Below are 53,886 nucleotides of genomic sequence, written 5' to 3'. Positions count from 1 at the left end.
TCGCCGTGCTGCTCGCCGCTCTGCTCGTCCCGTTCAAGGACTTCCTGCATCGGCACGGCTGGCCGCGATGGCTCAGCATCGTCGCGGCGCTGGTCGCGCTCGTCGTGGTCGTCGGCGGGCTGCTGTACCTCGCGATCTGGCAGGTCAGTCGCGAGAGCCACGACCTCCAGACCCAGTCTGTCGCCGCGTACGACCAGTTCCGCTCGTGGCTCACGACCGGCCCGCTCGGCCTGAGCGAGGACCAGATCAACGGCGCGTTCCAATCCCTCTGGACGTCCGTGCAGGAGGACAGCCAGGTCTTCATCTCGGGCGCGCTGTCCCTCGGCTCCACAGTGGGCCACGTGCTGGCCGGCGCGCTCCTCACCATCTTCAGCGTCCTGTTCATCCTGATCGACGGCAAGAGCATCTGGGGCTGGATCGTGCGGATCTTCCCGCGGAACGCCCGTGCGGCGCTCGACGGGGCCGGCCAGGCGGGGTGGGTCACGCTCCGCAACTTCGCCAAGGTGCAGATCCTCGTCGCCTCCATCGACGCCCTGGGCATCGGCCTCGGCGCGTTCTTCCTCGGCCTGCCGCTGGTCATCCCGATCGGCGTGCTCGTCTTCCTCGGCTCGTTCATCCCGATCGTCGGCGCGGTCGTCACGGGCGCGCTCGCCGTGTTCATCGCCCTCGTGTTCAAAGGCTGGGTCTTCGCGCTCATCATGCTCGGGATCGTGCTCCTGGTACAGCAGGTGGAGGGGCACATCCTCCAGCCCTTGATCATGGGGACGGCCGTGAAGGTCCACCCGCTCGCCGTCGTCCTGGCCGTCGCCGGGGGCTCGCTCCTGGCGGGCATCCCCGGCGCGCTGTTCGCTGTCCCGCTCGTCGCGGTGCTGAACGTGATGGTGCACTACATCTCGAGCGGGGCGTGGCGCGGTGAGAAGGAGGCCGGATTCAGCCCGCCGGCGGGCGCCATCTGGGAGACGGTGCCCCGGGCTGTCCGCCGCCCCCGAGTCTGACGGCCGCGGTTCGGCGATCCGGGGTCCGACGGAGGCCGCCGACCGCATACACCGCACGGAATATGGCGGCGAGTAGGCTGTGCGAGTGGCTACCGTGACCGACTCCACGCGCACTCCTTTCGCCGGCCCCGGCCTGGACGAGATCGAAGCCGCGCGCTCCATCGTGTCGCGAGTGGCGCAGCCCACTCCGATGGAGAGCTCGCGCTACCTGGCCGATGTGCTCGGTGCGCCTGTGCTCCTCAAGTGCGAGAACCTCCAGCGCACCGGCTCCTACAAGATCCGCGGAGCCTACAACCGGCTCTCGAAGCTCGACGCCGAGGAGCGTACCCGGGGGGTCGTGGCCGCGTCGGCCGGCAACCACGCTCAGGGCGTCGCCTTCGCCGCGCGCGAGCTCGGCATCCACGCCACGATCTTCATGCCGGTCGGCGTCGCCATCCCCAAGTTCCAGGCCACCCGCGCCTACGGTGCGGATGTCGTGCTGAGCGGCAGCATCGTCGACGAGACCCTGCGGGCGGCCGCCGACTTCGCCGCGGAGACGGGCGCCGTGCTCATCCCGCCGTTCGACCACCCCGACGTGGTGGCCGGACAGGGGACCCTTGGCCTCGAGATTCTCGATGAGGCTCCGGACGCGTCCACCATCGTCATCCCGATCGGCGGCGGCGGCCTCATCTCCGGAGTCGCGAGCGCGGTCAAGCAGCGCGCGCTGCTCGACGGCCGGACCGTGCGTGTGATCGGCGTGCAGGCTGCGAACGCGGCGGCCTACCCGGCCTCGCTCGCCGCAGGCGAGCCGACCGAGATCTCGCTCGTGCCGACCATCGCGGACGGCATCGCGGTCAGCAAGCCCGGCATCCTCAACTTCGAGATCATCCGCGACGCGGTCGACGAGGTCGTCACCGTCACGGAGGACGACATCGCCCGCGCGATGCTGGTGCTCCTCGAGCGCGCCAAGCTCGTCGTCGAGCCGGCCGGTGCGGCCGCCGTCGCGGCCATCCTCGCCGACAAGGTCTCGGCGGACGGCACCACGGTGGCGATCCTGTCCGGCGGCAACATCGATCCACTGCTGATGCAGCGTGTCATCGGCCATGGCCTGGCGGCCTCCGACCGCTATCTCAAGCTCTCGATCATGATGCCGGACCGTCCCGGTCAGCTCGCCCGCATCGCCGAGATCCTCGCGGGCGTCAACGCGAACGTGGTGGAGGTGCTGCACACCCGGCACGGCCGCGGCCTGCAGATCAGTCAGGTCGAGCTCGACGTGAGCGTCGAGACCCGTGGCACCGAGCACCGCCAGCAGGTGATCGAAGCGCTCCGCACCGCGGGCTACGACGCCGTCGTCGACTACGAGTAGTCCGGCTCAGGGCGTCAGCACGATGCGCCCGAAGACGCGCCCCGCATCCATCAGCCGGTGGGCCTCCGCGGCCTGATCCAGCGGCAGCAGCGTCTCGACGACGGCATGAAGTCCGCCGCGCGCCGCAGCGGTGAAGAGCTCGCTCCGCGCCGCGCGCAGCGCCTGCCGCGGGACGGTGTCGAGGCTGAACGTCGAGAAGGACCGGGACTGCTGGAACGCGCGCAGCAGGTGCCCTCCGAAGTCGGCAGGGGGAAAGCCGGCCACGGCTCCTACGAGGACCAGGCGGCCGTTCGGGGCCAGTCGGTCGAGGAAGCCGGGGAGGTCGTCTCCACCGACGATGTCGACGATGACGTCGAACAGGGCGGGGGCCGTCGCGTCGCCGTCGCCGCTGCGATCGAGGACGTGGGTCGCACCCAGCTCGCGGAGGCGGTCGCCCCGCTCCCGCGACGAGGTCGTCACGGCGATCGCGCTCGCGCCGTTCTGTGCCGCGAGTTCGACCGCGGCGATCCCGATGCTTCCGGCCGCGCCACGGATCAGCACGGACTCGCCCGCCGCTGCGTGCGCGTGGGCGAGCGCGAACCGCGCGACCGGCGCCGCGCTCCCGAGCGTCACCGCCTGGGTCGGGGTCAGGCCCTCCACGAGGGGCACCACGTCATCGACGCGAGCGAGCGCCTCCTCGGCGTAGCCTCCGCTCGTCCCCGTGAAGGCCCAGACACGGCGCCCGATCCACGACGGGTCGACGCCGTCGCCGGTCGCCGAGATCGTCCCGGCGACCTCGCTCCCCGGGATCAGCCCCTCCCGGAACTCGAAACCGCCGAGTGTGCCGCGGCGGATGACGGCGTCCACGCCGCCGACGCCGATCGCCTCGGTGCGGATGACGACCTCGCCCGCGCCTGCCTCCGGCGATGCGGTCTCGATCACCTCCATGCCGTTCGGGTCGCCGAATCGCCTGATCGTCACTGCTCTCACCGTCGTCTCCTCGCTCCGTCCCGCGCTCTGCGATACTGAGGGCCACGGTAGTGGACGCACCCGTCCACTTAGACGAAGCGAGAAGAAGGGGACGGCGATTGCCTCAGATGCTCCGTGCCGACGCCCAGGACAACCGGGACCGCGTGCTCGAAGCGGCGCGCTCGCTCTTCGCGGAGCGCGGCATCGACATCCCGATGCGCGAGATCGCGCGCCACGCCGGTGTCGGGCCGGCGACCCTCTACCGGCGCTTCCCGACCAAGCAGATCCTCATCGATCAGGCGTTCGCCGAAGAGCTCGCCGCCTGCCGTGGCATCGTCGTGGACGGCTGCGCCGACCCCGATCCCTGGCGCGGATTCTGCACGGTCGTCGAACGGATCAGCCTGCTCAACGGGCGCAACCACGGCTTCGTCGAGGCATTCCTCGCGGCAGCGCCGACGGCGGAGACCTTCGCCGAGCACCGCATCGCACTGCTCGGGATGCTCGCCGGGCTCGCGAGCAGGGCGCAGGCGGCCGGCGGATTGCGCCCCGATTTCGTGATCGACGACCTCGTGCTGGTGCTCCTCACGGGACGAGCGCTCGCGACCAGGCCACCGGCGGCCCGTGCCGATGCCGCACGCCGGTTCGCCGCCCTCGCCATCGACGCGTTCCGCGCCTCGGACGACCACCGGCCGCTCCCGCAGCGGGTGCGTCTGCCGGCATCGCTCTAGCCGCACCCGCGCGCCGCGTCCGAAAACGACGACGGGCCCGCGATCGCTCGCGGGCCCGTTGTCGTCTCAGCGGGGACTACTGCCCGGCGTAGGTCTCGACCTTGGTGATCTCCACCGCGATCTGACGGCCGTTCGGGGCCGTGTACTCCGTCTTGTCTCCGACGTTCAGGCCCAGGATCGCCGCACCGAGCGGGCTCTGCTCGCTGTAGACGGGAAGCTCGCTGCCGGCCGCGATCTCACGGTTGCCGATGAGGAAGACGCTCTCGTCGCCGGCGATGATCGCGGTGATGACCGTGCCGGGCTCCACGACGCCGTGGCTCTCCGGCGCGTCGCCGACGGTGGCCGAGCGCAGGAGGAGGGTCAGCTGCACGATGCGGGACTCGATCTTGCCCTGCTCGTCCTTCGCGGCGTGATAGCCGCCGTTCTCCTTGAGGTCGCCCTCCTCGCGGGCCGCCTCGATGCGCTTCGCGATCTCGTTGCGGCCGTTGACGCTGAGCTCCTCGAGTTCCGCCGCGAGACGATCGTAGGCGTCCTGGGTCAGAAAGGTGACCGGTGTCTCCTGGGCCATGGTGAGCTCCTTTGCGCCCGCGGTCCATGCCGCGCGGGCAGATATGCCGGCCGGTGCCGGTGGGTAAAGTAGACGCCCCGACCTCGGTCGGGGCGTATCCACAGAATGCTAGGTCAGCCAGCAGGTGTTAATCAAACCTGTGTTGCTCTGCTGGATGGTGCGGATCGTCTCCGTGTGCTGGGTGACTCGGGCGTCCGAACCGGGGTAGCTGACGATGCGCCAGCCGACGATCGCGAAGTCTTCGTTGAGCGCTTGGATCGCACACGTGACGGGAGTGCCCTTCGGCGCGTTGATCGTGAAGCTGATGTCCACATGGTGCGCGTCCGTGATGGTGTACGCGGTGTCGGTCGCCTCGAGGTCGGACTGGTTGTTGTCCCAGCCGGCCCAGAACACCCAGGCCACGACGACGGCGAGCACGGCGACGCCTCCGCCGATGAGGAACCAACGGTCCCGGCGCCTGCGCTGCGGTGTACGCCCGTAGCGGCGATCGATGGTCTCCGTCACGGCCATTCTCGCCGGTTCCGCCTCTCGGTACACGTTCAGGCCTGCCGTCGGGGCGGCGGTAGGCTGAGTCAAGACTAGGAGACGAAGCTGAGAATCGCGGCTTCCTCCCGACTCGAGAGAAGAGACCCCCGAACGATGATCGCCGACGCCCTCCTGCGCGCCTCCGTCTGGCTGGCCGCGACGCCGACCCCGACCCCGTCGAGCGGCCCCAGCGAGGATCAGGTCACGCCGGGCGTCGTCGGATTCGTCGTCACCTTCCTCGTCGCCGTGGCCGCCGTGCTCCTCGTGATCGACATGGTCCGCCGCATCCGACGGGTGCGCTATCGCGCCGAGATCGCCGCGAAGCTCGACGCCGAGCAGGCTGCGGACGGCGGTTCCGCGGAGACCGACGACCGCCCGTAGACCGGGTCAGCCCGCGTTGTAGGCGGGATGCAGCGCGATCAGCAGCGTCGCCGTCCAGTGGCAGAGGAACGCCAGCACGGTCAGCGTGTGGAAGATCTCGTGGAAGCCGAACCTCCCGGGGAACGGGTTCGGCCGTTTCACCCCGTAGATCACGGCGCCGATCGTGTACATGATCCCGCCGACGAGCACGAGCACCATCATGGCGACGTTGGCGTTCACCAGGTCGACGATGTACATCATCGCGGCCCAGCCCAGCAGCAGGTAGATCGGCACGTAGAGCCAGCGAGGGGCGCCGATCCAGAACACCCGGAAGCCGATCCCGAGCAGGGCTCCGCCCCAGACGATGCAGAGCAGCAGGATGCCCTTCTCCGGCGGCAGGGCGAGCACGGCGAGCGGGGTGTACGTGCCGGCGATCAGCAGGAAGATGTTGGCGTGGTCGATGCGCTTCAGCACGACCTTCGTCCGCGGCTTCCAGTTGAAGCGGTGATACAGCGCGGAATTGCCGAACAGCAGCATCGAGGTGAGCACGAAGACGGCCGAGGCCCACTTGGCAGGCGCGCCGTGCGCGAGGCAGATCAGGACGATGCCGGCGGCGATGGTGAACGGGAACGTGCCCGCGTGGATCCATCCGCGCCAGGTCGGCTTGATCTCGGCCGGGTTGGCCGGCGAGGCGTCGAGCAGGGGGATGTTGGGGAGGTCGCGTCCGTGTCCGCGCGCCGCGACGTCGTCGGCCTGGACGGCGGCGTCCGACGCATCGAGCGACGAGGCGGGCTCGTGCAGGAGCTCGGCGACGTCCTCCGGTTCGTGACGGTTGCGGGGCGACATGGCCCAAGCGTAGGGGAATCCGGTGGCGGGATGCTGAGAGCCGCACAAGACGCGGGGCGCTAACGTATCCCCGTGAGCAAACGCAGTACCGCCCCGGGGAGCGGGCTGCTCTACGGGCTCTACCAGAAGCGGCTGCGCCGCGAACTGGCGGGACTGGGGGAGCAGGCCCTGCCGAAGCACGTCGCGATGATCATCGACGGCAACCGGCGGTGGGCGCGCCAGGCCGGGCTCACGACGGTGGCCCACGGGCACCGCGCAGGCGCGGCGAAGATGCGCGAGTTCCTCGAATGGTGCGACGACCTCGGCGTGTCCGTCGCAACGCTCTACCTGCTCTCGAGCGACAACCTCACGAACCGCGAGAGCACCGAGCTCTCCGCACTGATCGAGATCATCGCGGAGCTGGCGGACGACCTCTCCCGCTACCGGGACTGGCGCGTGCAGCACGTGGGCTCGACGGCGGGACTCCCGGAACCGCTCGTCGCCGCGCTCGTCGCGGCCGAGCAGCGCACCGCGGGCAACACCGGCATGCACATCAACCTCGCGGTCGGCTACGGCGGACGCAAAGAGATCACCGACGCGATGCGCAGCATCGTCGCCGCCCACCACGCCGACGGCGGCAGCCTCGAGACGCTCGCGGACCTCCTGACGCCCGACATGATCGGCGAGCACCTCTACACCGGCGGTCAGCCCGACCCGGACCTCGTGATCCGCACCTCCGGCGAGCAGCGTCTCAGCGACTTCATGCTCTGGCAGAGCGCACACTCGGAGTTCTACTTCGTGGAGGCCCTCGGGCCCGATCTGCGCGAGGTCGACTTCCTCCGCGCGGTGCGCGACTATTCCCGGCGCCAGCGGCGCTTCGGCGGCTGAGCCTCCGCCAGGCAACGGAGGAGATCCGCCGCGCCGCGCCGGGTGGATGCGGCGAACGGAGGAGATCGCCTGCGTGTCGCCGTCGGATCCCCTCCGTTCGGGCGTCCGTTTCGGCCAGAATCGTACGGGAGGTTCGGATGACAGTCGAAGAGTTCGCACGCGGGTTCGGCGAGGAGCCGGGATACCTGGACTACGGCCGGGTGGGCCCGATCTCGGAGGACGTGCGCGCGGAGGCGTCGGCGCAGTACGAGATCCTGGCGCGGGCGCGCTACGGGACCGTCGACCGGCTGCAGGGCGAGGACGCCCGCGTGCGGGACGCGGTGTCGGCGCTCACGCGGTTCCCGGCCGACCGGATCGCCTTCCAGCCGAACGCCTCGCTCGGCCTGATGCACGCCGCCTTCGGCCTCACGGGCGGCGAGGTGCTGCTCTCGCGCGCCGAGTTCCCGTCCGTCACGTACGCGGCCGTGCGCGCCGCGCAGGCCATGCGCGTCATCACGCCCACCTGGCTCGAGACCGACCACGGGCGCGTCACGCCCGCGCAGATCCGCGAGCAGGTCACCCCCGCGACCACAGCGGTGATGGTGAGCCTCGTCGACTCGCGCACCGGCTTCCTGGCCGACATCGACGGGATCCGCCAGGTGATCGGCGACCGGCTCCTGATCGTGGACGCCATCCAGGGCTTCGGCGTCGTGGACGCGCCGTACGAGGTCGCCGACGTGGTGCTGGCCGGCGGTCAGAAGTGGGCGCGCGCAGGATGGGGCACCGGCTTCCTCGCGCTGAGCGAGCGGGCCATCGACCACCTGACGCCGGTGTTCAGCGGCTGGACCGGCACGAGCGAGGGCCTCACGTGGGACGAGGTGGTGGAGCCCGCGCACGGCGCCCGGGCGTTCTCCATCTCGAACCCCGACTCGGTGGCGCAGGCACGCTTCGCGACGGCGTTGGAGGAGATCGCGGCGGCCGGCGTGCCCGCGATCAACGCCGCCATCTCCGACGGCGTCGAGCGCGTCATCGACCTCGCCGACGAGTTCGCCCTGCCCGTCACCTCCCCGCGCAACCCGGCCGAGCGCGCCGGGATGGTCGTCGTGGAGCCGACGGAGAACCTGACGGCGCTCAGCGCGTCCCTGTTCAACCACGGCGTGACCGCCTCGGTGCGACCTGCCTCGGTGCGGTTCAGCGTGCACGCGGGCACGACGGAGGAGACGCTCGACATGCTGCGAGCGGCGTTCACCTCCTACGCCTCGTCGATCTGACCCACCGGCGGCCCGGCTCGTCCAGCTCCCACAACTGGGGGCGATTGTTCACCTGATGGAAACGCGACACGCGGGTCCTCCGGCGTTTCGTGTCGGTGGCGCGGCGTAGTTTCGAGGCATCGGGCATGGCGCCCGGTCGAGACGGCCACATAAGTTCGTTTCGGAACCCAGCGGCCGACTCGCCAAGTTGATCCGCAGCCCTCGCGGGGGCGGCGGGGTGGGAGTGGTCGTGGCTGAATCAAAGACCCGGCAGTTCGAGGCGGCACCCGACGGAACGAAGCAGGCCGAGCGCACGTACGTGCTCGACACCTCGGTCCTCCTGTCGGATCCCAAGGCGATCTTCCGGTTCGCGGAGCATTCCGTCGTCATCCCGGTGGTCGTCGTCAGCGAGCTGGAAGGCAAGCGGAACGATCCCGAACTCGGATACTTCGCCCGGCAGGCACTGCGCAATCTGGACGATCTGCGGGTGGAGCACGAACGGCTGGACTTCCCGATCCCGGTGGGGGAGGGCGGCTCACTGCGGGTGGAGCTGAACCACTCCAGCATGGCGGTGCTGCCGAGCGGGCTGCAGCTCGGCGACAACGACTCGCGCATCCTCGCGGTCGCGCTCAACCTGGCGAACGACGGGCTCGACGTCACCGTCGTCTCGAAGGATCTCCCTCTACGCGTCAAGGCGGCCTCGGTCGGCCTCGCCGCCGAGGAGTACCGGCACGAGCAGGTGGTCGACTCCGGCTGGACCGGACTCGCCGAGGTCACCCTCGGCAGCGACCAGATGAGCGACCTCTACGACGAGGAGCGGATGCGCACCCCGCTGGTCGACGCACTCCCCGTCAACACCGGGCTCGTCATCCACTCGGACCGCGGCTCCGCTCTCGGTCGCGTGGTCGCGAAGGGCGAGGTCAAGCTCGTCCGCGGCGACCGCGATGTGTTCGGCCTGCACGGCCGGTCGGCGGAGCAGCGGCTCGCGATCGACCTCCTGCTCGACCCGGAGATCGGCATCCTGTCGCTCGGCGGGCGCGCAGGCACCGGCAAGTCGGCGCTCGCGCTGTGCGCAGGGCTCGAGGCGGTGCTGGAGCGTCAGCAGCACAAGAAGATCATGGTGTTCCGGCCGCTCTACGCGGTCGGCGGCCAGGAGCTCGGCTACCTCCCCGGCGACCAGGGCGAGAAGATGAACCCCTGGGGCCAGGCGGTCTTCGACACGCTCGGGGCGCTCGTCTCGCAGAACGTGCTCGACGAGGTGCTCGACCGGGGCATCCTGGAGGTGCTGCCGCTCACACACATCCGCGGACGCTCGCTGCACGACGCGTTCGTGATCGTCGACGAGGCGCAGTCGCTGGAGCGCAACGTGCTGCTCACCGTGCTCAGCCGCATCGGGCAGAACTCTCGGGTGGTGCTGACCCACGATGTCGCCCAGCGCGACAACCTGCGGGTCGGGCGCCACGACGGCGTCGCCTCCGTGATCGAGACGCTGAAGGGGCACCCGCTGTTCGCTCACGTCACGCTGACCCGCTCCGAGCGGTCGGCGATCGCGGCGCTCGTCACCGAGATGCTGGAGGCCAACGAACTGGCGTGACACGGCGCACCGCGAGCGTCTCGCGCGCTCGACGGTGTGGATGATCTCGGGTTTCCACGATGTCCCGTCGACGGCGCCGGCGGCTGTCACCGCCTCCTAGCGTGAAGGCATGGGGGGAAGCACAGGGATCCGGATCCTGATCGCGGTCGGGCTGGCGACGGCACTCGTGGGTGTGCGAGGCGTCGGCCCGGCCGCGGTGGCCGCGTGCTACGTGGCCGCCGTGACGGCACCCCTGATCGTCGCGGATGCGCGCGAGCAGCGGCTGCCGAACGCACTCGTGCTGCCCGGCTATGCGTTCGCGGCGGTGGGGCTCGTGTGGGAGGCGCTGGCGCGCGGGTCGCCGGGTGTCGAGCGGGGCGGCCTCGCGGCCGTGACCGTCATCGGCTGCGCGGGGGGAGTGTTCGCCGTGCTCGCGATGATGTCGCGCGCCGGCGCCCTGGGCATGGGGGATGCGAAGCTCGCCGGGCTGCTCGCACTGGCCATCGGTCCCGCGCTTCCCCTCGTGGTGTGGCTGAGCTCGGCGTTCACCGCAGCAGCCATGCACACGGCCATGGAGCTCGCGGTGCTCGGCCGGAACCGCGATCCCGTCCGCCGGGAGGTCGCCTTCGGGCCGGCGCTGCTCGCATCGTTCTGGGTGACGGTGCTCACGATCTAGCGCGGGAACGGGCGAGGCGCCCCTCCCGGTCGGGAAGGGCGCCTCGGTGGTCGCTGATGCGTTCTGATGCGCAGCGCGCTGATGCGCTGGTGCGCGGGTGGTGCGGTCCCGGCTCAGCCCGGGTGGGTCATGCTCAGCACGTCGAGCGCGGTGTCGAGCTGCTCGAGGGTGACCTCGCCGCGGTCCACGAAGCCGAGATCGATGACGGCCTCGCGCACCGTGATGCCCTGGGCGACGGCGTGCTTGGCGACCTTGGCGGCCGCCTCGTACCCGATCACGCGGTTCAGGGGCGTGACGATGGACGGGCTCGACTCGGCGAACGCGCGGGCGCGGTCGAGGTTCGCCTCGAGGCCGTCGACGGTCTTGTCGGCGAGCACGCGGCTGGCCTGCGTGAGCAGGCGGATCGACTCGAGCAGGGCGGTGCCCATCACCGGGATGGCGACGTTCAGCTCGAAGAGACCCGAAGCGCCGCTCCAGGCGATGGTGGCGTCGTTGCCGACGACCCGGCTGGCGACCATGAGCACGGCCTCCGGGATGACCGGGTTCACCTTGCCCGGCATGATCGACGAGCCCGGCTGCAGGTCCGGGATGTGGATCTCGCCGAGACCCGTGTTCGGGCCCGAGCCCATCCAGCGCAGGTCGTTGCAGATCTTGGTGAGGCTGACCGCGATGGTGCGAAGGGACCCGGAGGCCTCGACGAGCGCATCCCGGTTGGCCTGCGCCTCGAAGTGGTTGCGCGCCTCGGTGATCGGCAGCTCGGTCTCTGCGGTCAGCAACTCGATGACCAGCTGCGGGAAGCCGAGCGGCGTGTTGATGCCGGTGCCCACCGCGGTGCCGCCGAGCGGGACCTCGGCAACGCGGGTGAGCGAGGACTGCACGCGCTCGATGCCGTAGCGGATCTGCGCCGCGTAGCCGCCGAACTCCTGGCCGAGGGTGACCGGGGTAGCGTCCATCAGGTGGGTGCGGCCGGACTTCACGGCGGTCGCCCACTTCTCCGCCTTCTCCTCCAGCGCCACCGCGAGGTGGTCGAGTGCCGGGATGAGATCGTCGATGAGGGCCCCGGTCACGGCGATGTGCACGGAGGTCGGGAAGACGTCGTTCGACGACTGCGACGCGTTCACGTGGTCGTTCGGGTGCACCGGCTTGCCGAGGCGACGCGACGCGAGGGTCGCGAGGACCTCGTTCATGTTCATGTTCGACGAGGTGCCCGAACCCGTCTGGTAGACGTCGATCGGGAACTCGCCGTCGTGCGCTCCACTGACGACCTCGTCTGCGGAGGCGGCGATCGCGTCGGCGATCTCCTGGTCGAGCACGCCGAGGCGGGCGTTGGCCAGGGCCGCCGACTTCTTGATACGGGCGAGGGCCGCGATCTGGGTCGGCTCGAGCACCGATCCCGAGATGGGGAAGTTCTCGACGGCCCGCTGCGTCTGCGCGCTGTAGAGCGCGGCCGCGGGAACGCGCACCTCGCCCATCGTGTCGTGCTCGATGCGGTACTCGGCGTCCGCCTGGGTGTCCACCACGGTGTGTTCTTCCTTTCTGATGCCGACGACGCTGAGGTCAGCGCTCGGACTGCTGTTCGGCGACCGGATCGGTCATGCCGACGACGATGTCGGGGACGACCCGACCTTCCTGAAGACGGTAGTTCGCGCCGACGATCGCCAGGACGTTGTCCGCGACGGCCGAGCTGATGATCTCGGAGCGGGCGAGCAGCTCGGCGACCGTGTCGCGCAGGTGCTCGCGGCCGACCTCCATCGGGTCCGCCGTGCCCGGCTCGACCGCTTCGCCCTCGGCCGTGCCGCTCACGCGGTGCACGGCGGGGACGATCGGGGCGATGAGGTTGGCGATGTGCGGGGGGAGGGGCTCGGCGTCCGGCGCCTGCGAGGCGATCGCCGACGCGACCGCACCGCACGAGTCGTGGCCGAGCACGAGGATCAGCGGCACCTTCAGCACGGCGACTGCGTACTCGAGCGACCCGATGACGGACTCGGAGGCGACCTGACCGGCGTTGCGCACGACGAACGCGTCACCGAGTCCCATGTCGAAGATGATCTCGGCCGCGAGGCGGGAATCGGCGCAGCCGAAGATCGCGGCGACGGGAGCCTGACCGCCCGCGACCGACTCGCGGCGCTCGGCGTCCTGGCGGGGGTGCTGCGGGGCGCCGGAGATGAAGCGCTCGTTTCCTGCCAGCATCGCGTTCCAGATGCGTCCGGGGCGGGTGGTGGGCATCTATTCGCCTTTCAATGCGGTGATCTGACCGGCGAGCGACGAGGCCACCGTGCGGAACTCGGCGTCGTCGGCGGTGCCGACGACGACGATGGAGCTGTGACCGGCGTTCGTGGTGAGCGCATACTCCACGTTGCCCGCGTCGGTCGCGGACTTCCGGTTGTCGTAGACGTCCCAGCGGACGCCGTCGATGTCGCGCGTGCCCGCGATGCGGGACTTCGACACCTGATCGGCCACCCAGCTGTCGTTGGCGTTGAAGCCCTGCGTGATGCCGATGTACTCGCCCTTGGGGGTCAGGAGGCCGATGTACCAGGAGTCCACGCCGTCCGCCGTCTTGGTGCGCAGCTCGGCGCTGTTCGACTTCCAGTCCGAGGGGAGCTTCGGCACCAGCAGCGGGTCGGCCTGACTGCCCTGCGCCTCCTGTGCGACGGAGGCGTAGTCGACCGGCGGCTGCGTGGCGGTGGGATTGCCGCGCGGCACGACCAGCACGATCACGACGACCAGGGCGACCGTCGCGATCAGCGAATAGACGAGGTTGTTGATCGTCTGGCGGTTGCGGTGGTTGGCAGAGTTCTGCGCCTTACGGGCGGCCGTCTCTTCGGGGGTCTCGGGACGGCCGAGCTCGGCAACGACCGCCGGCGGCTTCTCGCGGGGGCTCATTCGCTGTCAGCGGCTCCCGCTGCGGCGGGCGCTCCGGCCCGGGCCGCATCCAGTCGGGCCTTCGCGCCGATCAGCCACTCCTCGCAGTGCCGGGCCAGGGCCTCCCCGCGCTCCCAGAGCGCGATCGACTCCTCGAGGGTCGCCGACCCCTGCTCGAGCTCGGTCACGATACGCACCAGCTCGTCGCGGGCCTCCTCGTAGCTGAGCGCGCTGAGGGGGTCCGCGCCGGGGGTCGACCCCGCGGCCGGGGTCGTTTCTGTGGTCGGCATGGCATCCATTCTATTTGCCCGGCCGAGTGCCCGCTGAGTCCGCGCTCGCCGGCTCGGTGCCCGCGCCGGCGGGGGAGGGGACCTCGTCGCCCGCGGTGGCGGCGAACGCGCCGCCGGAGACGGTCACGCGCAGGGCGGTGCCCGCCGGTGCCTCGCCGGGCGTCGCCACGACATGACCGGCCGTCGTCTGCACGATCGCGTAGCCGCGATCGAGCGTGGCCTGAGGGGAGAGGGCGCGCAGATGTCCGCGCAGCTCCGCGACACGCGCCGCCTCGCGCTCGACGCCGCGCTCCACCAGCTCGACGCCGCGGGCGACGTAGCGGGTCAGCTCCTGGGCGCGGGAGTCGACGATCCAGGTCGAGGACGCCAGTGCAGGACGCGTGCGCAGGTGGCCGATGCGGTCGATCTCGTGCCCGATGATGTGGGTCAGACGGGCGCCGATGCGGGCACGTGCCTGGTGGACGCGGGAGAGCTCCTCGGCGACGTCGGGCACGACGCGCTTGGCGGCGTCCGTCGGGGTGGACGCGCGCAGGTCGGCCACCTCGTCGAGCAGGGGGCGGTCGGCCTCGTGGCCGATGGCGCTGACGAGCGGGGTGGTCGCGGCCGCGGCGGCGCGCACGAGCATCTCGTCGCTGAAGCCGAGGAGGTTCTGGAAGTCGCCGCCGCCGCGGGCGATGATGATGACCTCCACCTCCGGGTCCGCGTCGAGGGTGCGGATGGCCGCGACGACCTCCGGAACCGTGCGATCGCCCTGGACGGCGGCGTGGACCGTGCGGAAGCGCACCTGGGGCCAGCGCAGCTGAGCGTTGCGGAGCACGTCCTTCTCGGCGTCGGAGTCGCGCCCCGTGATCAGCCCGATCGTGTGCGGGAGGAAGGGGAGCCGCTTCTTGCGCTCCGGGGCGAACAGGCCCTCCGCCGTCAGCTGCTGCCGCAGCCGCTCAAGCCGCTCCAGCAGGTCGCCGAGCCCCACGTGGCGCATGTCGGAGACCTGCATCGTCAGGGTGCCGCCCTTGACCCAGTAGTTGGGCTTGACGGCCACGATGACGCGGTCGCCCTGCTTGAGGTCGGCGGGGATGCGGGCCTTCACCGACGACCAGATCGTGAAGCTGATCGTGGCGTCGCCCTCGAGGTCCTTCAGCTTGCCGTAGACGTTGCCGCCGGAGACGCCCCACTGAGTGATCTCGCCCTCGACCCAGGCGGTGCCCAGCCGGTCGATCCAGCCCTTGATCTTGCCGGCCAGCACCGAGACGGGCCAGGGCTCGTCCAGCGTCGGCGGTCCGGGTGTGAACGCGGGTGCGTTCGTGGTCTCCGTCACCGTCCGGAAGCCTCCCATCCGTTCCTCAGCGCTCTCCCGTACGATCAAGGGGTGAGCGACGCGACTATCAGCCTGCCGATGCCCCGGATCCCGCGGACCCCGGGAGCGCGCGGCCGGCTTCAGGATATCCCGGTCGCCGGGCGCAAACGTGTGCTCCTGGCCGCCCCGCGCGGCTACTGCGCCGGCGTCGACCGTGCCGTGGTCGCCGTCGAGAAGGCGATCGAGCACTACGGTTCGCCGGTGTACGTCCGCAAGCAGATCGTCCACAACGTGCACGTCGTCTCCACCCTCGAGCAGCAGGGCGCGATCTTCGTCGACGAGGTCGACGAGGTGCCGACGGGCGCGCACGTCGTGTTCTCGGCCCACGGCGTCTCGCCGGCCGTCGTCAACGCCGCGTCCGACCGCGGTCTGCACGCGATCGACGCGACCTGCCCGCTGGTCACCAAGGTGCACCGCGAGGCGGTGCGCTTCGCACGCGACGACTTCGAGATCCTCCTGATCGGCCACGAGGGCCACGAGGAGGTCGAGGGCACCGCGGGCGAGGCACCCGACCACGTGACGCTCGTCAACGGTCCGGAGGACGTCGACCGGATCGTCGTCAAGGACCCGGACAAGGTCGTCTGGCTGTCGCAGACCACCCTCTCGGTCGACGAGACGATGGAGACGGTCCGCCGCCTGCGCGAGCGCTTCCCGAACCTCCAGGACCCGCCGAGCGACGACATCTGCTACGCCACCCAGAACCGTCAGGTCGCGATCAAGAAGGTCGCCGAGCAGGCCGAACTCGTCATCGTGGTCGGCTCCGCCAACTCCTCCAACTCGGTGCGCCTCGTCGAGGTCGCCCTCGAGTACGGCGCGAAGGCCGCCTACCGCATCGACTACGCGAGCGAGATCAAGCAGGAGTGGCTCGACGGCGTCGCGAGCATCGGCGTCACCAGCGGCGCATCGGTGCCGGAGGTGCTGGTGCAGGAGGTGCTGGAGGACCTCTCCGGCGCCGGGTACCGCGATGTCGAAGAGGTCAAGACGGCCGAGGAGGACCTGATGTTCTCGCTGCCGAAGGAGCTCCGCAAGGACATCTCGGGCAAGCAGGACGCCCGCGCGATCGGCGGCCGCGGGCGCTGAGGTCGCGCCCCCCGGCCCTTCCCTCTCGCGGAGGCTGGGCGGTGTGCCGAGGCTAGGCGGTGTACGGAGCCTCGACCGGGTCGGAGGCGGGGGCCGGCTCACTCGCGAGGATGGCGTCGGCGTTGCCGGCGATCCACTCCATGAGGGGCAGCAGGTGCGCGGTCAGCTCGTGACCGCGCGCGGTGAGGCTGTAGTCGACGCGCGGCGGGATGGTCGGCTGCGCGGTCCGCAGCACGAAACCGTCCGCCTCGAGCGTGCGCAGGGTCTGCGCGAGCATCTTCTCGCTGATCCCCTGCACGGTTCTGCGCAGTTCGCCCCAGCGCAGATCGCTCTGCGAGAGCGCGACGAGCACGAGCACGCCCCAGGTGCTCGTCACGTGGTTGAGTACGATGCGGGTCGGGCAGGCCGACGGCAGCACGCCGTCGGTGAAGCCGAACCCGTTCAAAGACGCAAAACTGGTGTCCACGTCAGTAACTTACCAAAAAGTGGGTACCTTCGATCGGGAAGTAATGGGCGTTCGCGCCGGTTCCCCTCGATGTCCGCATCGAAAGGAACACCTCCATGACCATCGTCGTCACCGGCGCAACCGGCCACCTCGGCCGCCTCACCGTCGACTCCCTCCTGGCCCGCGGCGTCGCCGCCTCCGACATCCGTGCCGTCGGCCGCTCCGCCGAACGACTGGCCCCGCTCGCCGCGCAGGGCGTCGAGACCGCCGTCATCGACTTCGAGAAGCCGGAGACCCTGACGGCGGCGTTCGCCGGCGCCGACGCCCTGCTGCTCGTCTCGGGCTCGGAGGTCGGCAAGCGCGTGCAGCAGCACCGCAACGCCATCGAGGCCGCGGAGGCCGCCGGCGTGGGGCGCATCGTCTACACGAGCGCTCCCCGGGCGACCGACACCGACCTCATCCTCGCGCCCGAGCACAAGGCGACCGAAGAGCTGCTGGCCGCCTCGTCGCTGCCGGTGACCGTGCTGCGCAACAACTGGTACACCGAGAACTACACCGGGCTGCTCGACCAGGCCGCGGCGACCGGCGAGATCGTCGGCTCCGCCGGTGCGGGACGCGTCGCCAGCGCGTCGCGCAAGGACTACGCCGAGGCCGCCGCGGTCGCACTCATCACGCCCGGCCACGACGGCGCGGTCTACGAGCTGAGCGGCGACATGGCGTGGTCGTTCGACGAGCTCGCCGAGGTCGTCGGCACACTGGTCGGCCGCGAGGTCGCCTACCGCTCGGTCACCCCGGAGGAGCACACGGGCATCCTGACCGGTGCGGGCCTCGCCGAGGGCACGGCCGGCTTCGTGGTCGCACTCGACGGGAACATCCGCGACGGCGCGCTCGGCGACGCCACCACCACGCTCAGCGAGCTCATCGGCCGGCCGACCACGCCTCTCGCGCAGGGCCTCGCCGAGTCGCGGGAGGAGGCGGCGGCCTGACCGTCGCCCCCGGATCGACGGGGACTCAGGGCGTCGCCGGTGCCGTGGGCGCCGGCGACGCCGGCATCACGCCGCTGTAGAAGTCGATGAGCGCCGGATCCGTCGACAGGATGACGGCGAGGAACACGAACAGCGCCACCAGCGCAATGACCCCGGCCGCGAGCGGGATGTAGAACGACATCCTGCGCCGGACGAGCTGCCAGACGGCGAGCCCCGTCGAGACGGCCCACAGACCGGTCATCGTGAGGGTGCCGACGGTGATGAGCGTGCCCACCACCGGCGCGGGCGAGTAGTCGCCGAGCCCCTGGGTGCTGTGCAGCACCTGCATCGACGTGGGGAACGCCTGCAGGATGAGCACCGAGTACGACATCCCGAAGAAGCCGAACGCGATCAGCAGGATCGTGAACGTGAGGTTCCAGCGCGGGGGAGGCGTCGGGCCGGGAACGGCCGTCGGAGGCTCCGACGGATGCGACGACGGGCGGTAGACCGGAGCGGCCGGCTCCGGCGGGCGGACGGCCTCATCGTCGTCGGCCGCCGGGTTGGGACGGGCCGTGTCGAGCCGGTCGACGTCCTCCGGCGGCTTCCACACCCATCCGGGCGGGGCCAGCTCGCCGTACTGCGGCCGCGGCCGCTCGTCCGGCCGGGGGTCTTCGTCGGCCATGCGGGACCGCCTCCTCATGCATGTGCGAAGCGGCGGCCGGCCGAAGCCGACCGCCGCTTCGACGGGCTACTTGCCGGAGTGACCGGCGGAGCCGAGCTGCTGCGTCGCCTCGATCACGCGCGCGGCCATCGCGGTCTCCGCGACCTTGCCCCAGGCGCGCGGGTCGTACAGCTTCTTGTTGCCGACCTCGCCGTCGACCTTCAGGACGCCGTCGTAGTTCGAGAGCATGTAGCCGGCGATCGAGCGGGTGTACGCGTACTGCGTGTCCGTGTCGATGTTCATCTTGATGACGCCGTTGCGGACCGCCTCGGCGATCTCCTCGTCGGTCGAGCCGGAGCCGCCGTGGAAGACCAGGTCGAGCGGCTTCGGGCCGGTGCCGTACTTGGCGGCGAGGCCGTCCTGGATCTCCTTGAGGAGCTCCGGGCGCAGCTTGACGTTGCCCGGCTTGTAGACGCCGTGCACGTTGCCGAAGGTCAGCGCGGCCATGTAGCGGCCGTTCTCGCCGAGACCCAGCGCCTCGACGGCCTTCTCCACGTCGGCGAGGGTCGTGTAGAGGGCCTCGTTGGATCCCTCGTGGCGCACGCCGTCCTCCTCGCCGCCGACGACGCCGATCTCGACCTCGAGGATGGCGTTGATGGCCTTCGTGCGCTTGATCATCTCCTGCGCGATCTGGAGGTTCTCGTCGAGCGGCACGGCCGAGCCGTCCCACATGTGCGACTGGAAGATCGGGTTGCGGCCGGCGCGGACCTCCTCCTCGGAGGCGGCGATCAGCGGGAGCACGAAGTCGTCGAGCGCGTTCTTCGGGCAGTGGTCGGTGTGCAGGGCGACCGTGATCGGGTAGTTCTTGGCGACCTCGGTCGCGAACTTCGCGAACGCGAGCGCGCCCGTCGCGCGGGCCTTCACGGACTGGCCGGCGAAGTAGTCCGCGCCACCGGTGGTGACCTGGATGATGCCGTCGCTGCCGGCCTCGGTGAGGCCCTGCAGCACCGCGTTGATCGTCGACGACGACGACACGTTGAACGCGGGATAGGCGAAGCCGCCGGCCTTCGCTTTGTCGAGCATCTCTGCGTACTGGTCCGGCGTGGCGATGGGCATTGCAGCTCCTTGGGAATGAGGGTGTCGAACGCGTCTCATCATACCGACGCGGCCCCGGCGCCCGACCGGGCCGCCGGGAACGCGCATCCCAGGTGAACGTTCGTGCGCATCCTGCCGCACTGATACACCGCGCGGATACACTGGCAGCGTCGCCGCGGGCGGCCTAGACAACGTCGTTCGATTCCGTCCGGGAGGACCCATCATGACCAGCACCGACACCGCATCCCTGTTCCTGCACCCTGACCGGAACCTGGCCATGGAACTGGTGAGAGCGACGGAGGCGGCGGCGATCCGTGCGACGCCGTGGATCGGCCGGGGCGAGAAGAATCTGGCCGACGGTGCCGCGGTGGATGCGATGCGCAAGTTCCTCGGGACGGTCAACTTCGACGGACTGATCGTGATCGGCGAGGGCGAGAAGGACAACGCGCCCATGCTGTTCAACGGCGAGCACGTCGGCAACGGGCGGGGACCGGCCTGCGACATCGCGGTCGACCCGATCGACGGCACGTCGCTGACGGCCGCCGGCCGGCAGAACGCTCTGTCCGTGATCGCGGTCTCGGATCGCGGCAGCATGCTGGACGCGTCCAGCATCTTCTACATGTCGAAGATCGTGACCGGGCCGGAGGGTGCCGGCGTCGTGGACCTGTCGCAGTCGATCGGGGACAACATCCGGGAGCTGGCGAAAGCCAAGGACAAGCCGGTCGGCGAGATCCGGGTGGCCGTGCTGGACCGGCCGCGTCACGCGGAACTGATCGAGGAGATCCGCGCTGCAGGCGCCGGGACGCGGCTGCTGTTCGACGGCGACGTCGCCGGTGGCATCAACGCGGCCCGCTACGAGTCGCGCATCGACATGTGTGTGGGCGTCGGCGGGAGCCCCGAGGGTGTCATCACCGCCGCGGCCGTCAAGGCGCTCGGCGGGTTCATGCAAGGCAAGCTGGCGCCGAAGGACGACGAGGAGCGGGCCGGCGGCATCGCCGCAGGCCTCGACGTCGACCGCATCTACGGGGCCGACGACCTGGTGCGCGGCGACAACACGTTCTTCGTCGCGACCGGAGTCACCGACGGCGGCCTCGTGGAGGGCGTGCGCCGCAAGGGGCCGATCATCCGCACGGAGTCGATCGTGCTGCGCTCGAAGTCGGGCACGATCCGCCGTGTGATCGCGGACCACCTCGCCGCGAAGTGGCTCGAGCCCGAGCAGCTGTAACGCATTCGTGGCGGAAAGGGGCGAGGGGGCGGACTGGGTCGGCAAATGCGGGCAGTGTGTGGGGGGGGGGTGAGGCCCGGCCACGGGCACCGCGCCCGCGCCGCTGTACCGCATTCGTGCCGATTGCCGACTCTGGCGATGCCTGAGTCGACATTCGGCACGAATGTCTGGGGGCGCGTTACGCCGCGCCCTCGTCCTCGGCGTCGGACTCGGCGGCGTCGGACCCGTGGGCGTGGGCGCGCTCCTGCTCCTCGACCGCGAGCTTGTCGATGCCGTGCATGTCGCGCGGCTCGAGTCCGAGTTCGAGCTCGCTGGTCAGCTCGAAGGCGGTGAGCTCGCGCGGAGACTCCTCGATGCCCTCGATGACGCCGATGACCTTCGACTCGTCGAGGGCTCCGAGCTTGCGTGCGGCGGGGAACACCTGGCGTTCGAACGAGCCGACGAAGCCGTTGTAGTCCTTGACGGTGCGCTCGATCGAGCGGCCGAGCTTCTCGATGTGCGTCGCGGTGGTGGAGAGCCGGCTGTAGAGGGTGCGGCTGAGGTCGAAGAGCTGCTTGGCCTCCTGGGTCAGCACATCCTGCTGCCAGCTGAACGCGACCGTCTTGAGCACGGACCAGAGCGTGACCGGCGAGGCCAGGGCGACGCGCTTGCCGAAGGCGAACTCCATGATCGACGGATCGGCCTCGAGCGCCGACGACACCAGCGACTCGCTCGGGATGAAGGCGATCACCAGCTCGGGCGAGGATTCCAGGCCGGTCCAGTACGCCTTGCTGCCGAGGGCCGTGATGTGGTCGCGGACGGCCTTCACGTGCTGCTTCATGAGCGCCTCGCGCTGGGCGCCTTCGGCACCCGTCGCGGTCGCCGGGATCTGGCTCGCCTCGAGGTAGGCGTTGAAGGGGACCTTCGCGTCCAGCGCGATGTTCTTGCCGCCGGGGAGTCGGACGATCATGTCGGGGCGTCCGGCGCCGGACTCCGAGTGGATGCTCGACTGCACGTCGAAGTCCACGCGCTCCAGCAGGCCCGCGGCCTCCACGACGCTGCGCAGCTGGGTCTCGCCCCACACGCCGCGGGTGCTGTTCGACCGCAGCGCGGACGCGAGGGCCTCGGCCGTGCTACGGAGCCGCTCCTCCGACTCCACCGCCGTGCGGAGCTGCTGCGTGAGCTGGCCGTGCTGCTCGCTGCGCTGCGACTCCAGCTGGACGACCTTGCGCTGCATGTCGGTGAGGCTCTCGCGCACCGGAGCGAGCGCCTGCAGGACCTTGCTCTCGGCGCGCTCGCGCTCGGTCTGCGCCTGCGTCTCGGCGCGGTGACGCTCGACCGTCTCGCGCTGCAGCTCCTGCGCCGTGCGCAGCTGCTCCTCCAGGGCGTCGACGCGCGACTGGGCTCCGGCCAGGTCGGCGCGGATCTCCGCCTGCACGGCCTGTTCCGCGGCACGCAGCTCTGCGAGGGCGGTGGTGTGCCGCGCCTCGATCACCGCGGGGTCGACGACCGGGGCGGCCGGTGCGGAGTTCGCCGCCCGGTCGCGCAGGAGCTTCGCGACGGCGAAGCCGGCACCGACGGCGCCGACGACGAGGCCGAGCAGGAGGCCGAGGAGCAGGGCGAGGATGTCCATGCGGCCAGTGTGACAGGGGGGTCCGACACTGGCGCGATCCCGCGCGGGCATGCGGGCGATGCGGCGGGTGGCGGTCAGGTGCCGGTCGCTGCCGGTCAGGCCGCGGCGACCATCCCGATGCGTCCGACCCGGGCGCCGGTGAGAGCGGAGAGGTCGTCGATGGTGGCCGCTCCGTGGCGCTTCGCCGCGTGGATCACGATGGCGGCGCAGGCTTCGGCGTCGGCCAGCGCGTCGTGGTGCGCGAAGTCCTCGAAGCCGGCGGCCATCGCCGCGATCGGCAGGCGGTACGAGTCGAGGGAGTAGGTGCGGCGGGCGACCTGCAGGCTGCACAGGTAGCGGTACTCCGGGCACGCGACGGCGGTCGCGGCGCACGCCGCCCGGATCACACCCATGTCGAAGCCGGCGTTGTGGGCCACGAGGTGGTCGTCCTCCGCGAACTCGACGAGGTCGGCCAGCTGGTCCACCCAGCCGGCGGCCCCGATGACGTCCTCGGGCTGGATGCCGTGGATGCGCACGTTCCACTCCTGGAAGTGGTCGTGCCCGAACGGCGGCTGGATGAGCCAGCCCACCCGATCGACCACGCGGCCGTCCCGCACCTTCACCAGCCCGACGGAGCAGGCGGATGCCGCGGACGAATTCGCGGTCTCGAAGTCGATGGCGGTGAAGTCCAGTGTCACGTCGTCATGCTCGCACGGCCCGCCGACACCGCCCGGTCACCGGGTGGGCGTGCCGCGGCATCCGGGAGTGGGTCAGTACAGGCGGAGCGAATGGGGGAGGCCCGCCGGCAGACGCGCGTCGACGAATGCGCGGACCTCCGCTTCCGGGGCGTCGAACGTGCGCAGATCCAACGTCGCGATGACGCCGGGGAAACGCACGGCCAGGAGCGCGCCGTTGCGCCGCACGCCGACGGCGGACGACCAGGGGGCCGCGACGTAGCCGCCGGGTCCCTGCGACACCCAGTACCGGTCGGTCAGCCACTCGTGCTCCGCGGCGGTGTCGAAGAGGCGCGCCTGGACCTGCAAGCGACTCCGGACGAACCAGCGCGCGAGGAAGGCGATCCCGACGCAGGCCGCCACCACTAAGACCGCCGCGGACACCTTCACCTCGAGTGACTCGTGCGAGCCGAGTACGCCCAGGAGGGCGGACGCGAGCATCGCGCAGACGATCAGCGGGAAGAGGATCCGGAGCCCGTAAACCGTCCAGAGGACGCTCACCTGCTCCGCGGTCGAAGTCTGGCGGATCCGGCGGAACACGATCGCGTCCGTCGTCGACGCCGTGGTGCCCGTCCCCTGCTCCTGCCCCTGGTCGTCCATTCCGTCGTCCCCCGTCCCCCGATCGTCACGCCGTGGCACGGCGTGCATGCGACGGTAGGGAGCGCCGGCGACGCTCAGGCGAACACCCGCCGAACAAGCGGTTTCCGCCCCCGCGTACGATCGGCGGTATGCGACAGCGCCGTGACCGGGACCTCCTCGCCGCCTCCTTCGATCGTGCTGCGGAGGTGTATGAGGCCTCGCGCCCCGAATACCCGGCGGAGGCTGTCGCCTGGCTGACCGAGGGAACGGCGGGTGCTGCGCTCGATCTGGGAGCGGGGACCGGCAAGCTGACGGCGCTGCTCGTGGCGGCCGGGTTCGCGACGACGGCCGTCGATCCGTCGCCGGAGATGCTGCGGGTGCTGGGCGAGCGGCTTCCCGGGGTCGAGACGCGGTTCGGGACGGGGGAGGACATCCCGCTGCCCGACCACTCGCAGGACCTCGTGGTCGCCGCACAGGCCTGGCACTGGGTCGACCCCGCCCGCGCCGTCCCGGAGGTCGCGCGGGTGCTGCGGCGCGGAGGCCGGCTCGGGCTGCTGTGGAACGACCGGGACGAGCGCGTCGACTGGGTGCGCCGGCTCGGCGAGCTGATCGGGGCGGGGGACGTCTACACGGGCGACGAGGAGGAGCCCGTGGTCGGCGATCCGTTCGGCCCGCTGGAGCGCCATGACGTGCCGTGGACGCAGCGGCTCGACCTCGACGGGCTGCTCGACCTGGTGCGCTCCCGCAGCTACTTCATCACCAAGGATCCGGACGCGCAGGCGGCGGTGATCGCCTCCGTCCGGCGGCTGCACGTCGAGCATCCCCAGCTCGCCGGGGCTGCGACGATCGAGCTGCCTTACGTGACGCGCTGCTATCGGGCGCAGCTCGCGGGCTGAGGGCGTGCGGTCGCCCGCGTAGAATGGACGACCGTGGCTCTCACTATCGGTATCGTCGGACTCCCCAATGTGGGCAAGTCCACCCTGTTCAACGCGCTGACCAAGAACGACGCGCTCGCCGCGAACTATCCGTTCGCGACCATCGAGCCGAACGTCGGCGTGGTGAACCTCCCCGACCCGCGGCTCGACAAGCTCGCCGAGCTGTTCGGGAGCGAGCGCATCCTGGCCGCCCCGGTGTCGTTCCTCGACATCGCCGGCATCGTGAAGGGCGCGAGCGAGGGCGAGGGCCTCGGCAACAAGTTCCTCGCGAACATCCGTGAGGCCGACGCCATCGCGCAGGTCGTCCGCGGCTTCAGCGACCCGGATGTCGTGCACGTCGCCGGCAAGGTCGACGCCGCCAGCGACATGGAGACCATCAACACCGAGCTGATCCTCGCCGACCTCCAGACCCTGGAGAAGGCGGAGGCGCGGTACGAGAAGGAGGTCAAGGGCCGCAAGCTCGAGCCCATCGTGCTCGAGACGGCCCGCGAGGCCGCCGCGTACCTCAACGAGGGCAAGCCGCTCTCGACCTCCAGCATCGACCTCGAGCCCATCAAGGAGCTCGGCCTGCTGACCGCGAAGCCCTTCATCTACGTGTTCAACGTGGACGAGGACGTGCTCACCGACGACTCCCGCCGCGCGGCGCTCGCCGCTCTGGTCGCCCCCGCCCAGGCCGTCTTCCTCGACGCCAAGCTCGAGTCTGAGCTGATCGACCTCGACGCCGCCGACGCCGCCGAACTCCTGGCCTCCACCGGCCAGACCGAGAGCGGCCTCGACCAGCTGGCCCGCATCGGCTTCGACACCCTCGGCCTGCAGACCTACCTCACCGCCGGCCCCAAGGAGTCGCGCGCCTGGACTATCCCCAAGGGCGCCAAGGCCCCCCAGGCGGCCGGCGTCATCCACACCGACTTCGAGAAGGGCTTCATCAAGGCCGAAGTCATCTCCTTCGACGACCTGGTCGAGGCCGGTACCGTCGCTGAAGCGCGATCGCGCGGCAAGGCCCGTATGGAGGGCAAGGACTACGTCATGCAAGACGGGGATGTGGTCGAGTTCCGGTTCAACGTGTAGTCGACGGTCCGCCGCCGCGCAGCTAACGGAGGAGATCCCGGCCGATTCCGGCTCGGATCGCCTCCGTTTCCTGCTTTCGGGCGGCGTGTCGGGGCGGATGTCCTCCGGTGCCTCCGGTCCTTGACCGTCATCGCGTGGGCGTCAAGACGACCGGTGACTCGACCTCATAGGCTGACACCCATGACTGAGAACGGTGAGATCGCCAAGTCGGTGGGAGCTGCGCTCGCGGTTCCGCTCAAAGCTGTCGGCTTCCGTAAGCGGGCCAACAGCTTCAACCGCCGGACTCACGATGGCATGGTGCATGTGATGTCGGTTCAGCTCGGGCGGTATGAACGTTTTGGCGAGACTGTCGTCTCCGGATCGGACCTTTGGGGTCGTTTCACGGTCAAACTGGGTGTCTATGTGCCGGAGATGGGTCGAATGGGCAGCCCACGCGGTAGCTGGGTCAACGAGTACAACTGCCAGCTTCGATGGAGGCTTGGCAACGTGATGCCTGACGGTTTGGACCAGTGGTGGGATCTCCGGGACCGATTGTCACTTGAGGAGGTGACGTCTGCCGTGGTCGACTACGCAGTGCCGAAGCTGGACTCGTTCCCGGACGCTGAAGGCGTGCTCGCCGCATATGCAACGGACGGTTGCCGCGCGTTCGGCGGCATCGCGAACGATTCAGTGGCGCTGGACGTCGCGGACCTTCATCTCGCGCGAGGCGATCAGGCTTCCGCTGAGAACCTACTCTGTTGGTACATCGACCAATTGGCGTCTGACAGCGACCCACGCGTTCCGCACCATGCCTACGTCCGCGAGTACTTGGCGGTGCGGGGGATGGGGCACCTGGGCGACCGGTTACGGTAGGCCCCTGGCCCCTGGCCCCTGGCCCCTGGGAGGTGGTGTTCGCGATTGCGGCAGCACCTCTCGTCGATGACTCGCTCGCATATCCGTGTCCTGCTCCCGATGCTCGTGTCGTTCCGGCACTCCTCGTCGGCGGCCTCTTCTCGTGCAGATGGCGGCTCTGATCGTCACTGCTCGGACGCCCGCTCGTGAAGTAGGGTGCACGCTGTCACCATCCCGCTGACGTTCTCAGCGCGGTACTCGAGGCCAGCGCACGATGCCTATCGGCGACGCGACGCCGTGGAATTTAGATTCAACCTGTCGTCGACCTGGGCTTCTTTCGATCAGAACGCTGAGGGGAATAGTCTGTTCGTCGTGTCCAGCTCACATGCTGACTACTCGGCGATGACAGTCGACGATCGACTGTTGGGTATCTGATGCTCGTCGTGATCTCCGGGCTGCCCGGCGTGGGCAAGACCACTGTCGCCGACATCGTCGGTGCTCGCCTCGGTGCGGTGCGCCTCTCGATCGACCCGGTGGAGGAGGCGTTGCTTGCGACCGGTTTCCCGCGCGGATGGAAGACGGGTGTCGCGGCCTACGAGGCGGTCGGGGTCATCGCGGAACTGAATCTGAGGGCCGGGCGGACCGTGGTCGTCGATGCCGTCAACGACAGCGAGCCAGCACGAGAGACCTGGCGTCGAGCGGCGGTCTCCGCGGGTTCGACGCTGTGCTGGGTGGTGCTGACGATGAGCGATACTGCTGGTCACGCGTCGCGGCTGGACGGGCGTCATCGGGGCTTCTCGCACATCCCCGAGCCGACATGGACCGAGGTGGCCGGGCGGACGATGGAGCCGTGGAGAGACCGGCACCGGGCGATCGACGTGTCAGGTTCCAGCGAGGATGTCGCGGCTGAGGTCGAGCGGTACGTCGTCGAGTTCAGATCCGACGCGTAGTAGGCGGTCAGCCGCCGCTGCGCAGCTAACGGAGGAGATCCTGGCCGATTCCGGCTCGGATCGCCTCCGTTTCCTGCGTTCGGACGGCGTGTCGGGGCGGATGTCCTCCGGTGCCTACGCCTGCATCCCGGCGCTCACCACCCCAGCGACCCCGGCACCCCCTTGAACGGCCCGACGACGGCGCTCGTGATCCAGCCGCCGTAGAAGCCTCCTGGTTGCGGGGTGACGACCTCGCCGTCGACCGTGCACTCGTCCATCTGCTGCGCGTAGACGGCGACACGGTCTCGGAGCAGCTCGAACCCGGGCGAGGGATGCGGGTAGTTCCACGCGCACGCAGACCGCACCTGGCCTCCGCCGCGTACGTCGAGGTAGCGTGCGGTGCCCTTGAACTCGCAGAACGACGAACCGTCTGCGTCGGTCAGAGCGCCGGGTGCGAAATCCGCGATCGGGAGGTAGTAGACCGGCGGGTGGCTGGTCTCGAGCACCCGGACGACATCTCGAGTGTCGACGATGAGCTGCCCGCCCAGGTGGATCGTGACAGGCGTGGCGACGCGTTCGATCCGCGGCGGCCTCGGGTAGTCCCACACAGACTCCTGTCCCGTTCCTGGGATCTCGGGTCGCGGTCGGGGCACCTTTTCACTCTATGCCCGCAGTGCTTAGCTGGAGTATGGCCGTCTCCCCGATGTTCCCGCTCGGCTCCGTGCTCTTCCCCTCCGTGGCCATCCCGCTGCGGGTGTTCGAGCCGCGGTATCTCACGCTGGTCGGGCGATTGCTCGACGAGGACGAACCGGGGTTCGAGTTCGGCGTCGTCCTCATCGAGCGCGGACCCGAAGCCGGGGGTGGTGACCAGCGCACGTCGGTCGGGACCATGGCGCGTCTGGTGAGCGCCGCCGCGGGCGCCGACGACCTGCTCATCGTCGGGGTGGGAACTCGGCGGTTCACGGTCGAGCGCTGGGACGACGACGATCCGTACCCCCGTGCCGAGCTCGCGATGCTGCCGGAGCTGGAGTGGTCCGAGGCGCTCGCACCCCTGCGGGCCGAGGCCGAAGCGGTCGTCCGCCGCATGATCGCCCGCATCGCGGAGTCGCACTCGGATGCCGGCATCGAGCTGTCGGACGATCCTGTCGCATCCGCGTGGCAACTGGCGGCGGTCGCCCCGCTGGGCGAGTACGACAGGTACACCCTGTTGCGGTCGACCACGATGGGAGGACTCCTCCGCCAGCTGATCGATCTGACCCTGGAGGCGGAGGAGCTCTGGGAGGTCGAGTGACTGGGCATCTGGAGCGGCGGACGTGACGGCTTACGGAGAAGATCCCGGCCGATTCCGGCTCGGGAGCCTCCGTTTCCCGCTTTCTGGCGGAGTGTCGGGCAGGATATCCTCCGGTGATCGCTGCCGCAGGGGCTGCCGAGCCCGGGGCTCACCCGGCGCGGTGATCGTTCGTCGCTACTCGACGACGCCGCCGCTGTGCACCAGCCGCACCTCCACTCCGCCGTCCCCGCGGATGGCGGGGTTCGTCGCGGCGATGGCCAGTGCCGCATCCAGGTCGTTCGCCTCGATCACGTAGACGCCCGCGACCGCGACCGGAGCATCGATGAACGGCCCGGTCGTCACGCCATCGGCGCGGACCGAACGGGCGAGGTCGCGCGGGGTGAACGCGTAGGCGGCGCGCATGGCGCCGGAGGCCGCGAGCTCGTCGCCATGGCCGTTCGGCTCTTCGAGGTCCTCCGGTGTCGCGTCGAGACGGTGCGCGGAATCGTTCGCATAGATCAGGACGGCGTACTGCGGCATGGTGTGGTCCCTTCGACGACTCGACGGTACTCGCGCCGCCCGACGTCCGGGATGACCGCCGCCGTTCGGGACGTTCGCTCGCCGATCGCCCGACTGGCGACTACCCGCCGTACTTCGCGTTGACGACGATCGGGGTGCCGTTCGCCGAGCAGATCTGGCCGGCGAGAGCGTCAGCGGCGGTGAAGTCGCCGAGGGGCGCGCCGATGAAGCCGCCCGGGTGGTCTCCCGCGCCGCCGAGCCAGTCGGCGAGCGGCGGGAGGGCCGGGCCGAGCAGGCCCGCCGTCTCGGGGTGGGAGTGCGCCGTCGCCGCGAGGTCGGCCAGCTGGGCCTTGGCCTTCGCGGTCTGCTGGACCCACTCGGCGTCCGTTACGTCTCCTGCGGCATGCCCCTGGTCGGCGTTGGTGTACGCCTCCGTAATCGAGGAGAGCGCCGTGCACTGCGCCTTCGTCGTGCGATCGGGCGCGAACGGTCGCGGGCTGTACCGCAGGGCTGCGGTGAGGCGGGTATCGGTCGGCACCGTGATGTCGACCCGCAGCCGGGTGCCGGGGGCGACGGCGGCAACGTCGAAGTCGAACGACTGGGCGCCCCCGCACATCCCGGAACGCGAGTCGATGCCGGTCGCCGGAGACACGGCGTAGAGGCCGCTCGTGCACGAGAAGTCGACATGCAGCGATCGCGCGCCCGACGGCAGGGTCAGCGTGGCTGTCGTGGGCCCCTCGTGGTAGAGCTGCGCGGTCGGCCATCCGGAGGTGGAGACCGCGGTCGGGGTGGGGCTCGCCGCACCGCTCGCGGCGGTGCAGCCGCTCAGCGCGGCAACGGCGAGCCCCAGGGCCGCTACGGTCGTCCAACGTGCGCTGCGCATGATCGTGGTCCCTCCACCCGGCGATTCGGCTGAGGACATCCTGCCGCATCCACCCGGCCGACGTCGCCTCCGCCGCACCACCGGTGTCCGCGGTCCGTCGGGACGTTCGCGGTGCGGCGAGCGGGGCGGATGTCCCGAGACGCAGCAGTCGGGTGTCGCCGCCGCCGCGCGCATCACCAGCGCCGCGTGATCGCGCCCTTCGGGCCGGCGACGAGGCTGGCGGCCGGCGCGTCCTCCGCCACCACGGTCCCGGCCGCGATCACCGCGTCCCGGCCGATCGTCACCCCGGGGAGGATGGTCGCGCCGGCTCCGATCCAGACGTTCTCCTCGACGACGATGGGGCCTCCGGTGAGCCAGATGCGGCGGTCGTCGGTGTCGACCGGGTGGCCGACCGTGATGAAGGTGACCTTCGGGGCGACCATGACGCGCTCGGCGAGGCGGATGCCGGCGTAGTCGAGGAAGGTGCAGTTCTGGTTGATGAAGACGCGCTCGGCGAGCTCCAGGTTCAGCCCGTGGTCGGTGAAGAACGGCGGATAGATCGTGGTGCGCTCGGGCACGGGACGGCCGAGGATCTGCGCGAGCAGCCCCGCCTTGCCGGCCTCGTCGTCGAAGGGGAGGACGTTGAGGCGGGACGTCAGGGCGGTCACTTCCAGAACGCGCTGCGACATGGCCTGGAACTCGGGGCTGTGGATGCGCATGAGGAGGTCGCCGGGCATGGAGAAGCCTCTCAGAGGTCGCGGGAGTGGAAGACGGACTGCAGCCGGAGCTCCCGGCGCGTGGTGTTGAGCGGGAGGAGGTCGAGGACGACCGAGCTGCCGACCCAGGTGGCGCCGATGTGCTCCACCAGCCGTTTGAGGGCCAGGAGCTGGCTGCCCGTGTCGGCGACGTCGTCGACGGCGAGCACCCGGTCCGCGCTCGTCACCACGCCGCGGCGCAGTCCCATCGTCAGGTGGCGGTCGCGGTAGTCGGGCGGGGTCGTGACGGTGATCCAGTTGTCGCTGTCGATGAGTCGGACCGGGTTCTTCGCGACTGCGCCGAAGCCCGCACCGAGCTCGGCCGCGACCAATGGGCCGAGGAGGTGCCCGCTCGATGGAGGGCCGATGACGACGGTCGGTGCGGCCTCCGCGAACGGCGCGGCGAGCAGAGGCCCGATCCCGGAGAGGATCTCGGGGTCCCGCCACAATCGCTGGAACTCGACATAGCTCAAGCGCGTGCCGTCGTCGGTGACCCATTCGAAGAGGTCAGCCATCCGCGCGCGGACGGGGGAAGCCGAAGGGGTCACGGCGACGAGACTACCGCCAGGCGACGTCACCGGATGGACTCATCCGTCCCGTCGCCGGCCACCCAGCGGAAGACCCCGCCGTCGCGCTGGGCCTCTGCGATGCGGGCAGCGGCATCATGCTCCTCGTCGGCCATCCGTGCGAAGGCGGCGACGGCCTCCGGGTTGCGTCCAGGGTGATCCCGGCGATAGGTCGTCCGGTCGCCGTCGGTGGACAGATACTCGACCGCGAACGCGTCGCCGAGCTCGTCGGACAGTCGGCCGGCCAACGCTCGACCGTCGGCATCGAATGCCGCGCTGAACTCCTCGCGCACCTCGTGGTAGTCGTCGAGGATCGTGTAATAGCGGTCGTCCCAGTCCTGCAGGTCTCGGGCGAGCTCCCGGCTGATGTGCGCATCCTCGTACGCAACGGGTCCCGGCGAGAACCAGATCACCGAGTCCGCGTAGTCCGGGAACACCTGGACCACAGCGGTGAGGTACTCCACGGCATCGTCCACAGCGACAACCTAGCCGCCGGGAGCACCGATGTCGCCCCCTCCCGCTACGCTTCGGGCATGTCCATCGAAGTGCTGCCCGCGACCGGTCGCTGGGATGATTTCGCGACGTTCATGGTGCCGCGCAAACTCGGGGGCGGGGGATGCGTGTGCATGTCGTATCGGGATTCGCGCCTCGACATGGCGGGGCGGATCGACTACATGCATGCCGAGTGCGAGACGGAGCCGGGGCCGGGGGTGCTGGCCTACCTCAACGGGGAGGTGGCGGGCTGGTGCTCGGTGGCGCCGAAGTCGACCTACCGGCGTCTGCTGAATTCCCGCACCATCCCGCACCTCGACGAAGAGCTCGACCCGTGGTCGATCGTGTGCTTCGTGGTGCGTGGCGGGTTCCGCAAGCGCGGGGTGATGCATCAGCTGCTCGACGGGGCGGTGGAGCACGCGCGGGCGTCGGGGGCGGCGATCGTGGAGGGGTACCCCGTCGACACGGACGGGAAAAAAGTGGATGTGATCAGCGGTTACGTCGGCACGGTGGCGCTGTTCGAGAAGCACGGCTTCGAGCGCTACGCCGAGACGAACGCGCACTCCGGTGGAGCGGACCGGTGGGTGATGCGGCGGACGCTGCGCTGACATCCGGTGAGCCGGAGACGGCCGCTGAGTTAAAAACGACCACCGCCGGCCCGGACGGGGCGGCGGGAGTCGGTGCCGGGAGGGTGTTCACCCTGCGGTGATCCGGCGGCGGTAGGCGAGCATCGCGAAGGCGTAGGCGACCACCAGGATGCCGACGCACCAGGCCAGGGCGACCCAGATGTCGGACCCGACGGGCTGCTGGGCGAACAGGGCGCGGATCGTGTCGACGATCGAGGTGACCGGCTGGTTCTCGGCGAACCAGCGGACCGGTCCCGGCATGCTCTCGGTCGGGACGAACGCCGAGCTGATGAACGGCAGGAAGATGATCGGGTAGGCGAACGCACCGGCCCCGTCCACCGTCTTGGCCGACAGCCCGGCGATCACGGCGATCCAGGTCAGCGCCAGGCTGAACAGCACCAGGATGCCGGCGACCCCGAGCCAGGCGAGCACGCTCGCACCGGTGCGGAACCCGATCAGCAGCGAGACGAGCACGACCAGCACGACGGAGACGAGCGTCGAGACCAGCGAGGTGAGGACGTGCGCCCACAGCACGCTGGAGCGGGCGATCGGCATGGACTGGAACCGTTCGAAGATGCCGCCCTGCAGATCCATGAACAGCCGGTACGAGGTGTACGAGATGGCCGTCGCCACGGTGATCAGCAAGATCCCGGGGAGCAGGTAGTCCACGTACGAGCCCGAGAACGAGCCGGTGTCGATCGCGCCGCCGAAGACGAACACGAACAGCAGCATGAACGCGATCGGCATGAGAGCGGTGGTGATGATGGTGTCGAGGCTGCGCGTGATGTGGCGCATGGACCGCCCGGTGAGGACGGTGGTGTCGCTGATGAACGTCGCGGTGCTCATGACTCCTCCGTAGTGGTGGGCTCGCCGACGATGGCGAGGAAGACGTCTTCCAGGCTGGGCTGCTTCTCGACGTACTCGACCTTCGCCGGCGGGAGCAGCTGCTTCAGCTCGGCGAGGGTGCCGTTCGCGATGATGCGGCCCTCGTGCAAAATGGCGATGTGGTCGGCGAGCTGCTCGGCCTCATCGAGGTACTGCGTGGTGAGGAGCACGGTCGTGCCCCGGGCGGCGAGCTTCTTGACCGCCTCCCAGACCTCGATCCGGGCCTGCGGGTCGAGCCCGGTGGTCGGCTCGTCGAGGAAGATCACGGGCGGCTCGCCGATGAGGCTCATGGCGATGTCGAGCCGGCGGCGCATGCCTCCCGAGTACGTCGAGACCTTGCGGGAACCCGCCTCGGTGAGCGAGAAGCGGGCGAGCAGTTCGTCCGCGATCGACCCCGGCTTCTTCAGGTGCCGCAGCTCGGCGACGAGGACGAGGTTCTCGCGTCCGGTGAGGATCTCGTCGACCGCGGCGAACTGGCCGGTGAGGCTGATCGAATCGCGCACCTCCGCCGCCTTGGTGGCGACGTCGAAGCCGTTCACGACGGCCTCGCCGGCGTCGCCCTTCAGCAGGGTCGAGAGGATCTTGACCGCCGTGGTCTTGCCGGCGCCGTTGGAGCCGAGCAGGGCGAAGATGCTGCCCCGCTCGACGTCGAAGTCGACACCCCGCAGGACGCTGACCTTCTTGTAGGACTTCTCGAGCCCGCGGACCCGGATGGCGGGTCCGCGCTCGGTGGTCGCGGTGGTCATCCCTCCGCCTCCTGCTTCTTCTCGGCCGTCTCGACCGCGGTGGTCAGACGGGCGCGCTCCTTGTCGATCCAGCGCTTTCCGGTGTAGGCCTCGGCGAACGCCTCGGCGAACTCGACCGGGTCGTCCCCGACGATCTCGCGCACCGGGGTGCCGTCGGTCGCGGCACGCTCCCAGAGGTCGACGAAGTCGCCCATCATGGTGAGGAGGGTGTCGCCGTCCTCGACGCCGCCGTTGTACATGAAGTACCGCTGGACGGCTTTCGCCACCGCGTTGTAAGGCTCGGGCAGCGCGTCCAGGCGTGCCTTGTACTGCCGGTACTGCTTCTTCTGCTCGAGGGATCCGGTGATCGCTTCGATCCACTTGCTGGCCATGTCAGTTCTCCCCTTCGTGTCGGAGCTGTTCCAGTCGTTCTGCGAGGAAGCTCCAGGTCCTCCAGAACTCGTCGAGATAGTCGCGACCCGCCGTGTTCAGCGAGTACACCTTGCGCGGCGGCCCCTTCTCGGAGGGGACCTTCTCCACATCCACGAGGCCGCGCTGCTCGATGCGCACGAGGAGCGCGTAGATCGTGCCCTCGGCGATGTCGGTGAAGCCCTGGTCCCGCAGCCACGAGGTGATCTCGTAGCCGTATGCGGGCCGGCCTTGGAGGATGGCGAGGACGATGCCCTCGAGGGTTCCCTTGAGCATCTCGGTCGCTTGCTTGCTCATGGATACTCCTTCCGGCTACTCAGTGTTGCTTGGTACTGCTAGATAGTAACGCCGAGTACCGGTAGATAGCAACACTGAATAGCAAAGATTTCGGAAGGGGTGGCGGGCACCTGAAATGGCGGACCCGCCGTTCGTCACTCGCGCACGTGGGCCCCGCGGCGGCGCGGCACGGTGCGTCCGTCGTGCAGCTCCACGACCCGGTCGGCGCGCGCCATGAGGATCGGATCGTGCGTGGTGACCACCGCGGCGACTCCGGAGTCGTGCACCAGCTCGACCAGCAGATCCATCATCGCGGCGCCGGTCACACTGTCGAGCTGACCCGTCGGCTCGTCGGCGAGCAACACCTGCGGGCGCGCGGCGAGCGCCCGGGCGATCCCCACACGCTGCTGCTGGCCGCCGGAGAGTTCGGCGGGGCGCTGGGCGGCATGGCCGCTCAGCCCGACGCGGTCGAGCAGCTCGGCGACGCGCGCGTCGCGCTCCACCGGGTCGACGCCGAGCAGGCGCAGCGGGACCTCCACGTTCTCCGCCGCCGACAGCACCGGGATGAGACCGAACGCCTGAAAGACGAAGCCGATCCGCGTGCGGCGTGCAGCGACGAGCTGGGCCTCCGACGCGGTGGTGAGATCGAGCGTGCCGAGCGTCACCGTGCCCGATGTCGGGGTGTCGAGTCCGCCGAGCACGTTCAGGAGGGTGGTCTTGCCCGAGCCCGAACGGCCGCGCACCACGAGCAGCTCGCCCGGGCGCACCTCCAGGGAGACCGCGTCGAGCGCCGTGACGGGCCCGGCGGCGGTCGGGAAGACCCGGCCGACGCCGTTCGCCTGCAGGAGCGGGACCATGGACTCGTCCTCCAGGGAAGGGAGGGGCTCAGCGCTGGTCATCGATGCTCCCGTCGTCGCTCTCGTCGTGCGGCCACACGCCTACGTGGTCGGATTCCAGCGCGAGACGCACTCGGTCGCGCATCGAGAGGGAGGCGAGGTACTCGGGCGGCAGCTGGAGACGCCCGACCCGGTCCAGCACCGCGAACTCCTCCGCCACGGTGTGCTCGTCGCCGTTCGCGGTGACGCCGGTGCGCCGCAGCACCTCGGTGGAGGTGCGCCCGTCGCGGATCTGCACGGTGCGTGCGACGTGCTCGGACACCGTCGGATCGTGGGTGACGATAAGGGTGGTGACGCCGAGCTCGCGGTTGACGCCGCGCATCGCCTCCAGCACATCCGCCGACGTGTGCTCGTCGAGCTCGCCGGTCGGCTCGTCCGCGAGGAGCACCGCCGGCTCGTTGGCCAGGCCGACGGCGATCGCGACCCGCTGCTGCTCCCCGCCGGACATCTCGGCGGGACGCCGGTCGGCGCAGTGCGAGACCTCGAGCAGATCGAGGAGGTCGCGGCTGCGTTCGACCCGGTCGGGGCGGCGCGCCAAAGACATCGTCAGTGCGATGTTCTCACGGGAGGTGAGGTACGGCAGCAGATTGCGCGAGGTCTGCTGCCAGACGAACCCGACCGTGCGGCGGCGGTAGTCGACACGCTGTTTCGTGGTCAGCGCGAGCAGGTCGCGTCCGGCGACGGATGCCGAACCCGCGGTCGGCTTGTCGAGCCCGGAGAGGATGCCGAGCAGAGTCGACTTGCCCGACCCGGAGGCGCCGACGATCGCCACGAGCTCGCCACTGCGCACCCGGAGGTTCAGGCCCTGGAGAGCCTGCACCTCCACGCCTTCGGCGGTGAAGATGCGGACGAGGTCGGAGCATTCGATGCTCGCGTCCGGTCGGTCATGCGGCATGGCAGTCATTCTTCCCCTCCGATCCGCAGCACCGCGGCCGGCGAACGACGGCGTGCCACGACGAGTGCGACGAGTGTGACGAGCGCGGTCGAGAGGGCGAAGCCTCCCGCCGCCAGGGCGATGAGCAGCGGATCGACGACGATCGCCGGTGCGACGGGACCGCCGGTGAAGCCGCTGAGGTCGATCGGCGCGAGGATGATCGGCGGGAGCGCGAGACCGACGACGACGCCCGCGACGAGGCCGACGATCAGGATGGGGCCGAGCTCCCAGCCGAGCAGTGCCCCCGTCTGCCGCGAGGTGTACCCGATGGTGCGAAGCGTCGCGACCAACCGGGTACGGGATGCGGCGCCGATGACGAGGGCGAGCAGCAATGCGCCGACGCACATGACGGCCGACAGTGCGATCGACAGCAGGGTGACGGTCTCGAGGCCGGAGACGAGCGGAGCGGTGCGCAATGCCGTCTGCTCGCGCCGGGCGTCCCCGATCGTCGCGCCGTCGCCCGCGATCGCAGCGAGCTCGCGGTGCACGGTCTCGGAATCCGCGCCGGGCGCGAGTGACACCAGTACGGTCTGCGGTCTGCCGGTGATGCCCGCCGACGCGGGCAGGGCCGTCCAGTCGATGATGGCCCACTGGTTGTCCCGGATGTAGACGCCGGGCTCGAAGGCGAACTCGGTGACGCCGAGGTGCACCGCGGTGTCGCCGTAGAGGATGGCGCTCGTCACGGGGATGGTCGGGTCGAAGCCGCCGATCACGGCGCCCGTGCGAGCTTTGTCGGTCTGCGTCAGCGCGGAGGAGACCCGTGCCGACTCCGGGATGCCTGCCTGCACCCGGGCGAGCTCCGCCGGGTCGACGAGGTAGCCGGACAGATCCCCGCCCTGCGAACCGGCCTGCACGCGCACGCCGCCGGCCCATTCGACGACCGCGCTCGCAGCGACGCCCGGCGCCTCCCGCAGCTTCGCTGCCTGCGCGTCGGTGAAGGTGGTCGGTGCGGTCACGCTGAGGTCGGCGCCGACACGGGCCAGGGCGCCCGTCTCGATCCCGGATCGTTCGGTGCTGAGCACACTCGCCGAGAACACCGCGATGGCGACGCCGACCACCACCGCGAAGACGGGCCACAGACCGCCCGACCGGGAGCGCAGCGCCGCCGTCGCACCCACGAACGCGACCGGTCCCCGTCGCCGTCGCAGTGCGCGGGCCAGCCACGCCAGCGGGACGGGATAGACGCGCAGCACGATCACGCAGGCCGCGAACGCGACGAGCATCGGCGTCACGGCCAGAAGCGGGTCGACACCCAGCCCGGCTCCTGTCGGCGCGAGCCCGCGCTGGAGGAGCGCGGCGACGCCGAGCGCCGCCAAGCCGACGACGAGGACTTCGACCACCCACCCCCAGCGGCGCCGGGCGGTGCGCTCGCCGCGGAGGTCGTCCCGCGGGCCGAGGCGTCCGGCGGCGACGGCGCAGATCACGGGAGGGGCGACTGCGCACACCGCCGCGAGGCCGAGAGGAACGGCCACGGCATCCACCCCCGGCGTCAGGAGCAGGGCGGCGATGAACCCGGCGGCGGCGGCGGGCACGGACACGAGTGCGGTGTCGACGGCGAGGCCGAGGCGCAGCCGTGCGGGGGAGGCTCCGCGCGCAGCCAGAAGGGCGAGCGCCTCCCGTCGCCGTCCGAGCAGGAGCCGCACGCCGAGCACGAGCACCGCGAGTGCGACGCCGAGCGGTCCGGCGGCGAGGATGGCGAAGAGCGTGTTCGCCGGTTGTGCGCGTGTGACGTAGTCGTCGAGCGTGCGATCCAGTGACGTCGAGAAGCGCAGTGCCGTGGGGACCCCGTCGAAGGACGGGGTCGGCACCGTGGAGAGGAAGCGGGCGAGCGACGACTGCACCGCGGCCAGTCCCGATACGGAGAACGCGGAAGGCGCGACCGGGAACCAGGCCTGAGTGAAAGTGCCGGGGAAGAGCGGCGCAACACGGGTCCACGAGTCGGGATCGACCCAGAGGACGGAGCGGTAGAGCTTGCCGGCGTCGCCGAGGTCGGCGTAGCTGCCGTGGGCGCGCAGCGTGCTGAGCTCCCAGAAGTCTGCCGCGGTATCTGTCGGATGAACGGTACCGGAGAGGCGGAGGAGGAAGGAGGACTGCGCGAAGGCGGAGCGGCTCTCGCCGACCTTCCAGCCCAGGAGGGCGGCTGCCTCCGTGGCCATCACGACATCGATCGTGACGTCGTCCGCGCCCGAGGGGTGTGCCGATGCGTCGGGCGGTGCGGGTGCCGGCCACGTTCCCGCATCGAGCGTGGCCGTCTCGCGCAGACGGGAGTACGCCTCGACCTGCCCGACATAGCGGGCATCGCTCGCCGCGTCGGGCGGTCCGGCGAGGGGGACGTCGTCGCTACGGGCCGAGTAGTCGCCCGGCCGGGTGACGGCCGACAGGGCCGGCAGCATTCCGGCACGCGCGGCCGCGAGGGCCGCAGGCATCCCGTTCCACACCGCCGCCGGCTCCGAGCCGCCCGCGGTCGGGGTGGCCGACACCATCGCCATGCCTGTCGTCACGGACGTGAGCAGGTCACGGTTGACCGGGGTCGCCTCCTGCACCCGGTAGTGCAACTCGTCGCGGAGGAGCCCGTCGGCGAAGCGCGGCCACGCGGAGACGGCGGTCGTGGCGACGAGAACGACGATGCCGAGCAACGCCAGGCCGCCACGGGAGGCCGCGAACGCGCGGGCGGCGAGCCCGGGGCCGGAGAGCAGGGAGCGCCGGGTCATCGCGTCTCCGACCGGTAGGCGGTGTCGGCGACCTGCGCCCGCACGGCGCGTCCGTACAGCCAGAGCACGACCGCGACGGCGATCGCCAGGGAGAGGAGGGCGCCGACGAGTCCCGCCGGATCGACGCGGCCCTGCACGGAGAGCGTGCTCGGTGCGGTCACCACGGAGAGACGAGCCAGGGCGTTCCCGGCCAGGAGGAAGACGGTCAGGCCGCCGAGCAGCCCGACGACCGCCGCGCCGGCGACGACCCAGGCGAATTCCCGGCGGCGTGCGCTCGCCTGCTGGCGCGAGCCGAGACCGACCGCGCGGAGCACGACGACCTCCGCCCGGCGGCCCCGCAGGGCGGACAGCGCGGCGGCGGAGACCGCGACCACGGCGAGGAGGGCGCACCCTGCCGCACCCAGCCAGAGGGCGGTGACGGCGCCGGACATGAACCGCGACACGAAGGCCCCGGACGCATCCGCCACCACGGCGTCGGCGCCTGCTGCTATAGCGGCCGCACGCGCGACGGCCTGCGGGGCCGGGGTGGCGAGCCAGACAGATCCCAGTCGCGGGACGGTCGGCGCGGTGCGGAGCACGTGGTCGTCGAGGGCGGCCAGGTCGATCAGCGCGGCGTTCTGGTCGGTCGTGCCGGGGACGGCCGCGACGACGCCGGCGATGGTCCCCTGGACGCTCGCCCACGGGGAGTCGAGATCGATCCGCGCACCGACCTCGAGCCCGCCGGCGTCAGCGGTCGCCCGGGTGATCAGCACGGGCACGTCGACGGCCGAGCCCGGGACGAGCCGGAGCGCGTCGTCGCGGCCGGCCGGCAGGAGGGGGGAGTCGAAGCCGAGCTCGTCGGAGACGGGCACGGTCGCAGTGAAGGGCGTGCCGAACGCGGCCGGGGCGGGCTTCCAGCCGATCGCGTCGATGGGGTCGCCGGCGTGCAGCGCGGTGATGCGAACCTGGACGGGCATCGCCGTCTCGCGGGTGTCGAGGTGCGCGTCCACGGCGAGCAGCCTCCACGGTCCGCCTGCCGGCAGGGCGGCCGAGACGAGCCTGGGTGCGCCGGACGCGGCAGGCTCGGCCGGGAGCGGGGCGAGGGCGCCGTGATCGTCGGCGACCCAGAGCACGATCCGAAGCGCCGGCGGCGGCATCGCGTCGCCGGGAACCGTCGCCGTCGCAACCGCCTCGACCGTCCGTGCTCCCGCCGGGATCGGGATGCCGCGTGCCGGATCCGCATTCAGGGCGGCGAAGGCGGCGAACGGGTCGAACATGTAGGAGCCGACGTCGACGAGCCCGGGCAGCGCGGAGGCGTCGACGGCCACCATCGTGACATCCGACTGTCCGAGTGTCGCCTCGGTCACGAGCGCGGGTGCGGCTCGGGAGACGGTCGGGATGCCCGACAGCCGCGTCGTCGGGGGCAGGTCCTCCGGTCCGCGCACGGAACCCGCGACGCCGAGGTCCACCCGAACGTCCGACCCCGCCACCAACCGGGACGAGTCGCGGAGGAAGCCGGACCAGGTGCCGGAGTATCCGGCCGCGAAGGTGGCTGCGCCCACCGCCAGGACGACGAGTGCGACCGGAGCGGCGACGAGCCCGACGCCACGGCTCACCTGGCGTGCCGGCAGCACGGCGGACAGTCCCCGGCGCCGGGCGGCGAGGCGCTCGACGGCGGTGGCGAGCGGTCCGAGGCCGACCAAGGCGATCACCGCGACGGCGGAGAGCACGGCGGCGGGTGCGACCGTCCCCACCGCATCGACGTGCCCGCTCTCGTCGGGCGCGCCGTAGGAGAGGAACCGCCACAGCGTCACGCCGGCGGTCGCCAGGGTGAGGACGCCCAGGCCGAGGGAGGCCGCCGATCGCCCGCGCCCCGACTCCGCCGGGCCAGGCGCCGCATCCGCCGAGCGTGCCGTGACCGCGGTCACGACGGCCGTCGCGGCGACGGCGACCGCGAGCACCGCGAGTGCGGGGACGACCGTCGCCAGTACCAGGGCGGCGACCGGCACGCCTGCCGCGCCCGGACCGGCGACGGCGAGCGCGGCGAGAGCGAGACCGGTGCCGGCGATCGTGCCCACGAGTGCCACCGCGGCGGCCTCCACGGCGTCGGCGCGAACGAGCGTCCCGACGGTGGCTCCCCGGGCACGCAGGACCCGCGTCTCGCTCCAGCGGGAGCTCGTGAGCAACCGGGCCAGCAGCACGAGCGAGATCGCCGAGCAGACCGCGAGGAGGGCCAGCGGCACGGGTACGACGGCCGCGAGCGCGCCGACGGACTGCTGCATGTCCGCGACCGTCGCGGCGGCGCCCCCGAGCGCGGCGAACGGCGACGGCGAGGCGTCGCACTCGGTCAGGGCATCGATGCTCCCCGCGTACCCGGCGCGCAGGCGTGGGAGGTCGCCGGCGGTGACGCGGGAGGCGTCGGGCGTCACGACCCACTGGCCCGTCGCCGCTGTGGTCAGCGCTTTCAGGAGAGCCGGGCTTGCGATCGCGCGGCCGTCGGTGCCTCCGGTCCCGGCCGTCACGCCCAGCCAGGCAGGAGCCGACGGATCCAAGGGGGCCCAGACTCCCGACACGATGGCGGTGACGGTCCCCGCCTCGCCGGTCAGCTGCACGCGCGACCCTGCCGACAGGCCGGTCGCGTGCGCCAGCGCGGTGTCGATCGCGATCTCGGTGCCGCTCGTCGGCCAGTCCCCCGAGCGGAGGTGCGTGCGGGAGCGGAGGTCGACGGCGTCGGCGAGGGCGAGCGCCGATCGGTCGGTGCCGAGTGCGATGGAGGGTGCGAACGCGGTGTGATCGACGGTCACGGGAGCGGATCGGAACTGTCGTTCCAGCACCGATCGCACCGTGCGATCCTGCGCAGCCGGGTCGTCGGGGTCGAGCGCGGCCTGGTAGGCGACGGCGACGGTGGAAGCGGGCCCCGCTTCGACACTCTGCCGCACCGCGACGGTGGGGGAGCGCACGGCCAGACCGGCCATGGTGCAGGCGAGGAATGCGATCACCAGGACCGTGAGGGCCGTCGAGACGAGGACTCCGGTCTGGGCTCGCGAACGCTGCGGCCAGAACGCGCGGATACGTCCCCCGGTCCGAGCCCCCACGCGCATCCACTCACCGTATCGCGACCGGAGCGGATTCCTTGTGCGCGTGCGCGCGGATCGGTGCGCGATCGCTCGTGGCGCCGCGCGTCAGACGGTGCGGTCGAGCACGTCGTCGATGAAGTCGGCCACGCTCACGACGACCAGCTCCGCGACCCCTGCAGCGCCGAGCGGAGACGATTTCAGCGTCTTCATCCCGTGGTCCGCACCGGGCACCGCCACGACCCGGATGCCGTCGTGCCCCGCGGTCTCCTCGGCGAGGGTCTGCGCCGTGCCGAATGTGTCGCGGTCGCCCTGCAGGACGAGGGCGGGCACCTCCGGCTGCAGCAGCTCGGCGAGTCGTGATGTCTCCGGCCGCCCCGGCGGGTGCAGTGGGAAGGCCAGACAGACGACACCGGCCGCCCCGACCTCGCCCGCGGTGCGGCACGCGACCCGGGCACCGGCGCTGCGGCCGCCGACGATGAGGGGCAGGCCGGCGGCGAGCTCGTCCACGAGCGGGGCGGTCTCGCGCCAGGCGACATCGAGCGCCGCGGGGCGGGAGGCCACACGCTTGCCGGCGACGCGCCACGGCTGCTCGTACCGCACGACGGTGATCCCGCGAGTGGGAAGCGCCCGGGCGAGAGCCGCGAGGTCGACGGCGTCGATGCCTCCGCGCGCTCCGTGCCCGATCCAGAGCACGGCGCGCGGAGAGGCGGCGGGCGCGACGACGAGCCGGCCCGGGCCGAGGGAGGTGGGTGCGGCGATGTCCATCGCCTCGACGGTACCCGACCGCCGTCCGGGCGGCACGACTAGAATCGAGAGCGGATGATTGCGCTCGCGCAAAGGATTCTCGGGAGGACGACATGCGCTTCGAAGAACTCACCGGAACGACCCTCCCGCTGGTGCTCGGGCCGTTCGGCGGTCTCTCGTCGGTGGAGTTGACGGCGGCCGTCAGCGAGGCGGGCGGACTCGGCTCGTTCGGCTTGTACGGGTACTCTGCAGACCGCATCCGCAGCACGGCGGCGGCCCTCCGCTCGCGGACGGACCGCCCGTTCGCCTTCAACCTCTGGCTGCCGATCGAGCTGCCGGGGGAGCACCCGGTCGACCGCGACGAGTACGTGCGATACGTGGACGCGCTCGGGGCGCTGTTCGACGCCGCGGGCGCGGAGCGCCCGGTCTGGCCGGCTGCCCTTCCGCCGTCGTTCGACGAGCAGATCGAGGCGGCGCGCGCAGCGGAGCCGGCCGTGCTCAGCTTCATATTCGGAGTGCCCCCGGCAGACGTGGTCGCGGCCGCGCACGATCGCGGGATCGTCGTGGTCGGCACCGCGACCACCGTCGCCGAGGCGCGTGCGCTCGCTGCAGGAGGGGTGGATGCGATCGTCGCGTCGGGCTCGGAGTCGGCCGGGCACCGGCCGTCGTTCCTGGCCCCGGCGGAGGACAGCCTCGTCGGCTCGCTCGCGCTCGTGCCCCAGGTGGTCGATGCCGTGGACATGCCCGTGATCGCCGCAGGCGGGATCGCCGACCGGAGGGGCGCCGCGGCCGCGTTCGCGCTGGGAGCGAGCGCCGTGCAGGTCGGCACCGCGTTCCTCGCGACCGATCAGTCCGCTGCGCCCGCCGCCCACCGGGCCCGCATCCGCTCGGCCGAGGCGTCGGACACCGTGCTGACGAGGGCGATGAGCGGGCGGCTCGCGCGGGGACTGCGCAACCGTGCTGTCCGTGAGATCGAGCAGGGCGGGACGATCGCGCCGTTCCCCGTGCAGAACGCGCTCACCGGGGTCTTCCGCGCCGCAGCCGCCGGTCGGGGCGACGACGAGCTGCTGTCCCTGTGGATGGGGCAGAGCGCCTCCCTCGCCCGGTACGACGATGCCGGCGACGTCATCGCCGAACTGGCGCACGGGTTCCCGGCTCACTGAATCCCGGCGCACTGAATCCCGGCCGCACGGAATCCCGGCCCGCGGGCGCTCGGCGCCGGAGAGCGGATCGCGGCCCGCGTCGTCAGGGGGCGGACGGGTCGGCGGGCAGCACCAGGGTGAACCGGGCGTCGGTGACCGGCGCGGAGCCATGCGCCTCCGCGGTGCGTGCGAAGGCGTCGAAGGCGGCGGTGACGGCCGGGCGATCGCTCGCCGGGATCGACGCGAGCACCTCGGCCAGGGCGGCGCGGCGCTGCCCGAGGACGCGCTCGACGAGCGCGGACCCGTCGGCAGAGAGCACCAGCCGCACGGAGCGGCGGTCACCCGGATCCTCGCTGCGGTCGACGAGGCCGGCCCGCACCAGCCTCTCGCACGTGCGGGTCGCGTTGGAGGGATGCACGCCCAGCTCGGTCGCCAGTTCGCCCGGGGTGCGGGCCCCGGTGGTCGCGATGAGCACCAGTGCCCGCAGCTGCGTCGAGGTGACCGTGTCCTCCACTTCGAGCACCGAGCGTGCCGCGACGCCGAGGAGCACGTTCGCCGCGCGCAGGACGGCGTCGAGGTCGGCGGCGGGCGCGGGGCGGTCGTCGGTGGTGGTCACCCTCCAGTTCTACCGCGTCCGGGCGGCGGGCGGCACACCGGGTTTCCGAGGTCGTCGCGCGGGTGCGCCGGGTCTCTGAGGGCAGGGTGGGAGCGCGCTCCGAGTCGGGGGCGCCCCGGCGCCGTTCGCTCGCACGGGGAGGATGATTGCGGTATCGCAACTAAGGAGGCGTATCGCCATGGCGGACACGAATGCGCCCTTCGACCGCGACCAGGTCGAGGGCCACTACACCGAGACGGATCCCGAAGCCGCGACGGAGCGGACGGTCCACGGGCAGTACACCGAGACCGAGGGGCACACCGGCCCCGACGACGACGTCGTGGGCGCCTACGTCGGCACCGAGCGCGACGGACAGGAACCCCTCGTGCGCAGCGCGCACCAGCGGATCGGCAACTACCCGCGCACCGAGCACTGACACGAGGCCCCGGCGGGGCTGACATGCCGCCGGGCGCAGAGGTGCGCGGGACGCCCTCGGGTGGGCGCCCCGCGCACCGTCGGGCGTTGTCGTGTCGACGCCGGCGGTCTCAGGCTCCGAGCGTCGCCGCCTCGACGATCGTCGTCGCGACGCCCGGTCCGAGCTCGACCGGGTCCCGGCCGGGGAGGTCGAGCACAGCGGTCGCGCCGATCGGCACCTGCGTGCGGACGCTCAGCGTGCCGTCGGTGCGCTCCCACGCGATCGCGACCGTGCCGTACGGGGACTCGTGCGTCGCCGACGCCCGGGTCAGGCCGCCGCCCGGACGCGGCGCGAAGCGGATGCGCCGATAGCCCGGCTCCTCCGCCGCGAGACCGGCGACCACGCGATGCAGCCAATCCGCCACTGCGCCCAGGGCGTAGTGGTTGAAGGAGGTCATCGAGCCCGGGTTGACCGTGCCGTCCGGCCGGAGCGAATCCCACCGTTCCCAGATCGTGGTCGCACCCTGCGTGACCGGGTAGAGCCAGGACGGGCACTCGCGCTCGAGCAGGAGGTCGTACGCGGTGTCGAGATGGCCGGTCGAGCTCAGTGCGTCGCTGATGAGCGGCGTGCCCACGAACCCGGTCGAGATGCGGTTGCCCTCCTGGGCGACGAGCTCGGCGAGACGGTCGCCGGCGACGGCGCGCTCGGCGTCGGGGAGCAGCCCGAAGCGGATCGCGAGCGCGTAGGAGGTGGGGGCGTCGTTGATGAGCAGGCCCCTCCCGTCGCCGTATGCGCCGCGGAACGCATCGGCCACGGCGTCGGCGAGCGCGTCGTAGTGCATCGTCTCGGCCGCGAGGCCGAGCGCCTCCGCCATGCGTGCCACGGCCCGGGAGGACGCCGCGAAGTACGCGGTCGCGACGACGTACTTGTCGGCGCGGCCGTCGGCCGGGTCCTGCGGCGGGGCGACCGGGTCGAGCCAGTCGCCGAGCTGGAAGCCGTCGTCCCACAGGTGGTCGTCGCCGGCCAGGTGGTCGAGCAGGTCGACCCACCGCCGGGCACTGTCGAACTGGGCCGCCAGGAGGCCGACGTCGCCCGAGCGCTCGTGCAGCGCCAGAGGCGTCAGCGCGGCGACATCGCCCCAGGCGGCGCCGGGACGGATCGGCGTCCACATGTGATGGGCGGGGATGACGGGCACGTACCAGGGGACGGTGCCGTCGGGCAGCTGCTCGGCGGCCACATCCTTCAGCCACGAGGACAGCATCCCCGAGACGTCGTAGAGGAACGCCGCTGTCGGCGCGAAGACCTGGATGTCGCCCGTCCATCCCACCCGCTCGTCCCGCTGCGGGCAGTCGGTCGGGATGTCGACGAAGTTGCCGCGCATGCTCCAGACCACGTTCTCGTGCAGCTGGTTCACCAGGTCGTCCGAGCAGTCGAACCAGCCGGTGCGCTCCATGTCGGTGTGGTAGACCCGGGCGACGATGTCACCCGCGGCGACCGCGGCCCCGACATCTCCCGGCCAGCCGTCCACCTGCGCGAACCGGAACCCGTGGAAGGTGAACCGCGGCTCCCATACCTCGACCTCGCCGCGGCCGGCCAGCGTGTAGCTGTCGGTCGAGCGGGCGTCGCGCAGCGGTCGCGTGTAGAGCTCGCCCTCCTGCAGCACCTCGGCGGTGCGGACCGTGACGGTCCGGCCGCGCTCGCCGCGGACGCGGATGCGCACGCGCCCGACCAGGTTCTGGCCGAAGTCGAGAACGGTGGCGCCGCTCGGAGTGGTGATGACCTCCACCGCCGCGACCTCCTCCGTGCAGCGCACCGGCGGCCCCTCGGGCGCGACGAGGGTGGCAGGATCGCGCCAGCGGACGGCGACGGGCGTCCAGCCGGTCTCGTCGAAACCGGGCGTCGACCAGCCCGGCAGCTCCTCACGCGCGTCGTAGTCCTCACCGTCGTAGTTGCCGGTGCGGAGGATGGGACCGACGCCCGCCTTCCAGTCGCGGTCGGTCGCGATGACGTGGTGCCCGCCGTCCGCATCCTCCACCTCGAGCTGGGCGATGAGGGAGAGGTCGTCGCCGAAGACGTTGCGGAAACCACCGCGCCAGCCCATCCGTCCCCGGTACCAGCCGTCGCCGAGCCAGGCGCCGACGGCGTTGTCGCCGGCGGTGAGCAGCTCGGTGACGTCGTACGTGTAGTAGCGCAGGCGCTGCGCGTAGGTCGTCCAGCCGGGGGAGAGGGCGTCGTCGCCGACCCGCACGCCGTTGATCTCGGCTTCGTAGAGCCCGTGGGCGGTGATGTAGAGACGAGCACGGACGGGAGCCGCGGGCAGGTGGAAGCCACGGCGCACGAGGGCCGGCCGGCGCTCGTCGCTCTCGCGGATCTCGGGCCACGCGCCGCCGACGGCCCGCGCGCTCCAGTCGTCGGGGGAGAGCAGACCGGCTTCGAGGGCGGTCGGCTCGCTCCACTCGGAGGCGTCGGAGGCGTCGGAGGCGTCGGAGGTGTCGGTCTCGGTGTCGGGGGCGGCGCCCACTCCGCGCAGTCGCACGCGCACGACCGCGCGCTCGCGGGAGGCGAGGGGCTCGTCGGGCCAGGGCACGAGCACCTGGTCGGCGCCGTCGACGGCGAAGTGGCGGGTGTCGCCCCCGCGGGTGATCTCGAGCTCATAGCCGGTCTGCCGCCAGTCGTCGGGCGCGGCGGTCCGCCACGAGAGGCGGGGGAGCGGCGTGCCCAGGCCGAGCGGCTCGGGGAGGTGCTCGACGCGCGGGGCGGTGGGGCGGACGGTGACGTGCTGCATGGGGCCTCGTGTTCCGGGACGATGATCGGCGTTGATTCTGACACGTATCAAACACCAGGATTACCACGCCGCGCGAGTCCGGCACAATCAGATTGACACGTATCAACAAAGCGTGTCAGGATGACCGCATCCCCTCGACACGCAGATGTGCGCGCATCGCCGCGCGGAAGGAGGCGGGATGCCCGTCTACGAGCCCGGTCAGTGGCTGAACCCCGACAACAGGCCTGCCGCCACCGGAACGGCGACCGCCGGCCGCTTCGCCGTACCCGTGGAGGGCGGCCGGTTCGACCGCCACCACCACGACGACGACGAGCTCTGGTTCATCACCGCGGGCAAGGGCCGCATCCTGGTCGACGATGCCGAACGCGACGTGCAGGCCGGCGACATCGTGCTGCACCCCGCCGGCTCCACGCACGACATCGTGGCGGTGTACGAGGAGCTGCGTGGCTTCTTCACCGAGACCGGGCATCCGGCCGGAGGCCGGGTCGGCCACCTGCACCGCGACGAGGCCGACGCGGCCGGACACGACGTCCCGGCCCTCCCGCTGCCCGCGGGCTTCCCCGCCCGCGACTGAGAACCAGACCACAGAATCCATCGAGGGCACAGAGACCATCGAGAGCACAGAGACCATCGAGAGCACAGAGAGTTCAGAGGACACCATGCGCATCGCCGTCACCGGGAGCTCCGGCAAGCTCGGCTCCGTCACCGTCGAACGTCTCCGCGCCGACGGGCACGACGTCATCGGCTTCGACCGCGCAGGCCGGCCGGGAGCGGGCTTCACCCAGGTCGATCTCACGGACTACGGCCAGACCCTCGACGCCCTCCTCGGCGTCACCGCCCGGCACACGGGCGTCGACGCACTCGTGCATCTGGCGGCCATCCCGGTCAACGGTCTCGTGCCCGACATCACGACGTTCCAGAACAACCTGGCCGTGACCGGCAATGTGCTGTTCGCCGCCGTCCGCGCCGGGATCCGCACGGTCGTGGCGGCCTCGAGCATCACCGCGATGGGCTTCCCCTTCGACGTGCCGCCGCCGAGCCTCCCGATCGACGAGAGCCACACCCGCGCGAACAACTCCTACGGGCTGGCGAAGGTCATGGAGGAGGCGATGTTCGGTCAGCTCGTCGGCTGGGACCCGGAGCTCAGCATCACCGCCCTCCGCTTCACCAACGTGGTCGGCGCCGACGAGTACGACACCTTCGGCCGCGCGACGGACCCGGAGTACCGCCGCGACCTCATCGGCACCTACGTGGACGCCCGCGACGGTGCCCAGGCCGTCGCCCTCGCCCTGGCCGCGGCACGACCCGGATTCGAGACGTATGCGATCGCCGCCCCCGACTCCGGCTCCGCCATCCCGAGCCGCGAGCTGGCGAACCTCTGGTTCCCGGGAGTGCCGGTCGATCCGACGATGGGCGACAGCGACGCGCTCATCTCGACCCGCAAGGCGCAGGAGCGCCTGGGCTTCGTCACCGAGCACCGGTGGCGCGACGAGTTCCGCTACTGAACCGCACGACCCGGCACACGCCCCATCAGCACACGCCCCATCAGCACAGAGAAGAGCACGAGCACATGAGACTGCACGGCAAGCGCGCCATCGTCACCGGAGCCGCCGGAGCCCTCGGCACGGTCATCGCCCGGACGCTCGCCCGCGAGGGCGCGGACGTCGCCGGCCTCGACCTGAACGCCGAGGGGCTCGAGCGCACCGCCGAGCTGGTGCGGGCCGAAGGGCGGCGCGCGCTGAGCGCGGCGGTCGACCTCACCGATGCCGACGCGGTGGCACGCGCCGTGGACGGGATCGTCGCCGAGTGGGGGGCGGTCGACATCCTCCTCAACGGCGCTGGAGGGGGAGCCGTGAGCCCCTTGCACGAGCTGGCGCCCGAGGTCTGGCAGACGCAGCTCGACCGTAACCTGACGTCGGTCTTCAACGTGACCCGCGCGGTGCTCCCCTCGATGCTCGGCCAGCGCGACGGCCGCATCGTCAACATCGCCTCCATCGCCGCCGTCTCCGGCGGGCGGCTGGTGCGCAACGCCACCGCCTACGCGGCGGCCAAGGCCGGGGTCATCGGGCTCACCAAGTCCCTCGCCATCGAGGTGGCGGCGGACGGTGTGACCGTGAACGCGATCGCGCCCGGCGCCCAGGCGACCCCGGGTCGCGACAACGACACCCCGGAGCGGCGCGCGGCGTTGATGGCGCAGATCCCGACCGGCAAGCTCGGCGTGCCGGAGCACCTGGCCGAGATCGTCGTGTTCTTCGCCGCAGCCGAGGCCGAGAACATCACAGGAGTGGTCCTGCCGGTCGACGGCGGACACTCGATCTGAGCCGGCAGCACGAACAGCGAGCGGAGGACGACGATGAGCGAACGACTGCGGAACGGCGAGCGCTGGTTCGACGAGGTCTACGGCCCCGGCAAGGGCGCAAACCTGGTCGCCCAGCAGACCGGGCTGGCACAGGATCTGGCGCGATTCGGCGTCGAGTTCAACTTCGGGGAGATCTACTCCCGGCCCGGCTTGACGCTGGCCCAGCGGGAACTGCTGTCCCTGGCCTCCCTCGTCACCATCGGCGGCCTCGAGCCGCAGCTCCGCGGCCACACCCGCGGGGCCCTGAATGTGGGCTGCACCCCGACGGAGATCCTGGAGACGGTGATCCACACCGTGCAGTACTGCGGCTTCCCCAAGGCGCTCAACGCCATCTCGGTGATCACCGACGAGCTGACGAAGCAGGGGCAGGAGATCCCGCCGCCGCTCGGCCCGACCGACTGAGCGCGCTACGACCCGTCGTCGGCGCGGAGCGAGCGGATCATGCTCTGCAGGATGCCGAACGCCTGCGACTGCTCCGGGGGCGTCAGGCCGCTCAGCATGCGGACCTCGACCGAGCGCACGGCGGCGGTCGCCTTCTCGAGGCTCCGCCGGCCGAGCGGGGTGAGCCGGGTCGGCAGCGCTTTGCCGACCGGAGCCTGCGCGGGCCGGGTGACGTAGCCGTCGCGTTCCAGCGCCTGCAGGAGCACGTTCATCGACTGCCGGGTCACGAACGCGCCGCGGGCGAGCTCGGAGTTCGACAGGCCGGGGCGCTGGGCGAGCAGTTCGAGGCAGGAATAGTGGGTCACGGTCATGCCGAGCGGTTTCAGGACGGCCTCCATCGCCGCACGGAGGGCGCTCGACGCCTCCTTCAGCAGATAGCCGAGGGAGGTGTCCAGGTCGACGCCGTCTTGACTCATGTCAGTATTCTGACATAGATTGTTCTATGTCAGAAAACTGACACAGAATGAAGGAGTATCACCATGCCGGCCATCGGTCCCGACTTCCTCTCCCTCCAGGTGCGCGACCTCGACGCCTCGCAGGCGTTCTACGAGCACTACCTCGGACTCGTCCGCTCGCAGGCGGGCCCTCCCCACGCCGTCGTCTTCGAGACGGCGCCGATCGCCTTCGCGCTCCGGGACATCGTCCCGGGAACCGACCTCGACGCGGTCGCGCAGCCCGGCATCGGCGCGGCGATCTGGCTCCGCGCCACCGATGTCCAGGCCATCCACGACAGCCTCGTCGCCGACGGTCGCACGATCGTCTCGGCTCCGATCGACGGACCGTTCGGCCGCACGTTCACCTTCGCCGACCCGGACGGCTACCAGATCACCCTCCACGACCGCGCCTGAGCAGCGCTGCGACCGCGCCGGGCAGCGCTGCGACCGCGCCGAGCAGCGCTGCGACCGCGCCGAGCAGGTGCGCCGTCGTCGCTAGCGCGCGGGGCGGGATGCGGCCCGCGTCGTGGTGCGGATGCGGTACAGGCTGGTGGTGGCCGTGATGTAGAGGTCGCTGCCGTCCGGGCCGCCGAAGGCGACGTTCGAGACGGTCTCGGGCACCGGGACCACCAGCAGCGGCTCGCCCTCCGGGCTGTAGACGCGTACGGCGTCGCGGCTGGACGACCAGACGCGGCCGGCCTCGTCGACGCGGAAGCCGTCGGCGCTGCCCGGCCGCACCTCCGCGAAGACCCGGGGGTGGATGCACCGGCCGTCGACCACGTCGTAGGCGCGGATCCATCCCGGAGCACGGTCGTCCCACAGGTAGCCCGTGTCGGCGACGTAGAGCACGGACTCGTCGGGCGAGAAGGCGAGACCGTTCGGGTGCACCATGTCGGTGATGACAGCGTCGGCGTCGCCGGTGACCGGGTCGACGCGGAAGACGTAGCATCCGCCGTACTCCGGTCGGCCCGGGTGGCCCTCCCGCCCGCTCTCGTGCAGGCCGTAGGGCGGGTCGCTGAACCAGATCGCGCCGAGCGAGTCGACCACGAGGTCGTTGGGGGAGTTGAAGAGGAGCGAGCCGTAGCGGTCGACCACCGGCTCCACGACACCGTCGCGGTCGCGCTCGATGCGGCGGCGCCCGTGCGAGCACTGCAGCACGGAACCGTCCCGGTCGAGCGTGCGGCCGTTGACGAACTCGGTGCGCTCGGCGTAGACGCTCGTCGCTCCCGTCGCGGGGTCGAACTCGAGGATGCGGTCGCCGGCCACGTCGCTCCAGCGCAAGCGGTCGCGCCCCGGCACCCAGCAGGGCCCCTCGGCCCACTCGCTGCCGGTCGCCACGCGTTCGAGTGCCGCGCCGGGGGCGAGCAGAGTGTCTCCGTCGACGATGTCCATGCGTACCAGCATGGCAGATGGCGCGAGCCGATTGATACGTGTCAGAATCGGTCGCGGAAGGGAGTGCCATGGCGACGGTGGGGATGCGGGAGGTCGCGGCCCTCGCGGGCGTGTCGCACGGTTCGGTGTCGCATTACCTCAACCACCCCGATCGGGTCTCGCGCGAGCTCGCCGAGCGCATCCAGCAGGCCATCGACCAGCTCGGCTTCGTGCCCAACATCGTCGGACGTCAGCTGCGCACCGGCAGCAGCACCGCCATCGCCTACATCGCGCCCGACGTGAGCAACCCGTACTTCGCGACGATCGCCGAAGGGGTCGAGCAGCGCGCGGCCGAGGCCGGGCTCTCCGTCTTCATCGCCAACTCCAACCGCAGCCGTCGACGCGAGGACGCCTACCTCGAACTCTTCCAGCAGCACCGGGTGCGCGGGATGCTGGTCGCGTCGCACGAGGGCGTCGAGGACCGCCTCGCGGCCATCCGGCGCCGCGGCACCCCCTCGGTGCTCGTCGGCCAGGCAGCGGTGTCGGCGGAGCAGGCGTCCGTCTCGGTCGACGACGTCGCCGGGGGAGGGCTCGCGGCCGCGCACCTGCTCGGCGGCGGTCGTCGGCGCCTCGCGTTCGTCGGCGGGCCGCTCGGGATCCGTCAGGTGGCCGATCGTCTCGACGGCGCGCACCGCGCGGTCGCAGCCGTGCCCGGCGCCGCGCTCGAGGTGCTCCCGGTCGAGGACCGCACGATCGCCGGCGGGCGCGCGGCGGCGCGGGCGCTGGCCTCCCGGCTGCCGCAGGATCGGCCCGACGCCCTGTTCGCCGCCAACGACCTCCTCGCCCTCGGCCTGCTGCAGGGGCTCGTCTCGGCGGGCGTGCGGGTGCCGGAGGAGGTGGCGCTGATCGGCTACGACGACATCGAGTTCGCCGCGGCGTCGATCATCCCGATCAGTTCCATCCGCTCACCGCACGAGGAGTTCGGCGCCGCTGCCGTGGACCTGCTGGTGGCCGCATTCGACGACCCGACGGCGGCGGGGCACCGGGTGTACGCGCCCGAGCTGGTCGCGCGGGCGAGCAGCGCGCCGCGCGTAGCCCGGTAGGCAGCGGAGGGGATCCGCCGCGCGGGACCGGTCCCGCGCCGGCAGCGGAGGAGATCGGGCTCCGGGAGCCCGAACTCTCCTCCGCTCGCGGCAGGGCGGGACGTCGGGTGCGGGAATGTCCCGGTCTCTTATAAACAAATACGAGCCCACGAGAAGTTTCAATATCACGTATGGCGTCTTCATCTTGTAAT

The 53,886-nt window shown here is 71.1% G+C and carries 59 protein-coding genes (1 of these 59 only partly in view); 25 read left to right on the top strand and 34 right to left on the bottom strand.

What is annotated here, in order from left to right; genetic code table 11:
- Window positions 1-995, top strand: the 3' portion of a protein-coding gene (locus ACFVU2_RS20280; RefSeq protein WP_387878311.1) for an AI-2E family transporter. Its footprint begins 250 nt before the window's first position; 995 of the gene's 1,245 nt are visible here — the last part of the coding sequence; the start codon falls outside the window, past its left edge; the stop codon is at window positions 993-995.
- Window positions 996-1,080: 85 nt separating this feature from the next.
- Window positions 1,081-2,340 (top strand): threonine ammonia-lyase, encoded by a 1,260-nt coding sequence (gene ilvA / locus ACFVU2_RS20275; RefSeq protein ID WP_387878309.1) that lies wholly within the window; start codon window positions 1,081-1,083, stop codon window positions 2,338-2,340.
- A gap of 6 nt (window positions 2,341-2,346) precedes the next feature.
- Here the strand turns inward: ilvA and ACFVU2_RS20270 are convergent, their stop codons facing one another.
- Window positions 2,347-3,309: a zinc-dependent alcohol dehydrogenase family protein gene (locus ACFVU2_RS20270; protein ID WP_387878307.1), complete on the bottom strand. Its 963-nt coding sequence runs from the start codon at window positions 3,307-3,309 to the stop codon at window positions 2,347-2,349.
- A gap of 107 nt (window positions 3,310-3,416) precedes the next feature.
- On the opposite strand from ACFVU2_RS20270, the gene ACFVU2_RS20265 reads away from it, so the two are divergent.
- Complete coding sequence (locus ACFVU2_RS20265) at window positions 3,417-4,016, top strand: TetR/AcrR family transcriptional regulator (RefSeq protein WP_387878614.1); 600 nt, start codon at window positions 3,417-3,419, stop codon at window positions 4,014-4,016.
- 76 nt (window positions 4,017-4,092) lie between these two features.
- On the opposite strand, the gene greA is transcribed toward ACFVU2_RS20265, so the two are convergent.
- Both greA and ACFVU2_RS20255 read right to left on the bottom strand, forming a co-directional pair.
- Complete coding sequence (greA, locus tag ACFVU2_RS20260; RefSeq protein ID WP_387878305.1) at window positions 4,093-4,584, bottom strand: transcription elongation factor GreA; 492 nt, start codon at window positions 4,582-4,584, stop codon at window positions 4,093-4,095.
- Window positions 4,585-4,692: 108 nt separating this feature from the next.
- Window positions 4,693-5,088, bottom strand: coding sequence for a DUF4307 domain-containing protein (locus tag ACFVU2_RS20255; RefSeq protein ID WP_387878304.1), 396 nt, complete (start codon window positions 5,086-5,088; stop codon window positions 4,693-4,695).
- Between the two features lie 135 nt (window positions 5,089-5,223).
- Between ACFVU2_RS20255 and ACFVU2_RS20250 the strand changes: the two genes are divergently transcribed.
- Window positions 5,224-5,490, top strand: coding sequence for a hypothetical protein (locus ACFVU2_RS20250; protein ID WP_387878302.1), 267 nt, complete (start codon window positions 5,224-5,226; stop codon window positions 5,488-5,490).
- A 6-nt stretch (window positions 5,491-5,496) separates the two neighbouring features.
- Here ACFVU2_RS20250 and ACFVU2_RS20245 read toward each other — a convergent pair whose 3' ends face one another.
- Window positions 5,497-6,315, bottom strand: a complete 819-nt coding sequence (locus tag ACFVU2_RS20245) for a hemolysin III family protein (protein WP_387878301.1) — start codon at window positions 6,313-6,315, stop codon at window positions 5,497-5,499.
- 72 nt (window positions 6,316-6,387) lie between these two features.
- Here ACFVU2_RS20245 and ACFVU2_RS20240 point away from each other — a divergent pair, with 72 nt between their 5' ends.
- The 4 genes from ACFVU2_RS20240 (at window position 6,388) to ACFVU2_RS20225 (ending at window position 10,660) form a co-directional block, all read left to right on the top strand.
- Window positions 6,388-7,182, top strand: a complete 795-nt coding sequence (locus tag ACFVU2_RS20240) for an isoprenyl transferase (protein ID WP_387878299.1) — start codon at window positions 6,388-6,390, stop codon at window positions 7,180-7,182.
- Between the two features lie 137 nt (window positions 7,183-7,319).
- Window positions 7,320-8,432: an aminotransferase class V-fold PLP-dependent enzyme gene (locus ACFVU2_RS20235; protein ID WP_387878298.1), complete on the top strand. Its 1,113-nt coding sequence runs from the start codon at window positions 7,320-7,322 to the stop codon at window positions 8,430-8,432.
- Between the two features lie 229 nt (window positions 8,433-8,661).
- Window positions 8,662-10,005: a PhoH family protein gene (locus ACFVU2_RS20230; RefSeq protein ID WP_387878296.1), complete on the top strand. Its 1,344-nt coding sequence runs from the start codon at window positions 8,662-8,664 to the stop codon at window positions 10,003-10,005.
- A gap of 109 nt (window positions 10,006-10,114) precedes the next feature.
- Window positions 10,115-10,660: a prepilin peptidase gene (locus ACFVU2_RS20225; RefSeq protein ID WP_387878295.1), complete on the top strand. Its 546-nt coding sequence runs from the start codon at window positions 10,115-10,117 to the stop codon at window positions 10,658-10,660.
- A 113-nt stretch (window positions 10,661-10,773) separates the two neighbouring features.
- Here the strand turns inward: ACFVU2_RS20225 and ACFVU2_RS20220 are convergent, their stop codons facing one another.
- The 5 genes from ACFVU2_RS20220 to xseA are packed head-to-tail and all read right to left on the bottom strand — an operon-like array spanning window position 10,774 to window position 15,145.
- The gene (locus ACFVU2_RS20220; RefSeq protein WP_387878293.1) at window positions 10,774-12,180 is read right to left on the bottom strand and encodes a class II fumarate hydratase; all 1,407 of its coding nucleotides are present in this window, start codon (window positions 12,178-12,180) and stop codon (window positions 10,774-10,776) included.
- 37 nt (window positions 12,181-12,217) lie between these two features.
- Window positions 12,218-12,886: a carbonic anhydrase gene (locus tag ACFVU2_RS20215; RefSeq protein ID WP_387878292.1), complete on the bottom strand. Its 669-nt coding sequence runs from the start codon at window positions 12,884-12,886 to the stop codon at window positions 12,218-12,220.
- Window positions 12,887-13,543, bottom strand: a complete 657-nt coding sequence (locus ACFVU2_RS20210; RefSeq protein ID WP_387878291.1) for a DUF4245 domain-containing protein — start codon at window positions 13,541-13,543, stop codon at window positions 12,887-12,889.
- Window positions 13,540-13,812 (bottom strand): exodeoxyribonuclease VII small subunit, encoded by a 273-nt coding sequence (locus ACFVU2_RS20205; protein ID WP_387878289.1) that lies wholly within the window; start codon window positions 13,810-13,812, stop codon window positions 13,540-13,542. Before ACFVU2_RS20205 ends, ACFVU2_RS20210 begins: the two co-directional genes overlap by 4 nt.
- Window positions 13,813-13,822: 10 nt before the next feature.
- Entirely contained in the window at window positions 13,823-15,145 is a 1,323-nt protein-coding gene (xseA, locus tag ACFVU2_RS20200; RefSeq protein WP_387878286.1) for an exodeoxyribonuclease VII large subunit, read from the bottom strand.
- A 60-nt stretch (window positions 15,146-15,205) separates the two neighbouring features.
- Here xseA and ACFVU2_RS20195 point away from each other — a divergent pair, with 60 nt between their 5' ends.
- A complete protein-coding gene (locus tag ACFVU2_RS20195) occupies window positions 15,206-16,246 on the top strand; it encodes a 4-hydroxy-3-methylbut-2-enyl diphosphate reductase (protein WP_387878611.1) in 1,041 nt (346 codons plus the stop codon).
- 52 nt (window positions 16,247-16,298) lie between these two features.
- Here the strand turns inward: ACFVU2_RS20195 and ACFVU2_RS20190 are convergent, their stop codons facing one another.
- On the bottom strand, window positions 16,299-16,712 hold the full coding sequence (locus tag ACFVU2_RS20190; RefSeq protein WP_387878284.1) for a winged helix-turn-helix transcriptional regulator: 414 nt from the start codon (window positions 16,710-16,712) through the stop codon (window positions 16,299-16,301).
- A gap of 95 nt (window positions 16,713-16,807) precedes the next feature.
- On the opposite strand from ACFVU2_RS20190, the gene ACFVU2_RS20185 reads away from it, so the two are divergent.
- Window positions 16,808-17,677: an SDR family oxidoreductase gene (locus tag ACFVU2_RS20185; RefSeq protein WP_387878282.1), complete on the top strand. Its 870-nt coding sequence runs from the start codon at window positions 16,808-16,810 to the stop codon at window positions 17,675-17,677.
- Window positions 17,678-17,702: 25 nt separating this feature from the next.
- Here the strand turns inward: ACFVU2_RS20185 and ACFVU2_RS20180 are convergent, their stop codons facing one another.
- The gene (locus ACFVU2_RS20180; protein WP_387878279.1) at window positions 17,703-18,338 is read right to left on the bottom strand and encodes a DUF6264 family protein; all 636 of its coding nucleotides are present in this window, start codon (window positions 18,336-18,338) and stop codon (window positions 17,703-17,705) included.
- A 66-nt stretch (window positions 18,339-18,404) separates the two neighbouring features.
- Window positions 18,405-19,433 (bottom strand): class II fructose-bisphosphate aldolase, encoded by a 1,029-nt coding sequence (gene fbaA / locus ACFVU2_RS20175; protein ID WP_387878277.1) that lies wholly within the window; start codon window positions 19,431-19,433, stop codon window positions 18,405-18,407.
- Window positions 19,434-19,635: 202 nt separating this feature from the next.
- On the opposite strand from fbaA, the gene glpX reads away from it, so the two are divergent.
- A complete protein-coding gene (glpX, locus tag ACFVU2_RS20170; protein ID WP_387878275.1) occupies window positions 19,636-20,637 on the top strand; it encodes a class II fructose-bisphosphatase in 1,002 nt (333 codons plus the stop codon).
- Between the two features lie 178 nt (window positions 20,638-20,815).
- Here the strand turns inward: glpX and rmuC are convergent, their stop codons facing one another.
- From rmuC to ACFVU2_RS20155, 3 genes are all read right to left on the bottom strand, one after another.
- The gene (gene rmuC / locus ACFVU2_RS20165) at window positions 20,816-22,249 is read right to left on the bottom strand and encodes a DNA recombination protein RmuC (RefSeq protein ID WP_387878273.1); all 1,434 of its coding nucleotides are present in this window, start codon (window positions 22,247-22,249) and stop codon (window positions 20,816-20,818) included.
- A gap of 95 nt (window positions 22,250-22,344) precedes the next feature.
- Entirely contained in the window at window positions 22,345-22,926 is a 582-nt protein-coding gene (locus ACFVU2_RS20160; protein WP_387878270.1) for an exonuclease domain-containing protein, read from the bottom strand.
- Window positions 22,927-22,998: 72 nt separating this feature from the next.
- The gene (locus tag ACFVU2_RS20155) at window positions 22,999-23,601 is read right to left on the bottom strand and encodes a hypothetical protein (protein ID WP_387878267.1); all 603 of its coding nucleotides are present in this window, start codon (window positions 23,599-23,601) and stop codon (window positions 22,999-23,001) included.
- Window positions 23,602-23,690: 89 nt separating this feature from the next.
- On the opposite strand from ACFVU2_RS20155, the gene ACFVU2_RS20150 reads away from it, so the two are divergent.
- The 4 genes from ACFVU2_RS20150 to ACFVU2_RS20135 all read left to right on the top strand — a co-directional run bounded on the left by ACFVU2_RS20150 (window position 23,691) and on the right by ACFVU2_RS20135 (window position 27,325).
- On the top strand, window positions 23,691-24,437 hold the full coding sequence (locus ACFVU2_RS20150; RefSeq protein WP_387878266.1) for a class I SAM-dependent methyltransferase: 747 nt from the start codon (window positions 23,691-23,693) through the stop codon (window positions 24,435-24,437).
- 33 nt (window positions 24,438-24,470) lie between these two features.
- Window positions 24,471-25,544, top strand: a complete 1,074-nt coding sequence (gene ychF / locus ACFVU2_RS20145; RefSeq protein WP_387878263.1) for a redox-regulated ATPase YchF — start codon at window positions 24,471-24,473, stop codon at window positions 25,542-25,544.
- A gap of 180 nt (window positions 25,545-25,724) precedes the next feature.
- A complete protein-coding gene (locus tag ACFVU2_RS20140; RefSeq protein WP_387878261.1) occupies window positions 25,725-26,396 on the top strand; it encodes a DUF4304 domain-containing protein in 672 nt (223 codons plus the stop codon).
- Window positions 26,397-26,809: 413 nt separating this feature from the next.
- Window positions 26,810-27,325: an AAA family ATPase gene (locus tag ACFVU2_RS20135; protein WP_387878259.1), complete on the top strand. Its 516-nt coding sequence runs from the start codon at window positions 26,810-26,812 to the stop codon at window positions 27,323-27,325.
- A 134-nt stretch (window positions 27,326-27,459) separates the two neighbouring features.
- Here the strand turns inward: ACFVU2_RS20135 and ACFVU2_RS20130 are convergent, their stop codons facing one another.
- Window positions 27,460-27,957 (bottom strand): DUF427 domain-containing protein, encoded by a 498-nt coding sequence (locus ACFVU2_RS20130; RefSeq protein WP_387878257.1) that lies wholly within the window; start codon window positions 27,955-27,957, stop codon window positions 27,460-27,462.
- A gap of 35 nt (window positions 27,958-27,992) precedes the next feature.
- Between ACFVU2_RS20130 and ACFVU2_RS20125 the strand changes: the two genes are divergently transcribed.
- Window positions 27,993-28,595, top strand: a complete 603-nt coding sequence (locus ACFVU2_RS20125) for an LON peptidase substrate-binding domain-containing protein (protein ID WP_387878254.1) — start codon at window positions 27,993-27,995, stop codon at window positions 28,593-28,595.
- 174 nt (window positions 28,596-28,769) lie between these two features.
- Here the strand turns inward: ACFVU2_RS20125 and ACFVU2_RS20120 are convergent, their stop codons facing one another.
- The 5 genes from ACFVU2_RS20120 to ACFVU2_RS20100 form a co-directional block, all read right to left on the bottom strand.
- Window positions 28,770-29,114 carry a YciI family protein gene (locus ACFVU2_RS20120; RefSeq protein WP_387878252.1) on the bottom strand — a complete coding sequence of 115 codons (345 nt, stop codon included), beginning with the start codon at window positions 29,112-29,114 and terminating at the stop codon, window positions 28,770-28,772.
- A gap of 100 nt (window positions 29,115-29,214) precedes the next feature.
- Window positions 29,215-30,015, bottom strand: a complete 801-nt coding sequence (locus ACFVU2_RS20115) for a hypothetical protein (RefSeq protein WP_387878250.1) — start codon at window positions 30,013-30,015, stop codon at window positions 29,215-29,217.
- Between the two features lie 134 nt (window positions 30,016-30,149).
- Window positions 30,150-30,692 (bottom strand): sugar O-acetyltransferase, encoded by a 543-nt coding sequence (locus ACFVU2_RS20110; RefSeq protein WP_387878247.1) that lies wholly within the window; start codon window positions 30,690-30,692, stop codon window positions 30,150-30,152.
- Window positions 30,693-30,703: 11 nt separating this feature from the next.
- The gene (locus ACFVU2_RS20105) at window positions 30,704-31,258 is read right to left on the bottom strand and encodes a phosphoribosyltransferase family protein (protein ID WP_387878245.1); all 555 of its coding nucleotides are present in this window, start codon (window positions 31,256-31,258) and stop codon (window positions 30,704-30,706) included.
- Between the two features lie 26 nt (window positions 31,259-31,284).
- On the bottom strand, window positions 31,285-31,752 hold the full coding sequence (locus ACFVU2_RS20100; RefSeq protein ID WP_387878244.1) for a hypothetical protein: 468 nt from the start codon (window positions 31,750-31,752) through the stop codon (window positions 31,285-31,287).
- 57 nt (window positions 31,753-31,809) lie between these two features.
- Here ACFVU2_RS20100 and ACFVU2_RS20095 point away from each other — a divergent pair, with 57 nt between their 5' ends.
- The gene (locus tag ACFVU2_RS20095; protein ID WP_387878242.1) at window positions 31,810-32,376 is read left to right on the top strand and encodes a GNAT family N-acetyltransferase; all 567 of its coding nucleotides are present in this window, start codon (window positions 31,810-31,812) and stop codon (window positions 32,374-32,376) included.
- 87 nt (window positions 32,377-32,463) lie between these two features.
- On the opposite strand, the gene ACFVU2_RS20090 is transcribed toward ACFVU2_RS20095, so the two are convergent.
- The 9 genes from ACFVU2_RS20090 to ACFVU2_RS20050 form a co-directional block, all read right to left on the bottom strand.
- On the bottom strand, window positions 32,464-33,240 hold the full coding sequence (locus tag ACFVU2_RS20090; protein WP_387878239.1) for an ABC transporter permease: 777 nt from the start codon (window positions 33,238-33,240) through the stop codon (window positions 32,464-32,466).
- The gene (locus ACFVU2_RS20085) at window positions 33,237-34,025 is read right to left on the bottom strand and encodes an ABC transporter ATP-binding protein (RefSeq protein ID WP_387878236.1); all 789 of its coding nucleotides are present in this window, start codon (window positions 34,023-34,025) and stop codon (window positions 33,237-33,239) included. The genes ACFVU2_RS20090 and ACFVU2_RS20085 overlap by 4 nt, the downstream gene beginning before the upstream one ends.
- On the bottom strand, window positions 34,022-34,396 hold the full coding sequence (locus tag ACFVU2_RS20080; RefSeq protein WP_387878233.1) for a DUF1048 domain-containing protein: 375 nt from the start codon (window positions 34,394-34,396) through the stop codon (window positions 34,022-34,024). The genes ACFVU2_RS20085 and ACFVU2_RS20080 overlap by 4 nt, the downstream gene beginning before the upstream one ends.
- A gap of 1 nt (window position 34,397) precedes the next feature.
- Window positions 34,398-34,730, bottom strand: coding sequence for a PadR family transcriptional regulator (locus ACFVU2_RS20075; RefSeq protein ID WP_387878230.1), 333 nt, complete (start codon window positions 34,728-34,730; stop codon window positions 34,398-34,400).
- Window positions 34,731-34,864: 134 nt separating this feature from the next.
- On the bottom strand, window positions 34,865-35,608 hold the full coding sequence (locus ACFVU2_RS20070; protein WP_387878227.1) for an ABC transporter ATP-binding protein: 744 nt from the start codon (window positions 35,606-35,608) through the stop codon (window positions 34,865-34,867).
- The gene (locus ACFVU2_RS20065; RefSeq protein WP_387878224.1) at window positions 35,595-36,509 is read right to left on the bottom strand and encodes an ABC transporter ATP-binding protein; all 915 of its coding nucleotides are present in this window, start codon (window positions 36,507-36,509) and stop codon (window positions 35,595-35,597) included. The genes ACFVU2_RS20070 and ACFVU2_RS20065 overlap by 14 nt, the downstream gene beginning before the upstream one ends.
- Window positions 36,506-39,250, bottom strand: a complete 2,745-nt coding sequence (locus tag ACFVU2_RS20060; RefSeq protein WP_387878222.1) for an FtsX-like permease family protein — start codon at window positions 39,248-39,250, stop codon at window positions 36,506-36,508. The genes ACFVU2_RS20065 and ACFVU2_RS20060 overlap by 4 nt, the downstream gene beginning before the upstream one ends.
- On the bottom strand, window positions 39,247-42,330 hold the full coding sequence (locus ACFVU2_RS20055; protein WP_387878220.1) for a hypothetical protein: 3,084 nt from the start codon (window positions 42,328-42,330) through the stop codon (window positions 39,247-39,249). Before ACFVU2_RS20055 ends, ACFVU2_RS20060 begins: the two co-directional genes overlap by 4 nt.
- An 81-nt stretch (window positions 42,331-42,411) precedes the next feature.
- Window positions 42,412-43,071 (bottom strand): alpha/beta family hydrolase, encoded by a 660-nt coding sequence (locus ACFVU2_RS20050; protein WP_387878217.1) that lies wholly within the window; start codon window positions 43,069-43,071, stop codon window positions 42,412-42,414.
- Window positions 43,072-43,163: 92 nt separating this feature from the next.
- Between ACFVU2_RS20050 and ACFVU2_RS20045 the strand changes: the two genes are divergently transcribed.
- Complete coding sequence (locus ACFVU2_RS20045) at window positions 43,164-44,213, top strand: NAD(P)H-dependent flavin oxidoreductase (protein ID WP_387878214.1); 1,050 nt, start codon at window positions 43,164-43,166, stop codon at window positions 44,211-44,213.
- A gap of 82 nt (window positions 44,214-44,295) precedes the next feature.
- Here the strand turns inward: ACFVU2_RS20045 and ACFVU2_RS20040 are convergent, their stop codons facing one another.
- Window positions 44,296-44,808, bottom strand: coding sequence for a MarR family winged helix-turn-helix transcriptional regulator (locus ACFVU2_RS20040; RefSeq protein ID WP_387878211.1), 513 nt, complete (start codon window positions 44,806-44,808; stop codon window positions 44,296-44,298).
- A gap of 178 nt (window positions 44,809-44,986) precedes the next feature.
- Between ACFVU2_RS20040 and ACFVU2_RS20035 the strand changes: the two genes are divergently transcribed.
- Window positions 44,987-45,223, top strand: a complete 237-nt coding sequence (locus ACFVU2_RS20035) for a hypothetical protein (protein ID WP_387878208.1) — start codon at window positions 44,987-44,989, stop codon at window positions 45,221-45,223.
- 109 nt (window positions 45,224-45,332) lie between these two features.
- Here the strand turns inward: ACFVU2_RS20035 and ACFVU2_RS20030 are convergent, their stop codons facing one another.
- Window positions 45,333-47,987 (bottom strand): family 78 glycoside hydrolase catalytic domain, encoded by a 2,655-nt coding sequence (locus tag ACFVU2_RS20030; RefSeq protein ID WP_387878206.1) that lies wholly within the window; start codon window positions 47,985-47,987, stop codon window positions 45,333-45,335.
- Window positions 47,988-48,165: 178 nt separating this feature from the next.
- On the opposite strand from ACFVU2_RS20030, the gene ACFVU2_RS20025 reads away from it, so the two are divergent.
- The 4 genes from ACFVU2_RS20025 (at window position 48,166) to ACFVU2_RS20010 (ending at window position 50,748) form a co-directional block, all read left to right on the top strand.
- The gene (locus ACFVU2_RS20025) at window positions 48,166-48,561 is read left to right on the top strand and encodes a cupin domain-containing protein (protein ID WP_387878203.1); all 396 of its coding nucleotides are present in this window, start codon (window positions 48,166-48,168) and stop codon (window positions 48,559-48,561) included.
- Window positions 48,562-48,646: 85 nt separating this feature from the next.
- Window positions 48,647-49,492 carry an NAD-dependent epimerase/dehydratase family protein gene (locus ACFVU2_RS20020; RefSeq protein WP_387878202.1) on the top strand — a complete coding sequence of 282 codons (846 nt, stop codon included), beginning with the start codon at window positions 48,647-48,649 and terminating at the stop codon, window positions 49,490-49,492.
- Window positions 49,493-49,557: 65 nt separating this feature from the next.
- Window positions 49,558-50,307, top strand: coding sequence for an SDR family NAD(P)-dependent oxidoreductase (locus tag ACFVU2_RS20015; RefSeq protein WP_387878199.1), 750 nt, complete (start codon window positions 49,558-49,560; stop codon window positions 50,305-50,307).
- Between the two features lie 33 nt (window positions 50,308-50,340).
- Complete coding sequence (locus ACFVU2_RS20010; protein ID WP_387878197.1) at window positions 50,341-50,748, top strand: carboxymuconolactone decarboxylase family protein; 408 nt, start codon at window positions 50,341-50,343, stop codon at window positions 50,746-50,748.
- Between the two features lie 5 nt (window positions 50,749-50,753).
- Here the strand turns inward: ACFVU2_RS20010 and ACFVU2_RS20005 are convergent, their stop codons facing one another.
- Complete coding sequence (locus tag ACFVU2_RS20005) at window positions 50,754-51,203, bottom strand: MarR family winged helix-turn-helix transcriptional regulator (protein WP_387878194.1); 450 nt, start codon at window positions 51,201-51,203, stop codon at window positions 50,754-50,756.
- 63 nt (window positions 51,204-51,266) lie between these two features.
- Here ACFVU2_RS20005 and ACFVU2_RS20000 point away from each other — a divergent pair, with 63 nt between their 5' ends.
- On the top strand, window positions 51,267-51,635 hold the full coding sequence (locus ACFVU2_RS20000) for a VOC family protein (RefSeq protein WP_387878193.1): 369 nt from the start codon (window positions 51,267-51,269) through the stop codon (window positions 51,633-51,635).
- A gap of 81 nt (window positions 51,636-51,716) precedes the next feature.
- Here ACFVU2_RS20000 and ACFVU2_RS19995 read toward each other — a convergent pair whose 3' ends face one another.
- A complete protein-coding gene (locus ACFVU2_RS19995) occupies window positions 51,717-52,613 on the bottom strand; it encodes an SMP-30/gluconolactonase/LRE family protein (protein WP_387878191.1) in 897 nt (298 codons plus the stop codon).
- Between the two features lie 68 nt (window positions 52,614-52,681).
- On the opposite strand from ACFVU2_RS19995, the gene ACFVU2_RS19990 reads away from it, so the two are divergent.
- Window positions 52,682-53,695: a LacI family DNA-binding transcriptional regulator gene (locus tag ACFVU2_RS19990; protein ID WP_387878189.1), complete on the top strand. Its 1,014-nt coding sequence runs from the start codon at window positions 52,682-52,684 to the stop codon at window positions 53,693-53,695.
- Window positions 53,696-53,886: the final 191 nt, after the last annotated feature.

This window comes from Leifsonia sp. NPDC058194 (assembly GCF_042883605.1).
Taxonomy (GTDB): domain Bacteria; phylum Actinomycetota; class Actinomycetes; order Actinomycetales; family Microbacteriaceae; genus Leifsonia.
This window is presented reverse-complemented; position numbering and strand designations above follow the sequence as displayed.

What these genes read in the sequence shown, in the direction of transcription:
- ACFVU2_RS20265 (WP_387878614.1), top strand. Translation starts at nt 3,417, where the DNA reads ATGCTCCGTGCCGACGCCCAGGACAACCGGGACCGCGTGCTCGAAGCG.
- greA (WP_387878305.1), bottom strand. Translation starts at nt 4,584, where the DNA reads ATGGCCCAGGAGACACCGGTCACCTTTCTGACCCAGGACGCCTACGAT.
- ACFVU2_RS20250 (WP_387878302.1), top strand. Translation starts at nt 5,224, where the DNA reads ATGATCGCCGACGCCCTCCTGCGCGCCTCCGTCTGGCTGGCCGCGACG.
- ACFVU2_RS20245 (WP_387878301.1), bottom strand. Translation starts at nt 6,315, where the DNA reads ATGTCGCCCCGCAACCGTCACGAACCGGAGGACGTCGCCGAGCTCCTG.
- ACFVU2_RS20235 (WP_387878298.1), top strand. Translation starts at nt 7,320, where the DNA reads ATGACAGTCGAAGAGTTCGCACGCGGGTTCGGCGAGGAGCCGGGATAC.
- ACFVU2_RS20225 (WP_387878295.1), top strand. Translation starts at nt 10,115, where the DNA reads ATGGGGGGAAGCACAGGGATCCGGATCCTGATCGCGGTCGGGCTGGCG.
- ACFVU2_RS20215 (WP_387878292.1), bottom strand. Translation starts at nt 12,886, where the DNA reads ATGCCCACCACCCGCCCCGGACGCATCTGGAACGCGATGCTGGCAGGA.
- ACFVU2_RS20210 (WP_387878291.1), bottom strand. Translation starts at nt 13,543, where the DNA reads ATGAGCCCCCGCGAGAAGCCGCCGGCGGTCGTTGCCGAGCTCGGCCGT.
- ACFVU2_RS20205 (WP_387878289.1), bottom strand. Translation starts at nt 13,812, where the DNA reads ATGCCGACCACAGAAACGACCCCGGCCGCGGGGTCGACCCCCGGCGCG.
- xseA (WP_387878286.1), bottom strand. Translation starts at nt 15,145, where the DNA reads ATGGGAGGCTTCCGGACGGTGACGGAGACCACGAACGCACCCGCGTTC.
- ACFVU2_RS20195 (WP_387878611.1), top strand. Translation starts at nt 15,206, where the DNA reads ATGCCCCGGATCCCGCGGACCCCGGGAGCGCGCGGCCGGCTTCAGGAT.
- ACFVU2_RS20185 (WP_387878282.1), top strand. Translation starts at nt 16,808, where the DNA reads ATGACCATCGTCGTCACCGGCGCAACCGGCCACCTCGGCCGCCTCACC.
- ACFVU2_RS20180 (WP_387878279.1), bottom strand. Translation starts at nt 18,338, where the DNA reads ATGGCCGACGAAGACCCCCGGCCGGACGAGCGGCCGCGGCCGCAGTAC.
- fbaA (WP_387878277.1), bottom strand. Translation starts at nt 19,433, where the DNA reads ATGCCCATCGCCACGCCGGACCAGTACGCAGAGATGCTCGACAAAGCG.
- glpX (WP_387878275.1), top strand. Translation starts at nt 19,636, where the DNA reads ATGACCAGCACCGACACCGCATCCCTGTTCCTGCACCCTGACCGGAAC.
- rmuC (WP_387878273.1), bottom strand. Translation starts at nt 22,249, where the DNA reads ATGGACATCCTCGCCCTGCTCCTCGGCCTCCTGCTCGGCCTCGTCGTC.
- ACFVU2_RS20150 (WP_387878266.1), top strand. Translation starts at nt 23,691, where the DNA reads ATGCGACAGCGCCGTGACCGGGACCTCCTCGCCGCCTCCTTCGATCGT.
- ACFVU2_RS20140 (WP_387878261.1), top strand. Translation starts at nt 25,725, where the DNA reads ATGACTGAGAACGGTGAGATCGCCAAGTCGGTGGGAGCTGCGCTCGCG.
- ACFVU2_RS20135 (WP_387878259.1), top strand. Translation starts at nt 26,810, where the DNA reads ATGCTCGTCGTGATCTCCGGGCTGCCCGGCGTGGGCAAGACCACTGTC.
- ACFVU2_RS20125 (WP_387878254.1), top strand. Translation starts at nt 27,993, where the DNA reads ATGGCCGTCTCCCCGATGTTCCCGCTCGGCTCCGTGCTCTTCCCCTCC.
- ACFVU2_RS20120 (WP_387878252.1), bottom strand. Translation starts at nt 29,114, where the DNA reads ATGCCGCAGTACGCCGTCCTGATCTATGCGAACGATTCCGCGCACCGT.
- ACFVU2_RS20115 (WP_387878250.1), bottom strand. Translation starts at nt 30,015, where the DNA reads ATGTCCTCAGCCGAATCGCCGGGTGGAGGGACCACGATCATGCGCAGC.
- ACFVU2_RS20110 (WP_387878247.1), bottom strand. Translation starts at nt 30,692, where the DNA reads ATGCCCGGCGACCTCCTCATGCGCATCCACAGCCCCGAGTTCCAGGCC.
- ACFVU2_RS20095 (WP_387878242.1), top strand. Translation starts at nt 31,810, where the DNA reads ATGTCCATCGAAGTGCTGCCCGCGACCGGTCGCTGGGATGATTTCGCG.
- ACFVU2_RS20090 (WP_387878239.1), bottom strand. Translation starts at nt 33,240, where the DNA reads ATGAGCACCGCGACGTTCATCAGCGACACCACCGTCCTCACCGGGCGG.
- ACFVU2_RS20085 (WP_387878236.1), bottom strand. Translation starts at nt 34,025, where the DNA reads ATGACCACCGCGACCACCGAGCGCGGACCCGCCATCCGGGTCCGCGGG.
- ACFVU2_RS20080 (WP_387878233.1), bottom strand. Translation starts at nt 34,396, where the DNA reads ATGGCCAGCAAGTGGATCGAAGCGATCACCGGATCCCTCGAGCAGAAG.
- ACFVU2_RS20075 (WP_387878230.1), bottom strand. Translation starts at nt 34,730, where the DNA reads ATGAGCAAGCAAGCGACCGAGATGCTCAAGGGAACCCTCGAGGGCATC.
- ACFVU2_RS20070 (WP_387878227.1), bottom strand. Translation starts at nt 35,608, where the DNA reads ATGACCAGCGCTGAGCCCCTCCCTTCCCTGGAGGACGAGTCCATGGTC.
- ACFVU2_RS20065 (WP_387878224.1), bottom strand. Translation starts at nt 36,509, where the DNA reads ATGACTGCCATGCCGCATGACCGACCGGACGCGAGCATCGAATGCTCC.
- ACFVU2_RS20060 (WP_387878222.1), bottom strand. Translation starts at nt 39,250, where the DNA reads ATGACCCGGCGCTCCCTGCTCTCCGGCCCCGGGCTCGCCGCCCGCGCG.
- ACFVU2_RS20055 (WP_387878220.1), bottom strand. Translation starts at nt 42,330, where the DNA reads ATGCGCGTGGGGGCTCGGACCGGGGGACGTATCCGCGCGTTCTGGCCG.
- ACFVU2_RS20050 (WP_387878217.1), bottom strand. Translation starts at nt 43,071, where the DNA reads ATGGACATCGCCGCACCCACCTCCCTCGGCCCGGGCCGGCTCGTCGTC.
- ACFVU2_RS20045 (WP_387878214.1), top strand. Translation starts at nt 43,164, where the DNA reads ATGCGCTTCGAAGAACTCACCGGAACGACCCTCCCGCTGGTGCTCGGG.
- ACFVU2_RS20035 (WP_387878208.1), top strand. Translation starts at nt 44,987, where the DNA reads ATGGCGGACACGAATGCGCCCTTCGACCGCGACCAGGTCGAGGGCCAC.
- ACFVU2_RS20030 (WP_387878206.1), bottom strand. Translation starts at nt 47,987, where the DNA reads ATGCAGCACGTCACCGTCCGCCCCACCGCCCCGCGCGTCGAGCACCTC.
- ACFVU2_RS20025 (WP_387878203.1), top strand. Translation starts at nt 48,166, where the DNA reads ATGCCCGTCTACGAGCCCGGTCAGTGGCTGAACCCCGACAACAGGCCT.
- ACFVU2_RS20020 (WP_387878202.1), top strand. Translation starts at nt 48,647, where the DNA reads ATGCGCATCGCCGTCACCGGGAGCTCCGGCAAGCTCGGCTCCGTCACC.
- ACFVU2_RS20015 (WP_387878199.1), top strand. Translation starts at nt 49,558, where the DNA reads ATGAGACTGCACGGCAAGCGCGCCATCGTCACCGGAGCCGCCGGAGCC.
- ACFVU2_RS20010 (WP_387878197.1), top strand. Translation starts at nt 50,341, where the DNA reads ATGAGCGAACGACTGCGGAACGGCGAGCGCTGGTTCGACGAGGTCTAC.
- ACFVU2_RS20005 (WP_387878194.1), bottom strand. Translation starts at nt 51,203, where the DNA reads ATGAGTCAAGACGGCGTCGACCTGGACACCTCCCTCGGCTATCTGCTG.
- ACFVU2_RS20000 (WP_387878193.1), top strand. Translation starts at nt 51,267, where the DNA reads ATGCCGGCCATCGGTCCCGACTTCCTCTCCCTCCAGGTGCGCGACCTC.
- ACFVU2_RS19995 (WP_387878191.1), bottom strand. Translation starts at nt 52,613, where the DNA reads ATGGACATCGTCGACGGAGACACTCTGCTCGCCCCCGGCGCGGCACTC.
- ACFVU2_RS19990 (WP_387878189.1), top strand. Translation starts at nt 52,682, where the DNA reads ATGGCGACGGTGGGGATGCGGGAGGTCGCGGCCCTCGCGGGCGTGTCG.